This is a genomic window from Microbacterium sp. Ru50 (genome assembly GCF_002920555.1).
GTDB classification, from domain to species: domain Bacteria; phylum Actinomycetota; class Actinomycetes; order Actinomycetales; family Microbacteriaceae; genus Microbacterium; species Microbacterium arborescens.
Map to the genome: position 1 here is coordinate 1,535,129 of NZ_PQSV01000001.1, position 56,247 is coordinate 1,591,375.

Annotated in this window: 54 protein-coding genes, 1 pseudogene and 2 riboswitches (2 of these 57 only partly in view); of the genes and pseudogenes, 21 read left to right on the plus strand and 34 right to left on the minus strand. The window is 71.1% G+C overall.

The window, feature by feature from the left end:
- The 3 genes from C3481_RS07215 to thiM all read right to left on the minus strand — a co-directional run.
- Positions 1–1,076 carry the 5' portion of a bifunctional hydroxymethylpyrimidine kinase/phosphomethylpyrimidine kinase gene (locus C3481_RS07215; protein ID WP_308457276.1) on the minus strand. The gene continues 409 nt to the left of window position 1, outside the view, so the window shows 1,076 of its 1,485 coding nt (coding positions 1–1,076); its start codon is at positions 1,074–1,076; the stop codon falls past the left edge of the window.
- 32 nt (positions 1,077–1,108) lie between these two features.
- The gene (thiE, locus tag C3481_RS16750) at positions 1,109–1,756 is read right to left on the minus strand and encodes a thiamine phosphate synthase (RefSeq protein WP_064956307.1); all 648 of its coding nucleotides are present in this window, start codon (positions 1,754–1,756) and stop codon (positions 1,109–1,111) included.
- Entirely contained in the window at positions 1,753–2,571 is an 819-nt protein-coding gene (gene thiM, locus C3481_RS07220) for a hydroxyethylthiazole kinase (RefSeq protein WP_103842073.1), read from the minus strand. Before thiM ends, thiE begins: the two co-directional genes overlap by 4 nt.
- Positions 2,562–2,658: riboswitch (TPP riboswitch) on the minus strand. Its footprint overlaps the gene before it by 10 nt.
- 116 nt (positions 2,659–2,774) lie before the next feature.
- Here thiM and C3481_RS07225 point away from each other — a divergent pair.
- From C3481_RS07225 to C3481_RS07235, 3 genes are all read left to right on the plus strand, one after another.
- Positions 2,775–3,773, plus strand: a complete 999-nt coding sequence (locus C3481_RS07225; protein ID WP_103841404.1) for a hypothetical protein — start codon at positions 2,775–2,777, stop codon at positions 3,771–3,773.
- A gap of 62 nt (positions 3,774–3,835) precedes the next feature.
- Entirely contained in the window at positions 3,836–4,342 is a 507-nt protein-coding gene (locus tag C3481_RS07230) for a GNAT family N-acetyltransferase (RefSeq protein WP_023952650.1), read from the plus strand.
- A 213-nt stretch (positions 4,343–4,555) separates the two neighbouring features.
- Positions 4,556–5,941, plus strand: coding sequence for an HNH endonuclease signature motif containing protein (locus C3481_RS07235; protein WP_219817644.1), 1,386 nt, complete (start codon positions 4,556–4,558; stop codon positions 5,939–5,941).
- A 49-nt stretch (positions 5,942–5,990) separates the two neighbouring features.
- Here the strand turns inward: C3481_RS07235 and C3481_RS07240 are convergent, their stop codons facing one another.
- Entirely contained in the window at positions 5,991–6,920 is a 930-nt protein-coding gene (locus C3481_RS07240; protein ID WP_258039047.1) for a cytochrome b/b6 domain-containing protein, read from the minus strand.
- A gap of 9 nt (positions 6,921–6,929) precedes the next feature.
- Positions 6,930–7,706, minus strand: a complete 777-nt coding sequence (locus tag C3481_RS07245; RefSeq protein ID WP_103841406.1) for an enoyl-CoA hydratase-related protein — start codon at positions 7,704–7,706, stop codon at positions 6,930–6,932.
- 119 nt (positions 7,707–7,825) lie between these two features.
- Between C3481_RS07245 and C3481_RS07250 the strand changes: the two genes are divergently transcribed.
- A complete protein-coding gene (locus tag C3481_RS07250) occupies positions 7,826–11,617 on the plus strand; it encodes a choice-of-anchor I family protein (RefSeq protein ID WP_103841409.1) in 3,792 nt (1,263 codons plus the stop codon).
- A 38-nt stretch (positions 11,618–11,655) separates the two neighbouring features.
- Here the strand turns inward: C3481_RS07250 and C3481_RS07255 are convergent, their stop codons facing one another.
- Genes C3481_RS07255 through C3481_RS07270 form a run of 4 tightly spaced genes read right to left on the minus strand, consistent with a single transcriptional unit; the run spans position 11,656 to position 15,993 of the window.
- Positions 11,656–12,846: a bifunctional 2-methylcitrate synthase/citrate synthase gene (locus C3481_RS07255; protein WP_103841411.1), complete on the minus strand. Its 1,191-nt coding sequence runs from the start codon at positions 12,844–12,846 to the stop codon at positions 11,656–11,658.
- Between the two features lie 41 nt (positions 12,847–12,887).
- Complete coding sequence (gene prpB, locus C3481_RS07260; protein WP_103841414.1) at positions 12,888–13,814, minus strand: methylisocitrate lyase; 927 nt, start codon at positions 13,812–13,814, stop codon at positions 12,888–12,890.
- Positions 13,814–15,334 carry an MmgE/PrpD family protein gene (locus C3481_RS07265; RefSeq protein ID WP_103841416.1) on the minus strand — a complete coding sequence of 507 codons (1,521 nt, stop codon included), beginning with the start codon at positions 15,332–15,334 and terminating at the stop codon, positions 13,814–13,816. Before C3481_RS07265 ends, prpB begins: the two co-directional genes overlap by 1 nt.
- Positions 15,331–15,993: a GntR family transcriptional regulator gene (locus tag C3481_RS07270; RefSeq protein ID WP_023952662.1), complete on the minus strand. Its 663-nt coding sequence runs from the start codon at positions 15,991–15,993 to the stop codon at positions 15,331–15,333. Before C3481_RS07270 ends, C3481_RS07265 begins: the two co-directional genes overlap by 4 nt.
- Positions 15,994–16,100: 107 nt before the next feature.
- On the opposite strand from C3481_RS07270, the gene C3481_RS07275 reads away from it, so the two are divergent.
- Positions 16,101–16,631 carry a ribonuclease H gene (locus tag C3481_RS07275; RefSeq protein ID WP_036304688.1) on the plus strand — a complete coding sequence of 177 codons (531 nt, stop codon included), beginning with the start codon at positions 16,101–16,103 and terminating at the stop codon, positions 16,629–16,631.
- Positions 16,632–16,638: 7 nt separating this feature from the next.
- On the opposite strand, the gene C3481_RS16755 is transcribed toward C3481_RS07275, so the two are convergent.
- The 12 genes and pseudogenes from C3481_RS16755 to rlmN form a co-directional block, all read right to left on the minus strand.
- Complete coding sequence (locus tag C3481_RS16755; protein WP_258039048.1) at positions 16,639–16,869, minus strand: hypothetical protein; 231 nt, start codon at positions 16,867–16,869, stop codon at positions 16,639–16,641.
- A gap of 35 nt (positions 16,870–16,904) precedes the next feature.
- A pseudogene (locus C3481_RS16865) lies at positions 16,905–17,252 on the minus strand (hypothetical protein); the annotation flags it as partial.
- A 101-nt stretch (positions 17,253–17,353) separates the two neighbouring features.
- Positions 17,354–17,965 carry a hypothetical protein gene (locus C3481_RS07285; RefSeq protein WP_103841419.1) on the minus strand — a complete coding sequence of 204 codons (612 nt, stop codon included), beginning with the start codon at positions 17,963–17,965 and terminating at the stop codon, positions 17,354–17,356.
- 45 nt (positions 17,966–18,010) lie between these two features.
- A complete protein-coding gene (locus tag C3481_RS07290) occupies positions 18,011–18,382 on the minus strand; it encodes a hypothetical protein (protein ID WP_103841421.1) in 372 nt (123 codons plus the stop codon).
- 53 nt (positions 18,383–18,435) lie between these two features.
- The gene (locus C3481_RS07295) at positions 18,436–19,344 is read right to left on the minus strand and encodes a hypothetical protein (RefSeq protein WP_162815172.1); all 909 of its coding nucleotides are present in this window, start codon (positions 19,342–19,344) and stop codon (positions 18,436–18,438) included.
- On the minus strand, positions 19,331–20,179 hold the full coding sequence (locus tag C3481_RS07300) for a hypothetical protein (RefSeq protein WP_137749882.1): 849 nt from the start codon (positions 20,177–20,179) through the stop codon (positions 19,331–19,333). Before C3481_RS07300 ends, C3481_RS07295 begins: the two co-directional genes overlap by 14 nt.
- A complete protein-coding gene (locus tag C3481_RS07305; protein ID WP_023952672.1) occupies positions 20,176–20,751 on the minus strand; it encodes a hypothetical protein in 576 nt (191 codons plus the stop codon). Before C3481_RS07305 ends, C3481_RS07300 begins: the two co-directional genes overlap by 4 nt.
- 46 nt (positions 20,752–20,797) lie before the next feature.
- A complete protein-coding gene (locus C3481_RS07310) occupies positions 20,798–22,036 on the minus strand; it encodes a hypothetical protein (protein ID WP_088380682.1) in 1,239 nt (412 codons plus the stop codon).
- Positions 22,033–22,335 (minus strand): hypothetical protein, encoded by a 303-nt coding sequence (locus tag C3481_RS07315; RefSeq protein WP_023952676.1) that lies wholly within the window; start codon positions 22,333–22,335, stop codon positions 22,033–22,035. Before C3481_RS07315 ends, C3481_RS07310 begins: the two co-directional genes overlap by 4 nt.
- A 48-nt stretch (positions 22,336–22,383) precedes the next feature.
- On the minus strand, positions 22,384–22,875 hold the full coding sequence (locus C3481_RS07320) for an NUDIX domain-containing protein (RefSeq protein ID WP_103841425.1): 492 nt from the start codon (positions 22,873–22,875) through the stop codon (positions 22,384–22,386).
- Between the two features lie 12 nt (positions 22,876–22,887).
- On the minus strand, positions 22,888–23,901 hold the full coding sequence (locus C3481_RS07325) for an aldo/keto reductase family protein (protein WP_023952680.1): 1,014 nt from the start codon (positions 23,899–23,901) through the stop codon (positions 22,888–22,890).
- A gap of 55 nt (positions 23,902–23,956) precedes the next feature.
- Positions 23,957–25,240, minus strand: a complete 1,284-nt coding sequence (gene rlmN / locus C3481_RS07330; protein ID WP_023952682.1) for a 23S rRNA (adenine(2503)-C(2))-methyltransferase RlmN — start codon at positions 25,238–25,240, stop codon at positions 23,957–23,959.
- Positions 25,241–25,335: 95 nt separating this feature from the next.
- Here rlmN and C3481_RS07335 point away from each other — a divergent pair, with 95 nt between their 5' ends.
- The 4 genes from C3481_RS07335 (at position 25,336) to C3481_RS07350 (ending at position 30,795) form a co-directional block, all read left to right on the plus strand.
- A complete protein-coding gene (locus tag C3481_RS07335) occupies positions 25,336–26,247 on the plus strand; it encodes a PRD domain-containing protein (RefSeq protein WP_071918593.1) in 912 nt (303 codons plus the stop codon).
- Positions 26,248–26,433: 186 nt separating this feature from the next.
- Positions 26,434–28,293 carry a beta-glucoside-specific PTS transporter subunit IIABC gene (locus tag C3481_RS07340; RefSeq protein ID WP_071918594.1) on the plus strand — a complete coding sequence of 620 codons (1,860 nt, stop codon included), beginning with the start codon at positions 26,434–26,436 and terminating at the stop codon, positions 28,291–28,293.
- Between the two features lie 127 nt (positions 28,294–28,420).
- The gene (locus tag C3481_RS07345; protein ID WP_023952689.1) at positions 28,421–29,836 is read left to right on the plus strand and encodes a glycoside hydrolase family 1 protein; all 1,416 of its coding nucleotides are present in this window, start codon (positions 28,421–28,423) and stop codon (positions 29,834–29,836) included.
- Positions 29,837–29,919: 83 nt separating this feature from the next.
- Positions 29,920–30,795, plus strand: a complete 876-nt coding sequence (locus tag C3481_RS07350) for an HAD hydrolase family protein (RefSeq protein WP_023952691.1) — start codon at positions 29,920–29,922, stop codon at positions 30,793–30,795.
- Here the strand turns inward: C3481_RS07350 and mmuM are convergent.
- On the minus strand, positions 30,788–31,666 hold the full coding sequence (gene mmuM / locus C3481_RS07355) for a homocysteine S-methyltransferase (RefSeq protein WP_103841427.1): 879 nt from the start codon (positions 31,664–31,666) through the stop codon (positions 30,788–30,790). The two genes, C3481_RS07350 and mmuM, sit on opposite strands and share 8 nt — an antisense overlap.
- A gap of 35 nt (positions 31,667–31,701) precedes the next feature.
- Here mmuM and C3481_RS07360 point away from each other — a divergent pair, with 35 nt between their 5' ends.
- Positions 31,702–32,571 (plus strand): Cof-type HAD-IIB family hydrolase, encoded by an 870-nt coding sequence (locus tag C3481_RS07360; RefSeq protein WP_023952695.1) that lies wholly within the window; start codon positions 31,702–31,704, stop codon positions 32,569–32,571.
- Positions 32,571–33,053, plus strand: coding sequence for a GNAT family N-acetyltransferase (locus C3481_RS07365; RefSeq protein ID WP_064956323.1), 483 nt, complete (start codon positions 32,571–32,573; stop codon positions 33,051–33,053). The genes C3481_RS07360 and C3481_RS07365 overlap by 1 nt, the downstream gene beginning before the upstream one ends.
- A gap of 21 nt (positions 33,054–33,074) precedes the next feature.
- Here the strand turns inward: C3481_RS07365 and C3481_RS07370 are convergent, their stop codons facing one another.
- The gene (locus C3481_RS07370) at positions 33,075–33,764 is read right to left on the minus strand and encodes a GntR family transcriptional regulator (protein WP_023952699.1); all 690 of its coding nucleotides are present in this window, start codon (positions 33,762–33,764) and stop codon (positions 33,075–33,077) included.
- Positions 33,765–33,952: 188 nt separating this feature from the next.
- Between C3481_RS07370 and C3481_RS07375 the strand changes: the two genes are divergently transcribed.
- The 6 genes from C3481_RS07375 to C3481_RS07400 are packed head-to-tail and all read left to right on the plus strand — an operon-like array spanning position 33,953 to position 41,123.
- Positions 33,953–34,870, plus strand: a complete 918-nt coding sequence (locus C3481_RS07375; protein ID WP_146053632.1) for an ABC transporter permease — start codon at positions 33,953–33,955, stop codon at positions 34,868–34,870.
- Entirely contained in the window at positions 34,867–35,766 is a 900-nt protein-coding gene (locus C3481_RS07380; RefSeq protein WP_103841431.1) for an ABC transporter permease, read from the plus strand. Before C3481_RS07375 ends, C3481_RS07380 begins: the two co-directional genes overlap by 4 nt.
- The gene (locus tag C3481_RS07385) at positions 35,763–37,373 is read left to right on the plus strand and encodes an ABC transporter ATP-binding protein (RefSeq protein WP_103841433.1); all 1,611 of its coding nucleotides are present in this window, start codon (positions 35,763–35,765) and stop codon (positions 37,371–37,373) included. Before C3481_RS07380 ends, C3481_RS07385 begins: the two co-directional genes overlap by 4 nt.
- Entirely contained in the window at positions 37,370–38,914 is a 1,545-nt protein-coding gene (locus tag C3481_RS07390) for an ABC transporter substrate-binding protein (RefSeq protein ID WP_103841435.1), read from the plus strand. Before C3481_RS07385 ends, C3481_RS07390 begins: the two co-directional genes overlap by 4 nt.
- Positions 38,911–40,131 carry an amidohydrolase family protein gene (locus tag C3481_RS07395; protein WP_023952708.1) on the plus strand — a complete coding sequence of 407 codons (1,221 nt, stop codon included), beginning with the start codon at positions 38,911–38,913 and terminating at the stop codon, positions 40,129–40,131. The genes C3481_RS07390 and C3481_RS07395 overlap by 4 nt, the downstream gene beginning before the upstream one ends.
- Positions 40,128–41,123, plus strand: a complete 996-nt coding sequence (locus C3481_RS07400) for an ornithine cyclodeaminase family protein (protein ID WP_103841437.1) — start codon at positions 40,128–40,130, stop codon at positions 41,121–41,123. The genes C3481_RS07395 and C3481_RS07400 overlap by 4 nt, the downstream gene beginning before the upstream one ends.
- A gap of 21 nt (positions 41,124–41,144) precedes the next feature.
- Here C3481_RS07400 and C3481_RS07405 read toward each other — a convergent pair whose 3' ends face one another.
- Genes C3481_RS07405 through C3481_RS07415 form a run of 3 tightly spaced genes read right to left on the minus strand, consistent with a single transcriptional unit; the run spans position 41,145 to position 43,551 of the window.
- The gene (locus C3481_RS07405) at positions 41,145–41,987 is read right to left on the minus strand and encodes an NAD(P)-dependent oxidoreductase (protein WP_023952712.1); all 843 of its coding nucleotides are present in this window, start codon (positions 41,985–41,987) and stop codon (positions 41,145–41,147) included.
- Entirely contained in the window at positions 41,984–42,793 is an 810-nt protein-coding gene (locus C3481_RS07410) for an enoyl-CoA hydratase/isomerase family protein (protein ID WP_103841439.1), read from the minus strand. Before C3481_RS07410 ends, C3481_RS07405 begins: the two co-directional genes overlap by 4 nt.
- On the minus strand, positions 42,790–43,551 hold the full coding sequence (locus tag C3481_RS07415; RefSeq protein WP_103841441.1) for an SDR family NAD(P)-dependent oxidoreductase: 762 nt from the start codon (positions 43,549–43,551) through the stop codon (positions 42,790–42,792). The genes C3481_RS07410 and C3481_RS07415 overlap by 4 nt, the downstream gene beginning before the upstream one ends.
- Before the next feature lie 383 nt (positions 43,552–43,934).
- Here C3481_RS07415 and C3481_RS07420 point away from each other — a divergent pair, with 383 nt between their 5' ends.
- Together C3481_RS07420 and C3481_RS07425 are read left to right on the plus strand one after the other, a co-directional pair.
- A complete protein-coding gene (locus C3481_RS07420; RefSeq protein WP_258039049.1) occupies positions 43,935–44,672 on the plus strand; it encodes an aminoglycoside 3'-phosphotransferase in 738 nt (245 codons plus the stop codon).
- The gene (locus C3481_RS07425; RefSeq protein WP_023952719.1) at positions 44,657–45,166 is read left to right on the plus strand and encodes a GNAT family N-acetyltransferase; all 510 of its coding nucleotides are present in this window, start codon (positions 44,657–44,659) and stop codon (positions 45,164–45,166) included. The genes C3481_RS07420 and C3481_RS07425 overlap by 16 nt, the downstream gene beginning before the upstream one ends.
- 8 nt (positions 45,167–45,174) lie before the next feature.
- Here the strand turns inward: C3481_RS07425 and glpK are convergent, their stop codons facing one another.
- The 3 genes from glpK to C3481_RS07440 all read right to left on the minus strand — a co-directional run bounded on the left by glpK (position 45,175) and on the right by C3481_RS07440 (position 49,311).
- Positions 45,175–46,689: a glycerol kinase GlpK gene (gene glpK / locus C3481_RS07430; protein ID WP_023952720.1), complete on the minus strand. Its 1,515-nt coding sequence runs from the start codon at positions 46,687–46,689 to the stop codon at positions 45,175–45,177.
- A 46-nt stretch (positions 46,690–46,735) separates the two neighbouring features.
- Positions 46,736–47,488 carry an MIP/aquaporin family protein gene (locus C3481_RS07435; protein ID WP_103841445.1) on the minus strand — a complete coding sequence of 251 codons (753 nt, stop codon included), beginning with the start codon at positions 47,486–47,488 and terminating at the stop codon, positions 46,736–46,738.
- Between the two features lie 104 nt (positions 47,489–47,592).
- Positions 47,593–49,311 (minus strand): glycerol-3-phosphate dehydrogenase/oxidase, encoded by a 1,719-nt coding sequence (locus C3481_RS07440; RefSeq protein ID WP_064956334.1) that lies wholly within the window; start codon positions 49,309–49,311, stop codon positions 47,593–47,595.
- Positions 49,312–49,432: 121 nt separating this feature from the next.
- Here C3481_RS07440 and C3481_RS07445 point away from each other — a divergent pair, with 121 nt between their 5' ends.
- The gene (locus C3481_RS07445; protein WP_023952723.1) at positions 49,433–50,413 is read left to right on the plus strand and encodes a sugar-binding transcriptional regulator; all 981 of its coding nucleotides are present in this window, start codon (positions 49,433–49,435) and stop codon (positions 50,411–50,413) included.
- A gap of 22 nt (positions 50,414–50,435) precedes the next feature.
- Here the strand turns inward: C3481_RS07445 and C3481_RS07450 are convergent, their stop codons facing one another.
- The 3 genes from C3481_RS07450 to C3481_RS07460 form a co-directional block, all read right to left on the minus strand.
- Positions 50,436–51,224, minus strand: a complete 789-nt coding sequence (locus C3481_RS07450; RefSeq protein WP_064956335.1) for an energy-coupling factor transporter transmembrane protein EcfT — start codon at positions 51,222–51,224, stop codon at positions 50,436–50,438.
- A complete protein-coding gene (locus C3481_RS07455; protein ID WP_083990624.1) occupies positions 51,221–52,753 on the minus strand; it encodes an ABC transporter ATP-binding protein in 1,533 nt (510 codons plus the stop codon). Before C3481_RS07455 ends, C3481_RS07450 begins: the two co-directional genes overlap by 4 nt.
- A gap of 2 nt (positions 52,754–52,755) precedes the next feature.
- Positions 52,756–53,391: an ECF transporter S component gene (locus tag C3481_RS07460; protein WP_023952729.1), complete on the minus strand. Its 636-nt coding sequence runs from the start codon at positions 53,389–53,391 to the stop codon at positions 52,756–52,758.
- A riboswitch (TPP riboswitch) is annotated at positions 53,384–53,493 on the minus strand. Its footprint overlaps the gene before it by 8 nt.
- 37 nt (positions 53,494–53,530) lie before the next feature.
- Here C3481_RS07460 and C3481_RS07465 point away from each other — a divergent pair.
- On the plus strand, positions 53,531–54,883 hold the full coding sequence (locus C3481_RS07465) for a D-alanyl-D-alanine carboxypeptidase (protein WP_181021889.1): 1,353 nt from the start codon (positions 53,531–53,533) through the stop codon (positions 54,881–54,883).
- Positions 54,884–54,905: 22 nt separating this feature from the next.
- Here the strand turns inward: C3481_RS07465 and C3481_RS07470 are convergent, their stop codons facing one another.
- Both C3481_RS07470 and C3481_RS07475 read right to left on the minus strand, forming a co-directional pair.
- Positions 54,906–55,829, minus strand: coding sequence for a DnaJ domain-containing protein (locus C3481_RS07470; RefSeq protein WP_023952735.1), 924 nt, complete (start codon positions 55,827–55,829; stop codon positions 54,906–54,908).
- 100 nt (positions 55,830–55,929) lie between these two features.
- On the minus strand, positions 55,930–56,247 hold the final stretch of the coding sequence (locus C3481_RS07475) for an enoyl-CoA hydratase/isomerase family protein (RefSeq protein WP_103841449.1). The gene runs 753 nt beyond the window's last position; 318 of the gene's 1,071 nt are visible here — the last part of the coding sequence; the start codon falls outside the window, past its right edge — the gene reads right to left on this strand; its stop codon occupies positions 55,930–55,932.

Sequence of the window (56,247 nt, forward strand, 5' to 3'; positions counted from 1 at the left end):
TGCAGCTCCGACTCGACTGCGATCGCCGAGGCGGCGGCTTCCGCCCAGAACACCTGTTCATCGCTCCGCGGCGCGAGAGCGCTGGCGCGGGCGAGCACGCGGGCGTACTCCGAGAGGTACAGCGCGTCCTGTTCGAGGTACCAGGCGAACACGGGCTCATCGAGCGACCCCGTGCGCAGCCCGTCGACGAAGCCGCACGCGTTGACGGCTGCGCGCAGCGGAGCCGCCTCGGCCCATACGCGCGCTGTCCACGACACCGACGAGACAGGCGACACCGGCGACGGGAGGTGCGGGCGCAGTTCGTGCAGGTGGTCGACGGGCCCGTTGCCGCGACCGACGCCGAGCGCCGCGCCGGCCGCGATCGCACCGGCCAGCCACGCCGTGGCGCGCGGGAGGGCGTCGGTCCAGTCGACGCCGCTCGCGCCGAGGGTCGCCATCGCCGACGACAGCGAGCATCCGGTGCCGTGCGTGTTGGTCGAGGCGATGCGCCGCCGGGCCACCTCTGCGGCGACGCCGTCCGGCGTCACGATCGCGTCGGGGCAGTCCTCGCCGGCGAGATGTCCGCCCTTGACCAGCACGATCGAGCCCGAGGCGCGGGCGAAGCGCAACGCCTGCGCGAGCGCATCCCGCCACGACCGCGCGACCGGCTCCTCCGTCAGGACGGCCAGCTCGGGGAGGTTGGGCGTCACGAGGGCGGCGCGCCGGCAGAGGTCGCGGATCGCAGCCTCCGCGGCGGGGTCGAGCAGGCGATCGCCGCTCGTGGCGACCATGACGGGGTCCAGCACGACGAGGTCGTGGCCGCGGCGAGCGAGCCAGTCGTCGACGACCGCGATGAGCGGCGCGGAGTGCAGCATCCCGATCTTGATGGCATCGATCTCGACGTCGTCGCCCACGGCGTCGAGCTGCGCGCGCAGGAACTCAGCCGGAGGCACGTGCACCGCCCGCACGCCGCGGGTGTTCTGCGCCACGAGCGCCGTCACGACGGCCATCCCGTAGCCGCCCATCGCGGCGATCGACTTCAGGTCGGCCTGGATGCCGGCGCCGCCCGAGGGGTCGGTGCCGGCGATGCTCAGCACCCGCGGCACCCGGGGCGCCGGTACCCCCGCGGTCACCGGTCGCCCCCGCGGGCGAAGGCACGGGCCGCGGCGGCGGGATCTGCGGCGCCACAGATCGCCGACACGACGGCGACCCCGGCCGCGCCCGCGCGGCGAAGCGGAACGACGTCCTCGGCGACGACGCCGCCGATCGCGACGCACGCGAGCGGCGTGGCCGCGGCGCGTTCGGCGAATCCGTCGATGCCGAGGGCCGGCGGGTGATCGGCCTTCGTGGAGGTCGGCCGGATCACACCGACACCGAGATAATCGAGGGTTCCGTGCGGCATCGCGTGGGCGGCTTGCAGATGCGCCGCCGTGTTCGCCGTCCACCCGATGACGGCGCCCGTCCCGAGCAGCCTGCGCGCGGTCGTGGGTGGGATGTCGTTCTGACCGAGATGCACGCCGTCCACGCGGGCACCCGCATCGATGGCGGCGAGGGCGACGTCGACCCGGTCGTCGATGAGCAGGGGGACCCGTCCGGCGATCACCTCCGACAGCACCCGAGCGCGGCGGACGAGCTCCGCCGCGCTCACTCTCTTGTCGCGCAGCTGCACGACGGTCACGCCCCCGTCGATCGCGGCGTCGACGATCGACGGCAGCGCGTCGGCATCGAGCCGGTCATCGGTGACGAGGTGCAGAGCGAGGTCGACCCGGCGGGTCACCGCGTCGCCTCCGCGCTCGCGAGGTGCGCCTCGACCCGGGACCCGTCGAGGTCCTCGGGGCTCAGCGCCGCGAGCGCGTCGAGGAACGCGACGGCGAACGAACCGAGGCCGGACGAGACGGATGCCGCGGCCTCGGCCGCGTGCTTGTGCACGACCGACGCGGCGATCGCCGCCGAGAACGGCTCGACGACGCCGAGGAAGGCCGCCATCGTCGCGCCCAGCGAACAGCCCCCGCCGGTGACCCGGGTCAGCAGGGGATCTCCCCCGCGCACCCGCGCGACCCGCTCGCCGTCGGTGATGAGATCGACCTCTCCCGACACCGCGACCACCGTCCCGGTCCGGCGCGCGAGGTCGACAGCCGCCGCGTGCACCGAGTCCGGGTCGTCGACGCTGTCGACGCCCCGTCCGCCGGAACCGCCGCCGGCGACCGCCGCGACCTCCGAGGCATTGCCCCGGATGATCGCGGGTCGAGCGGCGACGAGCTCCGCCGCGAGAGCGGTGCGGATCGGCAGCATCCCGACCGCGACAGGGTCCAGCACCCAGCGCCGCGTCGCCGCCACGATCTCACGGGCGCTGGCCTGCTGCTGGGGATTAGGGGTGCCGAGGTTGATCAGCACACCGTCGGCGATTCCGGCGAAGATCCCCGCTTCACCGGCGATGTCGACCATGGCAGGACTCGCCCCGAGCGCGAGCAGCGCATTCGCGGTGAACCCGGTGACGACGGCGTTGGTCACGCAGTGGGTGAGCGGAACGGCATCCCGCAGCGCTCGGAGCGCCGCTTCCGGTCCTCGGACGGTGGGCACGACATCGCGCATTTCGACATCCCTTCGCCAGCATTGCACTGGAGCAGGTTCGACGGGTCTGATCTCAGCTCGCGGTCGCGGGCACCCCGTGTCGGGACACGACCATAGCAGGCCGGTTTGCACCCTCTGGACCGCGATGCTTTTCTCCCGGTCCCCGAAGCGCGTAGGTTGCGAGTGAGCGCGCTTCACGGGCCGGCGCGCGAGGGGGTGGGGCCGTGCTGACAGCAGGCGTCGCACTGGTCTGCGCGTGTCTGGCGACCATCGCCGGACTCGTCGGGGTGCTCGCCCTGCGGCCGAGCTGGCGACGCCGCGGTGGACTGCTGCGCTTCGGCATCGTGGGCGCGCTGTCGGCGACGGCGGCGAGCCTGCTGTACCTCGTGCACACGAAGACCGGCGACGCCGCGACCCTCGTCATCAGCGACATCGCCATGGTTCTGGCCCCCGGTCTGGTCTTCGCCGGGCTGGGCTCATTGAGCGGCGGGGTTCTCGCCCGTGCCGGGGTCGCCCTTTCGCTCGCCGCCGTGGTCGGAGTCGTGTCCACGACGGTCGGGATGCCGGCGTCCCTCGCGGTGAAGGTCGTGGTCGTGGCTGCCGCCTGCGGGCTGACCAGCGCCGCGGCGATGCAGCCGGCCATCGCCGCGAGACGCGGGTCCCGGCTGCTCGCGGTGACCATGGCCGCGTACGGGGTCTTCTCCCTGTGCCGCGCCGTCGTCGGGCTCACCGCCGGGTGGGATTCGCCCCTCTACCGCTCGGCGCTGTCGGTCGTGCCCACGACTGTCGCCGGCGCTGCGCTCGTGCTCCTCAGCGGGATCGCGCTGCTGATGATCCTGTCGGACCGGAGCGCGGCGCTGGCCACGCAGCGCGAGCGCGCCGCCGGGAGGCTCGACCTCGAGCTCGGCCCGACATGGTCGGTCGGCCTGAGTTCGTTCGGCATCGTGCGCGCCGCGCTCGGCCCCGCCCGCGCGGATCGGATGAAAGACGACTTGATCGCCGCGGCACGGACGCTCGATCCGGATGCGGTCGTCGACGCGACGCGGACGGGAACGCGCGTGCGCATCGACGACGACCAGGCTGCCGTCGAGGAGGCGCTCCACGACCGCCTGATCGCTGCCGGGTGGACGCCGGGAGAGGTCAACCTGGTGTCGATCGAGGCAGCGGCGAGCGACGAGGCCGCGGCTGCGGTCGGCGACGGGGCCGGGGCCGGGGCCCGATGACCCCGTCCGCAACCCCCGTTCCTCGATTTCACGCCACCGCCGGCCGCGCGTAGAGTCTGGCCATGGAAGCCGAACTGCAGACCGACATCGTCGTCCGTCCGGTGCGGGATGTCGACGCCGAAGCCCTCGGGCGCGTGCACGCCACCTGCTGGCACGAGACGTACGACCACCTCATCAGCACCGCCGCGCTCCAGAGCGTGTCGCCGCGACGTCTCGCCGAGCTGTGGACACACTGGGCCGCACAGGGAGAGGACTTCCGGATGCACGCCGCGCTCGTCCGCGGCGAGATCGTCGGTTTCGTGGGGTCGGGCCCGGCTCGCGATCGCGACGCCCCTCGGATGCGCGAGCTCTACTTCATCTACCTCCTCGACGCGTGGCACGGCACCGGCATCGGCCAGCGCCTCTTCGACGCCGCCGTCGAGAAGGACGAGGGCGTCTACCTGTGGGTCGCGGAGGACAACCCCCGCGCGCACCGCTTCTACGAGCGCAACGGCTTCACGCTCGACGGGCAGACGCACACCGAGCCGTTCCTCGGCGAAACGCTGACCGAGGTCCGTTTCGTCCGCTGAGTCGGAGTTCGCCCCGCTCGGCTAGGTCGCGAGGCTTCGGCGAGCTGACTCGCCTCGACTGGCTATTCGGCCTCGGCTAGCGGCCTCGGCTGCTCGGCGTCGGCTGTTCGGCGTGACCGGCGCCCCTCCTCCCCCGTCGAGCTCAGTAGCGAGTTACCAACATTCGAACTTACGTTCGATTCGAATGTCGTACCCCACTGTCATGATGGGAACATGACAGCGAATGGCCTGGGTGGCGAAGTGGGACGCGAAACCCCCGTGCCATCGCAGGCGCTCGCTTTCTCGCGGTATGCCGAGGCGCTCGAGCTCTCCCACGCCGCCGACGTCGCCCGCACCCGAGCGCTGGCCGATCTGGGCCACGCCGCGCTGCACGACGCGCGCCGTGATGGGGTTCGTGGGATGGCGTCGGACATGGAGCTGCGCTCGGTCGCAGCCGAAGCAGCGGGGATGGCGCGGCTGACGGATCGTCGCCTGCAGGGTGAGATCGACCACGCGATGACGGCCATCGATGACTACCCCGCGGTGTTCGACGCGTGGGTGCAGCGGCGGATCGAACGCGGCCACGTCGATGTGGTCGTGCGGGTCGGCGCGGGGGTGCCGGACGAGGTGCGGTCGGCGTACGCGGAGGCCGCGATCGCTGTGTGTGAGCGGGATGTGCCGTCGCGGGTGCGAGGCACGCTGGAAGCTCTCGCGGCCCGGCTTCACCCGCAGGCGTTCACCGAACGCCACAAGACCGCGGCAGCGGAGCGGTGCGTGCGGGTGTTCCACGGGACGGACGGGATGTCGAACCTCGTCGCGAACCTTCCGACGGTCATCGCCGCGGGGATGCTCGACCGGCTCACGCAGATGGGGCAGTCCGTCAAGGACGCCCGGTCGGCGGGCGCTGGTGGCGCCGGGGCGGGTCGCGAGGATGTTGCCGGGGCGGAGGAGCCCGCCGATACGCGGACGATGGATCAGCTGCGGGCCGACATCCTCGGAGACCTCGTCCTCGGCGGCGCGCCCGTCGTCGACCCCACTTATGGGACCGACCGGGCCGGTGGGCTCGGGGCGATCCGCGCACGCGTGCAAGTCGCCGTCACGGCGGAGACGCTGATGGGCAAGGACGAGAACCCCGCCGAAGCCGTGGGCGCGGGGCTTGTCGATGCCGGCACGGCGCGTGAGCTCGCCGGGCGGGTGTCGGAGTGGGACCGACTCTTCATCGACCCCGTCACCCGCACCCCGGTCGAGATCGACACGTACCGGCCCACCGCGTCGATGAAGAAACTCCTCATGGCCCGTGACCAGCACTGCCGTTTCCCGGGATGCCGCCGTGCCGCGATCCGGTGCGAACTGGATCACACCATCGATCACGCCCTGGGCGGGCACACCCACATCTTCAACCTCGCCCACCTCTGCCAGCGGCATCATTCGATGAAGCAGTTCACGAAGTGGGAGGTCAGGCAGGTCGGCGGTGGAGTCCTGGAATGGACCTCACCCCTCGGTCGGTTGTACCGCGAAGACGTCCCCATACCGGCGGTGTGCTTCACGATCGACACCGCCGATCCGCCACCGGATGCCGGAACCGGCGGACCACCGCAGGATGACGCGGCTCCCTTCTGACGGCGGCCGAGACGGTCAGGGCTGCGACACCGCGCGGCATCCGCGCGCGTCAACGGGTGATGGTCGTGCCGAACAATCGTGCGATCGGTACGAGGACAGCGGGGCGAGCGGCGACGCACGCGCCGACGATGACGCCGAGCGACAGCACGAAGAGCCAGAACCCGGTCCAGTTGTCGGCGTACGCCGCCGGGTCGGCCGACCCTTGCGCGGCATACATGTGATTGAGGTTGCGAAGCGCTCCCGTGGCCAGGACGAGAGCGACATGGGTCACGATGAAGACGACGAAGAAGAGCATCACGAGCACGTGCAGGCGTCGCGCCCACTCGATCGGATACAGACGGTTGAGCCTCCCGTCACCACGCGGCCAGACGGTGCTGAGGCGCGCACCGGTGGCGACCGCGAGCGGAGCAGCGACGAACACCGTCGTGGCGTAGGCGAGCTGCTGCAGGCTGTTGTAGTTGACCCAGCCGTTCTCCGTCGGCCAATCGAGCGACACGTATTGCAACGCCGCCGACACCGCGTTCGGCACGACCTCCCAGCTCGTCGGCACGATGCGCATCCACTGTCCGGTCGCGAAGAGCAGGACGACGAACACGATGCCGTTGCCGATCCAGATGACGTCGAGCGCCTGGTGGAACCAGATCGTGAGGCTCGTCCGGCGCTTCGGCCTGCCCCGCGGCGACCAGAACACCCTCGGACGTTTCTCCTTCCGCGCCTGCAGACCCGTGCGGATGATCAGCACCATCAGGAAGGCGTTGAAGAAGTGCTGCCAGGCGAGCCACGGCGGAATCCCGACCGGCGCCCCCGCCGGCAGCGGGTATGCGCCCGGGTACCGCTCGACGAACCCACGCATCGCATCGAGGCTCAGCGCCCAGCGGGCGAACGCGACGGCTCCCGCGGCCGCGAGCACCAGTGCGACGCCGGCGGCCATGATCACCGTCACCCGCCGGCGTGCGGCGGCCCCGCGTTCGACCAACACCGCGGCGGGTCAGCGGTGGCGGAACTCGGGGGCGCGCTTCTCGGCGAAGGCGGCCATGCCTTCCTTCTGGTCGTCGAGCGCGAACAACGACGCGAAGAGCGTGCGCTCGAGGCGGAGGCCCTCGGCCGCGGTCGTCTCCTGCGAGGCGCGCAACGCCTGCTTGGCGGCATAGGCGACGGGAAGCGAGCGCGATGCGATCCGTTCGGCGACGGCACCGGCTTCCTCGAGCAGCTGCGCCGCCGGAACCACACGAGATACGAGTCCGGCGCGCTCCGCCTCCTCCGCCGGCATCCGACGTCCGGTCAGCACGAGCTCCGCGGCCTTGTAGTAGCCGACGGCGCGCGTCAGCCGCTGCGTCCCGCCGATGCCCGGAATGACGCCGAGATCTATCTCGGGCTGCCCGAACACCGCGGTGTCGGCGGCCAGCACGATGTCGCACATCATCGCCAGCTCGCACCCGCCGCCGAGCGCGAACCCGGCAACCGCCGCGACGACAGGGGTACGCACCCGCGCGAAGTCCTCCAGCGCCGCGAAAGGGTTCTCCATGGACATGTCGCGGGCGCTCTTGCCCGCCATCTCCTTGATGTCCGCACCCGCCGCGAACGCCCGCTCCGAGCCGGTCACGACGATCGCGCCGATCGCCTCGTCGCGGTCGAACGCCATGGCCGCGTCGGCGAGTTCGGCGACGAGCGTCGAGTTCAGGGCGTTCAACGCCTCCGGTCGGTTCAGGGTCAGCCAGCCGACGCGCCCTCGCGTCTCGCTGACGATGGTCGTGTAGTCGCTCATCCCCTCATCGTGCCACGCGCCTCTCCGCGCGTCTCCGATCGGTTGCCGGGCATTCACATGCCGGACACGTGCGAAGAGTACTCACGACCTGCACCCGTTCACCCGACCAGAGGACACCTATGCCTTCGCCTGCCCGGAGCCGCACGGTTCCCCGCACGCTCGCCGTCGTCGCGACGGCCGCACTCACCTGCACGCTGGCGCTGACGCCGCTCACCACGGCATCCGCCGCGATCGTCAGCGAACCGATCACCGACTCCGCTCCCGGTGCCGCACTCGCACTGACGCCGATCGGCACGCACGAGACCGGCGTCTTCGACGAGTCGGCCGCCGAGATCGTGCAGTCGTACCGCGACCGCCTCTACGTCGTCAACGCGCAGGCCGGCTCGGTGACGGTTCTCGACAACAGCGACCCGACCACGCCGGTCGAGCTGTTCACCATCGCCGATGCCGGCACGGCGAACTCCCTCGCGATCCGCGACGACGGTCTCGGCGTCGTGGCCTTCGAGGCCGAGGACAAGACCGCGAACGGGTCACTGGTCTTCTTCGACGCGAACGCCGGCGACGCGGCATCCGCTCGCCTCGGCTCAGTCACCGTCGGCGCCCTGCCCGATATGGTCACGATCTCGAAGGACGGCGCGTACGCGGTCGTCGCGAACGAGGGCGAGCCCGCCGACGACTTCTCGGTCGACCCGGAAGGATCCGTCGGTGTCGTCGCGCTTCCCAAGACCGTCTCGGCTCCCGCGCAGGCGGCCGTGCGCATCGCGGGCTTCGGCGCGTTCGAGCCCGGCGGCTCGAAGACGCTTCCGGCCGGCGTGCGCGTGTTCGGACCGGACGTCGCGGCACCGGACCAGGGAGACAAGCCCCTCGACGCCAACCGTGTCAGCCGCAACCTCGAGCCCGAGTACATCACCGTCGACGGCACGACCGCTTACGCGGCGCTTCAGGAGGCGAACGCGATCGCCGTCGTCGACCTCGCCAAGGCCGAGGTCACCAAGGTCGTCCCGCTCGGGTTCAAGGATCACGGCGCGACCGGCAACGGGCTCGACGCGAGCGACAAGGACGGCGCGATCAACATCGCCACCTACGCCGGCCTGAAGGGCGTCTACATGCCCGACGGCATCCAGTCGTACTCGGCCACGGCGGGCGGCAAGGCCACGACCTACCTCGTCACCGCCAACGAGGGTGACGCCCGCGAGTGGGGCGACTACGCGGAGGCCGTCCGCGTGAAGGACCTCGGCAAGAAGGGGCTCCCGGCCGTCTGCGCCGATTCCCCCCTCGCGGCGCAGCTCGGCGATGCGGCCCTCGGACGCCTGAACGTCACGATCGAGAACGGTCTGCGCGCGGACGGCAGCTGCTACGACGAGCTGCACTCCTTCGGCGGTCGCTCGTTCTCGATCTGGGGCACCGACGGCTCGCTGGTGTTCGACTCCGGCGACCAGTTCGAGCAGATCCTCGCGCGCGTCGTGCCCGAGTACGTCAACTCGAACCACACCGAGGCCAACCTCGAGGGACGCAGCGACGACAAGGGCCCCGAGCCCGAGAACCTGTCGATCGGCACGGTCGGCGGCCGCACGTACGCCTTCATCGGCTTCGAGCGCGTCGGCGGCGTCATCGTCTACGACATCACGGACCCGAAGGCACCGGCCTACGTCACGTACGTCAACAACCGCGACTTCAGCGCCGCCGCCGACGCGCCGGCTGCGGGCGACCTCGGCCCGGAGGGCATCCAGTTCATCCCGGCGCACCGCTCACCCTCGGGACAGGCTCTCCTCGTCGTCGGCAACGAGGTGTCGGGCAGCACGACGGTCTACGGCATCGAGCAGCTCGTCGGCGGCGCGCCGGTGACGCAGCCCGACATCCGCATCCTGACGATCAACGACTTCCACGGCCGTCTCGTGCCGGAGTCGAACGGCGTGGCGGGCGCCGCGGTGCTGGCGGGGGCCGTGGAGTCGTTCCGTCGGCAGAACCCGAACACGCTGTTCGTCTCGGCGGGCGACAACATCGGCGCATCGGCATTCGAATCGTTCATCGACGCCGATAGCCCGACGATCGACGCCCTGCGCACCGCGGGACTCGACGCGAGCGCGGTGGGCAATCACGAGTTCGACCGCGGGTTCGCCGACCTCACCGACCGCGTCATCCCCCGCTACGAGGGCGACGCGGATGCCGACGCGTTCAGCGACCTCGCACTCGGCGCGAACGTCTTCGTGAAGGGCACCGATGAGCACGCCCTCAAGCCCTACACGATCAGGGAGGTCGACGGCACGAAGGTCGCCTTCGTCGGCACCGTGACCGAGCAGACCGCGGGCATGGTGAGCCCGCAGGGCATCGCGGGCATCGAGTTCCGCGACCAGGTCGCATCGGCCAACGATGCCGCGTCCGCGGCGGTCGACGACGGCGCCGATGTCGTGGTTCTCCTCGCTCACGAGGGATCCGCCGGCTCGGACTGCGCCGCGATCGCGACCGAGACCGGCGACTTCGGCGACCTCGTCCGCGGCGCGTCCGACGACATCGACGCGATCGTCTCCGCTCACACGCACCAGAGGTACGCGTGCGAGATCGGCGGCCGCCCGGTGATCCAGGCTCACCAGTACGGCACGACGCTGGGCTCGCTCGACATCGAGCTCACGGATGCCGGCGACCTCGCGTCGATCACCCCCGGTACCGTGTCGCTGTACGACACGACCGTCGGCCAGTACATCGCCTACCCCGACACCGAGACGGCCCAGGTCGTCGCGAACGCGGTGCGCATCGCGGACGAGAAGGGCCGCGTGCAGGTCGGCTCGATCACCGCCGACATCCTGCGCGGCAAGACCGCGTCGGGCTCGGAGGACCGCGGCGTGCACTCGACGCTCGGCAACACCGTCGCCGACGTCTACCTGTGGGCCACGTCGCAGAACCCCGCCTACGGCGGGCGCGACGCCGAGGTGGCGTTCATGAACCCGGGCGGCCTGCGCGCCGACCTGATGTTCGGCGACGACAACGGCGCTGTGTCATACCGCGAGGTCGCCAACGTCCAGCCGTTCGCGAACACCCTGGTCACGCTCGAGCTCACCCCGGCACAGATCAAGCAGGTGCTCGAGGAGCAGTGGCAGCCGGCAGGAGCGTCGCGCCCCAAGCTCGCGATGGGCGTGTCGAAGGGCTTCACGTTCGAATACGACCCCGAGGCGACGCGTGGCTCGCACATCCGCTCGATGCAGCTGAACGGTGAGCAGCTCGCGCTCGACGACGCCACCACGAAGATCCGCGTCGTCACCAACTCGTTCCTCGCGGGCGGCGGCGACAACTTCGGCACCTTCGCGACGGGCACCGGCACGGCGGATTCGGGCCAGGTCGACCTGCAGGCGACCGTGGAGTTCTTCGCCGCCGTGGGCCCGGTCTCACCGGCGCCGGCGAACCGTGCCTACCTCGCCGGCGAGCAGCCGCCGGTCGAGCAGCCCGGCTTCCCCGGCCCCGGTGCCCCCGGCGGCGAACCGGGCGAGCCCGGCGAGCCCACCGAGCCCGCCGAGCCCGCACAGCCGTGGGCGACCGTCGAGCTCGGCAGCGGCACCGTCGCGCAGGGCGGCACGCTCGCGGTGACGGTGACGGGCCTCGAGCCGGGGCAGCGGGTCGCCGCGACGCTGTTCAGCGAGCCGATCGTCGTCAGCGGCATCCCCGCAGCCGACGCCTCCGGCCGCACGGCGTTCTCGATCGCGATCCCGCGGGACTTCGAGGTCGGCGCGCACCGCCTCGTCGTGACGTCGGGCTCGCTCGCGCCGATCGAGGTCGGCGTGACGGTGACGGCCGCCGCGCCTGCGGGCACGATCGCCGTCACCGGCGGGACCGCCCCGATCGGGTTCGCGGTGGCGGGCGTCCTCGCCCTCGCGCTCGGTGGCCTGCTGGTCGCCGCGCGTCGCCGCCGAGCCGCCTGACCGGCCCGAATAGGCCCGGGCCAGCCCCGAGGAAGTCGTCAGCCGGCGGCTTCCTCGGGGCGCTCTGCTGCCTCGACCTCGGCCTCGTCCGCGACGTATCCGTCGACGTGCCGCTCGGCGGGGCCGTCGTACGCCGACAGCGGGCGGATGAGCGCGTTGGCGGCGTACTGCTCCATGATGTGCGCCGTCCAGCCGACCACCCGGGCCGCGACGAACAGCGGCGTGAAGGTGACGGTGTCGAACCCCATGAGGTTGTACGCCGGCCCCGACGGGTAGTCGAGGTTCGGGTAGATGCCCTTGCGGCCGGTGAACTCGCGCTCGAGGGCGTCGTAGAGCTCCGCGACATCCGGGCGGTCGTAGTGGGCGACCAGCGCGTCCAGCGCCGCTTTCATCGTCGGCACCCGCGAATCGCCGCGCTTGTAGACGCGGTGACCGAACCCCATGATCTTGCGCTTCTCGGCGAGCGCCCGGTCGAGCCAGGCCTCGACGGCGGCGGCATCCCCGATCTCGTCGAAGACGTGCATCACGGCCTCGTTGGCGCCGCCGTGCAGCGGCCCCTTCAGCGCCCCGATCGCGCCCACCACCGCGGAGTACAGGTCGCTGAGCGTCGACGCGATGACCCGCGCCGTGAAGGTCGAGGCGTTGAATGAGTGCTCGGCATAGAGGATCAGCGACCGGTTGAACGCGTCGACCACGACCGGATCGGGCTCCTCACCGAAGGTCATCCACAGGAAGTTCGCCGCGTCGTCGAGGTCGTCGCGCGGCTCGACGATGTCGAGCCCCCGACGGCGACGCTGCCCGTAGGCGACGACCGCGGGCAGCACCGCGAACAGGCGCAGGCTTCGCTCGCGGTTGCGCTCGGGCGTCCCCACCGCCTCGAGAACGGATGCCGCGCCGGCGGTGTCGAGAGCGCCGAGGACGCTCACGGCGGTCCGCACCTCGTCCATCGGGTGCGCGTCCACCGGCATCCGGTCGATCGCCTCACGCAGCTCCGGCGGCAGCGCACGGTGCGGCCGAGCCCGTCGGCGCTGCTCGGCGAGCTGGTCGCCGGTCGGCAGCTCGCCGTGCCACAGCAGATGCGCCACGGCATCGACCGGCTGGGTCGCCGCGAGCTCCTGCACCGGGTACCCCCGGTAGAGCAGCGAGTTCGTCTCCGGATTCACCTTCGAGATCGCCGTCACATCGGCGACGACCCCCACGAGCCCCTTGCGGATGTCTTGCTCGGTCATGTTCTGTTCCCTCTCCGTCGAGTAGCCAGAATCTGCGGGTCTCAGCCCCGGTCGATCGACTCATTCTGGCGAGTGGACAGGGTGAAGTCGAAGACCGACGAGTCGAATCGCGTGTAGCCCTCGTAGTCGACGAGGTCGTACAGGTCGGCGCGGTGCTGCATCTCGCCGAGCTTCGCGGTCAGGTTCCCGGCCGTCGTGAGCTCGTCGAGCGCGCGGCCCGCCGCACCCATCGCGATGCGCAGCAGCGAGACCGGCCAGATGACGATCCGCACGCCCGCGTCGCGCAGCTGGTCCACCGTGAACAGCTCCGACTTCCCGAACTCGGTCATATTCGCGAGGATCGGCACGTCGACGGCCGACGCCATCGCCTCGAACTCCGCGAGGTCGCGCATCGCCTCGGGGAAGATCGCGTCGGCCCCGGCGTCGACGAGCGCGCGGGCGCGGTCGACAGCCGCATCCATCCCCTCGATCGCCCGCACGTCGGTGCGCGCCATGATGAGGAAGTTCGCGTCGCGCCGGGCATCGACGGCAGCCCGGATGCGGCCCACCGCCGTGTTCTCGTCGACGACGCTCTTCCCGTCGAGATGCCCGCATCGCTTGGGGTTGACCTGGTCCTCGATGTGGCATCCCGCGAGCCCGGCATCCTCGAGCGTCTGAATCGTACGGGCGACGTTCATCGGCTCGCCGAACCCCGTGTCGGCGTCGATGATCGCCGGAAGCTCGGTCATCCGCGCGATCTGCTGTCCGCGTCCGGCGACCTCGCTGAGCGTGGTGAGACCGACGTCGGGGAGCCCGAGGTCTGCCGCGATGACCGCGCCCGAGACGTACACGCCGTCGAAGCCGTGCTGCTCGATGAGCCGGGCCGAGAGCGGGTTGAATGCTCCCGGGAAGCGCAGCGTCTCACCGCTCACGAGTCGTTCCCGCAGCGCGCGGCGCTTGTCGGCCGCCGTGGTTTGCGAATACAGCATCAGAACAGCCCCCGCGGGTTCGGTGCCGACGCGATGACTCCCTCGCGCGCGACGATGTTCAGTTCGCGCACCTCGTCAGCCGTGAGCTCGGGCAGGCGCTGGGCGAGGTCGAGGAAGCGCTCGATCTCGGCCGGTTCGAGCACGGGCTCGGCGAGGATCCGGAACTTGCGGATGTAGTCCTCGCGGGCGAACGGCCGGGCCCCGAGCGGGTGGGCGTCGGCGACGGCGATCTCGTCGACGATCGTCGAGCCGTCGGCCATCCGGATCTCGACGCGCCCGCCGAAGGCCTTCTCGGCCGGATCCTCCGAGTGGTAGCGCCGGGTCCACTCGGCATCCTCGGCCGTCGTGATCCGCCGCCACAGGGCGATCGTGTCGGGGCGGGCCGCGCGCTCGGGCGTATACGAGTCGACGTGGTGCCACCCGCCGTCCTGCAGCGCGACCGCGAAGATGTACGGGATGGAGTGGTCGAGCGTCTCGCGCGACGCGGTCGGGTCGTACTTCTGCGGGTCGTTCGCGCCCGAGCCGATGACGTAGTGCGTGTGGTGGCTCGTGTGCAGGACGATGCTCTCGACGTTCGTCGGGTCGCGCAGCTCGGGGTGCTCGCCGTGGAGCTTGCGGGCGAGGTCGATCCACGCCTGCGCCTGGTACTCGGCCGAGTGCTCCTTCGTGTACGAGTCGAGGATGCCGCGCTTGGCCTCCCCCGGCGCCGGCAGCGGCACGGTGTAGGCGGCGTCCGGTCCGTCGAGCAGCCACGCGATGACGCCGTCCTCGCCCTCGTAGATCGGGTTCGGGCTCGTCTCGCCGCGCATCGCGCGGTCGACGGCCTCGACCGCGAGCTTGCCGGCGAACGCGGGCGCGTGCGCCTTCCAGGTCGAGATCTCGCCCTTGCGCGACTGGCGGGTCGCCGTCGTCGTGTGCAGCGCCTGGCCGACCGCCTGGTAGATCGTCGGGGTGTCGAGCCCGAGCAGCGTGCCGATGCCGGCGGCGGCCGAAGGCCCGAGGTGGGCGACGTGGTCGATCTTGTGCTTGTGCAGGCAGATGGCCCGCACGAGGTCGATCTGGATCTCGTACCCGGTCGCGAGGCCCCGCACGAGCGCCGCGCCGCCGGCACCGACGTGCTGAGCGACCGCGAGGATCGGCGGGATGTTGTCGCCGGGGTGCGAGTAGTCGGCGGCGAGGAAGGTGTCGTGGTAATCGAGCTCGCGCACCGCGACGCCGTTCCCCCACGCGGCCCACTCGGGGCTCGTGCGGTCGGTCACGCCGAACACGCTCGCCCCCGCGCCGCCCCGCGAGACCGGGTGGTCGAGCGCCTGCGCGCGGGCCGAGCTGACGGGCGCCCGGGTGAGGGATGCCGCTGCCACGGCGGCGTTGTCGATGATGCGGTTCACGATCATGTCGACGACCTCGGGCTCGACCTCGACGGGGTCGACGGCGACCTCCGCGATCTTCCAGGCGAGCTGGTCCTCGCGTGCGAGCTCCTCGTCGCTGCGGTGGACGCGGACGTGATGGCTGACGGTCATGCGGATGCCTCCAGGGAGTCGAGGATGCTGGTCAGGGCGTTGTGCAGGTGGACATGGGTCGCGTGGGCCGCGAGGTCGGCGTCGCGGGCGGCGATCGCGCTCGCGATGAGCCGGTGCTCCCCGATCGACGCGGCGAGCCGCGCGGGGTTGTCGCGCGCGAGGCGCCGGACCCGCACGAGGTGAGCGCGAACCTTCGTGAGCGCCGACGTCAGGTAGGCATTGCCGGCCGCGTCGTCGAGGGCGGCGTCGAAGCGTGCGATGAGCGCGTAGTACGCGTCCGGGTCGCCCGCGGCTGGCGCCTCAGGCTGCGCCGTGCGCTCGAACGCCGCGGCGAGTTCGGCGAACAGCGCGGCGTCGCCCCGGGATGCCGCGAGCCGTGCGGCGGTCTCTTCCAGCGCACGCCGCACCTCGAAGAGCGATCGGATGTCGTCGCGATCGATGTCGGCGACGACCGTCACCCGCGGCGAGGCCTGACGCACGAGGCCGTCGGCCGCGAGCCGCCGCAGGGCCTCGCGCAGCGGCGTGCGGCTGACGCCCAGCCGGGTCGCCTGCTCCACCTCGCCGAGCACCGCGCCGGGCGCGAGGTCGCCGTTCTGGATCTCGGTCAGCAGAGCGGCGTACGCGCGCTCTCCCGCTCGTGCTCCACCCTCGGCCGCCATGCGGCGATTGTATACACAAGAGCACGCAAACGGGCCCATATCACCGGAATCCAACGTGAACGTATACAGAAATCGCATCAGGCCGGGCCCCGGGTACCCTTGCCCGAGTGAGTTCCGACCGATACACCGTGGCCACCGACGGCGCCTGCAAGGGCAATCCCGGACCGACCGGCTGGGCCTGGGTCGGCGAGGACGGCCACTGGGCCGCCGGAGCCATCCCGCAGGGCACGAACAACATCGGCGAACTCCTCGGTCTGCTCAAGGCGATCGAGGACCACCCCGACGTCCGCGAGCTCGTCGTCCAGGCCGATTCCAAGTACGCGATCGACACGTACGCATCGTGGATGGACGGCCATCGCCGCCGTGGCTGGAAGACCTCGACCGGCGCGCCGACGAAGAACCGCGACATCCTCGAGCAGCTCATCGCCGCCCGCGACGCCCGCCGTGCGCGCGGCCTGCCCGACGTCATCCTCGAGCACGTCCGGGGACACCGCGGCCACGTCCTGAACGAGTGGGCCGACGAGCGAGCCGTGCGCGGCGCCGAGCACGCTGCGAAGGGCACCGCCAGTGCCTGGTCATCGCTCGGCGGGCTGCACGAGAAGCTGGACGTCTCGGAGGCGCCGAAGAAGAAGCGCTGACCCTGAGTCACAGCTTGTCGGCGAGGGCGCGGGGCAGCCAGACCCGGGGGTCCGCGAAGTCGCTGATGATCACGCCACCGGCGGGAACCGCATCGTCGTAGCGCGCCAGATCGAGACCGTGGGGCGAGACGGGCGCCTCGGCGAACGCCGCAGTGCGGATCCGCACGATCGCGGCCGCAAGCTCAGGGCCCAGCCGGTCGGCGGTCTGCCGCTGGAGGTCGGCCGCTCGGTCCTGCACCGTGGCCAGCGCGGCCAGAGCGACGAGCGCCGCCGACGCGACGATGGCGCCGCGACGACGGCGCCGCGACCGAGCGTGAGCGCTGCCGCGCCGACGAGTGTCATCGCAACCAGGACGGCAGCGGCGACACTCACCGCGACGACGACCCCCTCCAGGTTCTCCGCGGGAACACGGAAGCCCGTGGACATGACGAGCGCCAGGGCGGCGCAGATCGCAGCCAACACCAGCACCCACCCGATCCACCCGACGCCCGGCGCCCGACCGCCGTAGCGGCGGCGCAGCTCGGCGCGGGCCGACTTGTTGCCTTCCTCGCCGATCGCGCGAGCGGCGTGCCAGATCTCCACAGCGTGCGCCCGCTGACCGGCGGCGTCGAATACCAGCATCTCCGCGTCGCGCGGGTGGAATGACCGCGAACCGAGGCTTCCGCGTACGTTGCGACGCGCGGCTTCGGATGCGACTCTGATCGACTCTTCGTCCGTCACCGTCAGGCGCGCTTCCTCCAGCGCACGCTCGCAACGATCGCGTCGCAGACGAGCTCCATCGCATCGATGCCGTCGTCGGGGATCTCGGTGCCGTCCACACGCTGGAGGATCGTCGATCGGAAGACGAGCGCTCGCTTCTGCTCGTCGGGCACGCGGATGAGATAGCCGTGACCTGCAGTGCGCACCTCCGCACCCTCGATCGTGGAGGTCTTCGCCGCAGACCACTTCAGGATCGTCCCGCGCTCGTCGAGCGGCCGTGCCCGGTAGCGCTGCACCATCGTCGCCCCCAGATCGGATGCCGTTGCACCCGCGGGTGCGATGAGCCACGAGGCGACGAGCGAGACCGGGATCGCGTCGTCCTCGCCGGCCTGCGACGGCGAGAAGACCCGGATGACATCGGCACGCGTCGCCTCGGCACGGGCCGAAGCCACCGTCTCGCGCAGCGCCGCCAGCACCGCACCTCGGGAAGCGACCGGGAGCGCCGCGACGGCAGCGTCGACACGCTCATCCACCGATGCGAAGTCGGGCGTGTGAGCCTCCCAGCCGGTGGGCAGGAGCACCGCGAACGACGGCTCGCTCACGGTCTCACCGATCAGCTCCGCGCGCAGCGACATGGGGTTTCCTTCCGTCGGGGGTGCCAGCCTATCGAGCCGGCTGTGTCAGATCGCATCGCGCATCACCTCGGGGATCCACGAGGCCAGCAGAGCGTCGATGATCACGCCGCCGGCCGGCACGTGCGGATCGATGGGCTCGAGCGCGATGCCCTCCGCGGCGAGTGCAGCGAGCGTCGCGGTACGCAGCTCGACGATGCGGCGCGCACGCTCGGGCCCGAGCGCGACGACGAACCCGACGACCCCGACGACAGCCGCGACGATCACCACCGACGTCGAGTGTCCGGCATCCCGGCTCATCGTGAAGCCGGCCGCCACGAGAAGCCCGACGGTCGCCGTCGCCATGTCGTCGGGTTCGAAGCGCGCACCGCGGCCGAGAGCGGCGGCCACGGCCGCGCACAGCGCTCCCACGAACAGCACGGCGAGCGGCCACCCGCCCGGGTGCCTCGCACCGTGGCGGGCACCGGTGAGGACTAGCGGGCCGGCCGCTTCCGCGTCTTGGCGAGCGCAGCCGGAAGCCAGCGATCGGGGTCGGTCTTTGCGGCGATGAGCGCCGAACCGACCGGGGCGGACGGGTCGAATGCGGCAAGAGCGGCATTGCGCTTGCCGAGGTCGGCGAACAGCGCCGTGCGGACGCGCAGGATCACGGCAGCGGCGCCTGGATCGAGTTCGGCATTCAGCCGTTGCTGCGCTTCGCGCGCCCCCGCCTCCACCTCGTCGATGGCGCTCAGATAGGCGCGCTCGACGCAGAGGTCGATCTCTTCGGTCGCCTCGGCGTCGCGCCGGCGCACGGCGACGATGACGAGGCCCACGATGACCGTGACGATCAGGCACACGAGTTGCGCCGTAGCCGGCCAGACGAGCCCATGGGAGAAGCTCAGCGCCACCGCGGCCGCCAGGGCGACGCAGGTCACGAGCTGCATGCGCAGGACGAACCGGTTCAGCGGTCGCAGCCTCGAGGCCGCGAGTGAGATCGCGTTCGCGAGGGCGCCGACCACGGCGAGGATGGTGGCCACGATCGCCACGTCAGCCGGATCGGACCGGATGCCCGACGCGAAGGCGGCCGCCAGCACGCTCGCCACGACGGAGAGGAACATCGCGAAACCGATCCAGCCGCGCTCGGGATTACGCGCGCCGAAATCGCGGACGAGTCCGCTCTTGGCCCGCCGCACCGCTTCGGAGCCGAGGTCGCGAACCGCGTCCGACGCGCAATCGGCCACGGCCCGTTGGCCGGCGACATCGAACACGTTGACCTCGGCCATGCCGGGTGTGAACTGCGGGAGGGCCATGGCCGACTCGACGCGGGGCTTGGCGCGCGCGACCAGCGTCTCGACCTGCTCGTCCGACACCGCGTTCACGTCAGCGCAGTCAGATCTCGTCATTCATGACGTCCGGAACCCAGGCGGCGAGCATGGCATCGATGATCACTCCGCCCGCGGGAGTCCGGGAATCGACGGGCTCGATCAGGATGCCTTGCGCCGAGAGCCCCTCGAGCGTCGCGGTCCGCAGCTCCACGATTCGGCGTGCACGCTCGGGCGGCAGGGCGGCCGAGACCTCGGAGCGCAGCCGCAGCGATACCGCCTCCACCTCGGGCAGCGTCTCGGCAAGCCCAACGTTCGCCGCGGTGTCGACAGCCTCGGTGTCTGCGGCGTTGCGCGCCCGGGCAACGAGCACGATGACGAATCCAACGACCCCGACGAAAGCAGCGATGAGCACAGCCGGCGTCAGCGGACCGGAGTCCCGGCTCATCGCGAAAGCCGCTGTTGCGAGGAGGCCGACTGTGACAACACCATGTATGCGGATGACTGCGCGGTTGAGGGCGCGCCCGCGGGCCGCGACCATGACGACGACGCAGGTCGCGGCCGCGACACCTGCGAGCACGACGGTGACGGTCGCCGTGTCTTCCGGGTCGAACCGGACGCCGCTGGCGAGGGCGGCCGCCACCGCCGCGCACAGCGCACCGACGAACAGCACCGTGAGCGGCCACCCGCCCGGGTGTCTCGCGCCGTGCCGTTCGCGCAGACGACGTCGCATCGCGCGACGAGCCTCCTCCGCCGCCTCGCGAGCTTCGTGCCACACTCTTAGCGCGAGCTCGCGCTCGCCAACGGCGCTGAAAGCCGCGAGTTCGACGATGTGCGGTTCCACGTTCCGGGGCAGTGCCGGCGCGATCTCCGCGCGCACGGCGGCGAGCTGCGCCATCAGCTGCGTATCTGTCATACCTCAGACCTTTCGGATACGTCGATAGTCGAGAGCGCGCGCTGCGCCAGCACCTGAGCCGCAGCCGCCGCAAGGGGTGCGAGCGGCGAGAGTGCAGCGACGACACAGCGACCATCGACGTCCAAGACGTATGCCGTCGACACGGTCTGCGGCAGGGCGACGCCATCGTCGTCGCGCTGAACCGGGTCCAGCACGGTCGCACGCCACCCACGGGCGGTGCCGAGATCCACCGCTAACATCTCCGCGCCCCAAGGCGAAGGGAGCAGCGCTTCGGCGACATCGCGCGCTTCCTCCGCATTCGAGGGCGCGGGGGCACCGGCGACCCCGAGCACCCCCAGCATTCCGTAGATCCCCGACGATGGCACGGTGAGCAGCAGCGCGAGGCTGAGCTCGCTGCCGAGCGTTGCATAGAGCGCAAGCCGGGCGGCGTCCTCGACATGTCTAGCAGTATCTGCCGGGGCGCTGGCCACCCGGGCGGCGATCCAATTGTTTACCTCCGCGTGAGCGTGGGGCACGGGACTCCAGATCGCGGGGTCAGCGCGCAGGACTATCTCGGAAACATGCGATGACATGTCAGCCTCCCCCGGCGGACGACCGAACGCGGTACAGCTGCCGAGCTTATCGCGCGAGCGAGGTGAGACGTTCGCTACCATCCTTGGCGATCCCGATGACGTCGAGCATCACGTCGATAGAGCCGCCGAGAGCCTCCGGCAGGTTTGTCGGGTTGCCAGCGAGGGCGTTCCACCCAGCCCTCCACCCGCCGACCCAGCGATTGCCCTGCGCGAGGTAGGCGGGCATGTTCACGACCCGCATGAGATTCTGCGAGTTCAGGCCGTGCACGGTGAATAGATCGGGGATGCGTCTGGTGAGGAACTGGTTCAGTGACGTATGGAGGTCGGCGAACTCGCTCCCGCCGAGACGAAATGCACCGCTGAGCCGCGGGAACCGGGCGCCTGCCCCCGCGAATTGAGCGAGGTCCCCCAGCTTGGCGAGCTTGCCGAAGGGGATGATGCCGACGGCGGCGAGTGCGACGCTCTGCCAGTCACCGCGCCCGGCGTTCAGCTTGGCGATCTCGCCGAGAAGGCTCAGCACTCCAGCCACTGCGGCCAGCACACCGGCAAGCAATGCAAGTGGGCCGGTCACGAGGAAAGCGACCACGAGCAAGATCACGCCGACGACGAGCAGAACGTCGAGCATGGCCTCGACGAACGGCATCGAGTTGTCCCAGAAGCTGTCGGACACGCCGTCGGCGTTCGTGCGCTCGAGGCTGTTGACGGCCGTGTCGTAGGCCGACTCCCATGTCTCGACAGGCGCGTCGTAGGTTCCCCAGTAGGCCTCCCACGACGACACCGCGGCATCGAACGCTGCCTGCGCGCCGGCGGTGCTGGGCCGCGTGCCGGTCTGCTCGACGTCGGGATGCAGGCGTTCCTGGGTGTCGAACTCGTGCTGGTCGGACTCCGCACCGCTCAGGGCGCGCGATGCCTCGTTGACCTCGGGCCACGTCCGGTTCGCTCCGTCGACCCGCCAGTCGCTGTCGGCCTGGACGGTGCTGAGCGCGGTCGCATACGCCGCCAGCGCGGTGCCACTGGGGCGGTACCGGCGAGCCGCCGTCTGCAGGTCTTCGTAGACCTCCTTCGCCTGCTCGCGGACCGCCTCGAACGACTCTCCGCGGCCCACGGTGCCGTCGGCGAACCGCTCAAGGGTCGCCGCCGCACGAGCCATCTTGTCGCCGAGCGACTCGATGTCGGCCGCCCGTGCGCTGATCGCACCGGGATCACCCTCGATCTTGCGCACCCGCCGACGACCCGGCGTCGACGGCATCTCCTCGCGGGAGTAGATGAACGAGTTCTCGGTCATTCGGCGGACTCCATGCTCTGCGCGAGTTCCAGATCGGCCTGCTCCCAGCCCTCGCGGGCGTCGTCGAGGCGCTTCTTCATCTCTTCGAGGTTGCGACGCTGGGTCTCGCGCTTGTCGTCCCACTCGGACTCGAAGTCCTCGGCGGCACGGGCGAGACGACTGTCGCCCTGGGGGTTGCCGATCGCACCCACCAGGTCACCGGTGCGCGAGCCGGCGTCCTCGAACTCGGCGATGATGTCGCTCAGCGCATCGCTGAGCGCCTGCATCGAGTCGAGCGGAATGTCTACGCCGTCGGCCATTGCGGTCCCCCCAGGTTGTCGTGGAACAGCATAGGAACACTCGGGCGGTCACGGCGATGGGGAGTTCTCCCCATCCAGGAGTTGGTCGAGCCGGTCGAGGGCCGGTCGCTGACCCTTCACGAGCAGCTCGCGGGCGCGGCCGAGGTCGACCCACTCGACGCGGTCGACCTCCGGAAAGGATGCCGTACGCCCTGACCGCTGCGGCCACTCCATCTCGAACTCCCCGAAAACCGCATCCGAGACGTCGAGATCGGCGCCGTCGACGACGAACACCGTGATGCGCTTGCCCGACGAGTACGAGAAGGTGCCCAGCTCGGCGTACTCGCCCTCGGGCGGTTCGAGCCCGAGCTCTTCGCGGAACTCGCGGCGGGCCGCGTCCAGCGCCGCCTCGCGGTCGGGGTCGTACTCGCCCTTGACGATCGACCAGGCTCCGGCATCCTTGGCCGACCAGAACGGCCCGCCCATGTGTGCGACGAGCGCCGACACCGTGCCGTCCGCAGCAATGCGGTAGGGCAGGATGCCGGCGCTCGTCGTGACCACGATCAGCCCGGATCAGGCCGGGCGCGTCTTCGGCGAGACGTTGTCGGTCTCGGCCGGGTCGGTCACCGCGACGCCGGCGAGGGCGTCGTTGATCGCGTCGTACGCCGACTGCTCGAGCTTGACGCCCGAGGCCTTGACGGTGTCCTCGAGCTGCTCCGGGCGCGAGGCGCCGACGAGCGCCGCCGCGATGTTCTCGTTGTGGAGCACCCAGGCGAGCGAGAGCTGCGCGACGGTGAGGCCCGCCTCGTCGGCGATCGGCTTCAGCTTCTGGACGGCCGTGAGCACCTCGTCGTTCAAGAAGCGCTTGATGAAGTTCGCGCCGCTCTTCTCGTCGGTCGCGCGCGACCCCTCGGGCACGGGCTGACCGGGCTGGTACTTGCCGGTCAGGACGCCCTGCGCGAGCGGCGACCAGACGATCTGCGAGATGCCGAGCTCCTGGGAGGTGGGGATGACCTTGCCCTCGATGACGCGCCACAGCGCCGAGTACTGCGGCTGGTTCGACACGAGCTGGAAACCGAGCTGCTTCGCCAGGGCGTGCCCCTCGCGCAGCTGCTCGGCGGTCCACTCGCTGACGCCAATGTAGAGCGCCTTGCCCTGGCGGACGATGTCGGCGAAGGCCTGCATCGTCTCTTCCAGCGGCGTCTCGTAGTCGTACCGGTGCGCCTGGTAGAGGTCGACGTAGTCGACGCCGAGACGGCGGAGCGATCCGTTGATGCTGTCGAAGATGTGCTTGCGCGAAAGCCCCTGATCGTTCGGGCCCTTGCGGCCGGTCGGCCAGTACACCTTGGTGAAGATCTCGAGCGTCTCGCGGGGCTGGCCCTTCAGCGCATCGCCGAGGACGACCTCCGCTGCCGTGTTCGCGTAAGCGTCCGCGGTGTCGAACGAGGTGATGCCGAGGTCCAGCGCCTTGTGGACGGTCGCGATGGCCGCGTCGTTCTCCACCTGCGACGCATGCGTCACCCAGTTTCCGTACGTGATCTCCGAGACCTTGAATCCACTGTTGCCGAGGTAGCGATACTCAACCATGGGAAAACGCTACCTCCCGGTGGGTCCGGACGGGCCGGAGTTGCGTCTTATGACCTCAACCCGCAGGAACGGTGTCGGCCGCGCGCTGGTCGTCCTCGGTCGCCACGAGCTGACCGCATGCGCCGTCGATCTCCTTGCCGCGCGTGTCGCGGAGAGTCGTCGGGATGCCGGCCTCGTTGAGCCGTCGCACGAACTCGTCCTGCACCTCGGGCTCGGACGAGGTCCAGATCGAGCCCGGCGTGGGGTTCAACGGGATCGGGTTCACGTGCACCCACCCCCGACCGCGGGCGTTGAGCTTCTCGGCGAGGAGGTCGGCGCGCCACGCGTGGTCGTTCATGTCCTTGATGAGGGCGTACTCGATCGACACCCGCCGGCCCGTCTCATCGAAGTAGGCCTTCGCGGCGTCGAGCGCCTCGTCGACCTTCCAGCGTGAGTTGACGGGGATGAGCTCGTCGCGCAGCTGGTCGTCGGGGGCGTGCAGCGAGAGAGCGAAGGTGACGGGGATGTCCTCCTTCGTCAGCTTCTGGATCGCGGGCACGAGGCCCACCGTCGACACCGTGATGCCGCGGGCGCTCATGCCGATGCCGTGATCCTTGTCGACCATCGTGCGCACCGCCTGCATGACGCGGGCGTAGTTCGCCAGCGGCTCGCCCATGCCCATGAAGACGATGTTCGTGACGCGCTCGCCCTCGTGCCCGACCTTGCGGGGATCGCCGAGGCCGCCGTCCGCGATGAGACGGTTCGCCCGGACCACCTGCTCGATGATCTCGGCGGCCGACATGTTGCGGGTCAGGCCCGCCTGGCCCGTCGCGCAGAACGGGCAGTTCATGCCGCATCCGGCCTGGCTCGACACGCACAGCGTGATGCGGCCGGTGTAGCGCATCAGCACCGACTCGACGAGGGCGCCGTCGTGGAGCTTCCACAGGAACTTGATCGTGTCGCCGCGGTCGGTCTCGAGTCGGCGCACCTCGGTCAGCAGCGGCGGCAGCAGACCCGCGACGAGCTCGTCGCGCCCCGCGGCGGGCAGGTCGGTCATCTCCGCGGCATCCGAGGTGAAGTGACGGAAGTAGTGCTTCTCGAGCTGCTTGGCCCGGAAGCCCGGCATGCCGAGCTCCTTGACCTTCTCGACGCGCTGCTCGGGGGTGAGGTCGGCGAGGTGGACGGGCGGCTTGCCGCGCTTCGGGCTCGCGAACTGGAGGAGGGGGCGACCGGACTCGTCCTTCTGCTGCGACCACCCCTCGGTCGCGGGGCGCACCTGGCGCGGCTTGGTGGAGCGCACGCGCGACGCGGTCTCGCGCACGGACGACGCGGTCTCGCGCACGGGATCAGAATCGGTCATATGATCCAGGGTACCGGCGCCGGCTGCGCGAAGGCTGGCCGCCGGCATTCGCCGCGCCCGGCGGCCCCCGACCCCTCCCGCCCTAGACTTCAGCCATGAACCTCGACGACGTCGCTCCGCCCCCGCGCGGCACCGTCGTGCACAAGGTGCTGAACAACAACGTCGTCATCACCCTCGACGAGCACGGCCGCGAGCGCGTGCTCATGGGGCGCGGACTCGGATTCCAGCTGAAGCCCTCCGACACCCTCGACCCCGACAAGGTCGAGAAGACCTTCATCCTCGATGCGGGGGATGCCGGTGACCGCGAGCGGCAGCTGCTGACCGACGTTCCCTATCCGGTCGTCGAAGCCGTCACTCGCGCCGTCGACGAGGCCGAGCGCCGCCTCGGCCACCACCTCGACCGGTTCTTCACGATGGCGGTCATCGATCACATCCAGTTCGTGCTCGAACGGCTCGACAACGGCATCCGGATCCCCGCGACCAACATGCCCGAACTGCGCGTGCTGCACCCGCACGAGTTCTCCGCGGCGCAGCGGATGGCCACCGCGATCTCCGAGTCGCTCGATCGCGAGCTGCCCGACGAAGAGGCCGTGTTCCTCACGATGCACCTGCTCAACGCGACCCGTGACGAACCCAACGGCACGGCGGCCCTTCTCTTCCGCCGTCTGCAGCACGTCGTCATGACGGTCGAGAACGGCCTCGGCGTCAAACTCGACACCGACAGCCCCGACTACGCGCGCTTCATCCTGCACATCCAATTCCTGCTGCAGCGCCTCGTCTCCAAGACGATGCTGCGCAGCGCCGACACCTCGTTCTTCGAGTTCGCCAAGCACAGCTATCCCCGGTCGTACGCGATCGCGGAGGAGGTCAAGGCCTACGTCCGCGCCGCGACCGAGTCGGAGCTGACCGACGAGGAGCTGCTCTACGTCATCGTCCACGTCGAGCGCCTCGCGACGCAGGTCGGGGCGAACGGCACTGGCGAAGACACCACACGCGTGGTACCGTGACCCTCGCAGGGCGTCGCTGCCCTGCGGAAGTCTCCGGATTGTTACCGCGGCAGCGGGCAAAACCTGAACTCACATCGCTTTGATCGGCGGTGAACGAGTTCAGGTTTTTTTGTTGCCCGGAAACGGGATGCGGCGGCTTCCTCCACCCGAGTGCCGCGATGCTGCGGCAGAAAGCGAGCAGTCCCGATGGATTACTCGAAGACCGCGGCCGGCGTCCTGGAGGGCGTCGGCGGCGAGGAGAACGTGAACTCCCTCGTCCACTGCGCGACGCGTCTGCGTTTCGTGCTGAAGGACGAGTCGAAGGCGAACACCGCCGCCGTCAAGGCCGTGCCCGGCGTCGTCACCGTCGCCCAGGCCGGCGGCCAGTACCAGGTCGTCATCGGCAACGACGTCCCCGACGTGTTCGCCGAGATCGGCAAGATCTCGAAGTTCGGCGCCGGCTCCGACGCCGCGGCATCCGAGGGCCCCAAGGGCAACCTCTTCAACCGCTTCATCTCGATGATCTCGGCGATCTTCACGCCGTTGCTGTGGGCCCTGGCGGGTACCGGTCTGCTCAAGGCGTTCCTCGCAGCCGCGGTCACCTTCGGGTGGATCACCACCGACAACTCGACCTACGCGGTGCTCAACGCCCTGTCGGACGGCCTCATCAACTTCCTGCCGATGGCGCTCGCCTTCACCGCGGCGCGGTACTTCAAGGCCAACGAGTTCACCGCCTTCGCGATCGCGGCAGCGCTGCTCTACCCGACGATCACCCCGTTGGTCGGGGTCGAGGGCCTGACCTTCTTCGGCATCCCCTTCACGATGGTCACCTACGTCTCGAGCGTCATCCCGATCATCGTGATCGTCTGGCTGCAGAGCCACGCCGAGAAGTTCCTCTACGCGAAGCTCCCGGGCGCGGTGCGCCGCTTCGTCACCCCGATGATCGTCGTGCTCATCGCCGTCCCGATCGTCTTCGTCGTCATCGGTCCGATCTCCGCGATCCTCAGCGGCGCGCTCGGCAACGGCATCGGCTGGGTCTTCGAGAACGCGCCGTGGGCCGGCGGCGCCATCATGGGCGGCTTCTGGCAGGTCTTCGTCATCTTCGGTCTGCACTGGGGCCTCGTGCCGCTGTTCACGCTGGAGTACCAGACCACCGGTCAGATCCTGCTCATCGGCCCCGTGTTCGCGGCCGTCCTCGCGCAGGCCGCTGCCGTCGCCGGTGTGTGGGTGCGCGCCCGCAACAAGAACCTCAAGTCGCTCGCCGCCCCCGCAACGCTCTCGGGCTTCCTCGCCGGCATCACCGAGCCCGCCATCTACGGCATCAACCTGCCGCTCAAGCGCCCCTTCGCCTTCGGCATCGTCGGCGGTGTGATCGGTGGCGCCATCATCGCGATGGGCGGCGTGTTCTCGACGGCGTTCGTCGTGCCCTCCGGGCTGGCCCTCCCGGCCCTGTTCGGCAACGGCAACATGGTCATGCTGATCATCGGACTCGCCGCCGCGATCGTCATCCCGTTCCTGCTCACCGCGATCGTCGGATTCACGGAGCCGGAAGAGGATGCCGCACCGGCCGCGGCCCCCGCGGCATCCGGCAACGACGTCGTCGTGCTGAGCCCCGTCGACGGCACGGTCGTGCCGCTGAGCGAGACTCCCGACGCCGCCTTCGCCGAGGGCAGCCTCGGAGACGGCGTCGCGATCAAGCCGCGTTCGGGCGCCGTGTACGCCCCGTTCGACGCAACCGTCGCAGCCGCGTTCCCGACCGGTCACGCGATCGGCCTCCGTCACGCCGACGGCGCCGAGGTGCTCATCCACATCGGCATCGACACGGTGAAGCTCGCGGGCGCGCACTTCGACGTCAAGGTCACCACCGGCCAGGAAGTCAAGGCCGGCGACCTGCTCGTCGAGTTCGACGGCGACGCGATCGAGCGTGCGGGCTACGACCTGACGACGCCCGTCATCGTCACCAACGGCGAGCTGTACCCCGCTCTGGCCGGCCAGGCGTCCGGCCCGATCGCGCACGGCGAGCCGCTGTTCACGGCGGTCTCGGTCGAGTCCGCGCTCGCGAACTGACCGACACCCCGCGCGGAGGGGGCGCGGAACCGGACCGCGCCCCCTCCCCCACCCGTCCCGCCAGCCGCGGGACCAGCGATACACAGTCCCGCCACCTGCGGGCCAAGCGATACGAAACGAGAGAGCCATGAGCACCACCACCTTCCCCGACGGATTCCTCTGGGGCGGAGCGACCGCCGCGAACCAGCTGGAGGGCGCCTACGACGAAGGCGGCAAGGGGCTCTCGGTGCAGGACGTCATGCCCCGCGGCATCGTCGGCGCCCGCACCGACGAGCCGACCCCCGACAACCTCAAGCTCGTCGGCATCGACTTCTACCACCGCTACGCAGAAGACATCGCCCTCTTCGCCAAGATGGGCTTCAAGACCTTCCGCTTCTCCATCGCGTGGAGCCGCATCTTCCCGAAGGGCGACGAGACCGAGCCCAACGAAGAGGGCCTCGCCTTCTACGACCGCGTCCTCGACGAGCTCGAGAAGCACGGCATCGAGCCGCTCGTCACCATCTCGCACTACGAGACGCCGCTCCACCTCGCCGAGACCTACGACGGGTGGACCGACCGCCGCCTCATCGCCTTCTACGAGAACTACGCGCGCACCCTCTTCGAGCGCTACGGCGCCCGGGTGAAGTACTGGCTGACCTTCAACGAGATCAACTCCCTCCTCCACGCCCCCTTCATGTCGGGCGGCATCAACACCCCGAAGGACGAGCTGACCGAGCAGCAGCTCTACCAGGCGATGCACCACGAGCTCGTGGCCTCGGCCCGCGCGACGCGCATCGCACGCGAGGTCGCCCCGAACGCGCAGATCGGCTGCATGGTGCTGTCGATGCCCGTGTACCCGCTCTCGCCGTCGCCCGCAGACGCGCTGGAGGTCATGTCGTTCGACCACTCGAACCTCGTCTACGGCGACGTGCACACCCGCGGCGCCTACCCCGGGTACTTCCTGCGCACCCTCGCGGAGAAGGGCATCGAGCTCGACATCACCGACGAGGACCGCGACGACCTGACCAACACGGTCGACTTCGTGTCGTTCAGCTACTACATGTCGGTCGCCGCGACCGCCGACCCCGCGAAGAAGGTCACCGGCGAGGGCAACATCATGGGCGGCGTTCCGAACCCGACCCTCGAGGCGAGCGAGTGGGGCTGGCAGATCGACCCCGTGGGCCTGCGCCTCGTGCTCAACCAGTTCTGGGACCGCTGGCAGAAGCCGCTGTTCATCGTCGAGAACGGTCTGGGCGCGAAAGACCAGCTCGTCGAGGTCGACGGCGTCAAGACGGTCATCGACGACTACCGCATCGCCTACCTCAACGACCACCTCGTGCAGGTCGGCGAAGCGATCGCCGACGGCGTCGAGGTGCTCGGCTACACCTCGTGGGGCTGCATCGACCTGGTCAGCGCCTCGACCGCGCAGCTGAGCAAGCGGTACGGCTTCATCTACGTCGACCGCAACGACGACGGCTCGGGCACGCTCGAGCGCTACGAGAAGAAGTCGTTCGGCTGGTACGCCGAGGTCATCCGCACCAACGGCGCCTCGCTCACCCGCTGAGACGCCGACCCGACCGGGCGCGGTCGCGGGGCCCTCCTTCTGGCCCGCGACCGCGCCCTTCTCCGCATCCGAGAGGGGATCGCATGACTTCGTCCGACTTCCGCCGCCGCGCCGTCTTCCTCGATGTCGACGGCACGCTCCTGCAGGACGGCACCCACCTGCCCGAGTCCGCCGTCGCCGCCGTCCGCCGCGCGCGCGAGAACGGCCACCTCGTGCTGTTGAGCACGGGCCGCGGCATGGCCGAGCTGCGCGGCCGCATCCTCGACATCGGCTTCGACGGCGCCGTCACGAACGGCGGCGCGTTCGCCGGCGTGGGCGACGAGCTGATCGTCTCGCGACTCATGACCGCCGCCGAGGTCGCGCGCCTCAGCGCCGCGTTCGAGGCACGCGGCATCCACTGGTACTACCAGTCCTTCGACCGTATGTTCGCGAGCCCCGGTCTGCCGGACCTGCTCGCGGACCGGCTCGAGCGCGACCGCGCCCGCCACGCCGACGACGCCCGGGCCGCGGGGGTCGACCCCGACGAGCTCGAATTCTTCAGCGTCGGCATGAAGACCTTCGACGACGAGGTCCACTTCTCGGATGCCGAGGTCGCCAAGGCCGTCATCCTCGGGCACGACGCGGACGCGGTCGCCGACCTGCTCGCCGAGCTCGCCCCCGACTTCGCCGTCGTCTCGGGCACGATCCCGCTGCCGGAGGGCAGTTCGGGCGAAGTGGCGCCGCGCGGCGTGAACAAAGGCGCCGCGATCCTGGAGGTGCTCGCCCACCTGGGCGTCGATCCCGCCGACGCGATCGGCATCGGAGACAACTGGAACGACGCCGAGATGTTCGAGGTGTGCGGCACCGCGATCGCGATGGGCAACGCCGCGCCGGAGGTGCAGGCCCTCGCCGACGAGGTGACGACGGCGATCGACGACGACGGGATCCACAACGCCTTCGTCCGCCACGGCCTCATCTGAGCCGGCGAGCAAGAGCGGCGATATCGTCGGGCGTGGTGCGGCAGCATCCGCCCACGATGCGCGCGCCGGCCCGGATCCAGTCTTCGGCCTCGGCCAGCGCGTGGCCCGGTTCGCCGGTCCAGACGCGCGAATCGGCATCCCACGACTCGCCGCTGTTCGGGTAGACGACGAACGGCACGGCTGCGGCCGACGTCAGGGCCGATGCCACGGCGGCCGGCGGGCAGCAGTTGACCCCGACGGCGACGACGCCCGGCACCCGCGAGATCGCGACGAGGGTCTCGCGCAGCGACGCCTCGTCGAACGCCGTGCTCGCCGCCGACAGCGCGACCCATGTCGGGATGCCGATGCCCTCGACCGCACGCGCGACCGCCTCAGCCTCGGCCGGGGAGGCGATGGTCTCGACCGCCAGCAGGTCGGGCTCGGCGGCGACGAGCGCATCGAGACGGCGACGATGCCAGCGCTCGAGCTGGGCGGCGGTGAGGCCGTAGTCGCCGGTGTATTCGCTGCCGTCCGCCCGCGTCGCACCGAACGGCCCGACGGATGCGGCCACCCTCACCTCCCGCCCCGCCTCAGCCCCGCCCTCGCGGGCGACCCGCACCGACAGGTCCAGCAGCCGGCGGGTGCGAGCGGCGTCGAAGCCCGCCGCGGCCAGGTTGTCGAACCCGATCTGGTACGACGCCGTGGTGAGGATGTCGGCGCCGGCAGCGGCGAAACGGGCGTGCGCCGCGCGGACGTCCGCCGGAGCCTCCGACAGCACGCGCGCCGACCACAGCTCACCGGAGAGGTCGTGTCCTCCTGCCTCGAGGGTCGTCCCCAGACCGCCGTCCAGCAACAGCGGCCGGTGGGACAGAGCGGTCGCGACGTCGGACATGTCGTCACTCTAGATCGCCCCATTACGCTGGAGGGGTGACGTCGCAATCTCGCATCATCTTCCTCGACGTCGACGGCACCATCCTCGCGCACGGCGAGTCGATCGCCCCCTCGACGATCGCAGCGGTTCGCGCCGCGCGTGAACGCGGGCACCTCGTCTACCTCTGCACAGGACGCGCCGCCGGCGACATCAACCCCCGCGTGCTCGACATCGGCTTCGACGGCGCCATCTCCAACGGCGGGGCCCTCGCGGTCTCCGGCGACGAGACGGTGCTCGCCGAGCTGATGCCACGCGCCGCCGTCGAGCGCGTCATGGCCTACTTCGACGAGCAGGGCACGCGGTACTTCATCCAGTCGCACGCCGGGGTCTACGCGAGCGAGGGCGTGCGCTCCTTCATCGCCGACTTCATCAGCGAACGCCGGCGCCGTCACGCTGAAGACGTCTCCACCGTGGCCCTCGCCGAGGACGTCGTGGCCGCGCCGCGCTTCGCCCCGGTCGAGGAGGCCGATCTCGACCACATCGCCAAAGCGGTGTTCGTCAGCTCCGACCCCGACGCCGTCGAGAAGACCCAGCGAGCCCTCGGCGACGAGTTCCACGTGATACCGGGCAGCATGCCGCTGCCGACCGGGTCGAACGGCGAGGTCGGTATGCGCGGCACGAACAAGGGGACCGGCATCCAGGCGATGCTGAGCCATCTCGGCCGCGACGCCGCCGACGCCATCGGAATCGGCGACAGCTGGAACGACGTCGAGATGTTCGAGGTCTGCGGCACCGCGATCGCGATGGCCGAAGCCGACCCGCACCTCCAGCGCATCGCCGGCGAGGTCACCACCGGCGTCCTCGACGACGGCATCTGGAACGCCTTCGTCCGCCACGGCATCATCGACCCTGAGACGGCCGCCTGATGGCCCCCGAGGCCCGCGAGCACGACATCCGCCCCATCGACCCCGCCGACGCGGGTGAAGTGCTGACCCTGCAGCGCGCGGCGTTCGTGTCCGAAGCCCTCATCTACGACGCGGCCGACATGCCGCCCCTGACCCAGACCCTCGACGAGCTCCGGGCCGAGCTGCACGAGAACCTCGGCTGCGTCGCCCTCGACGACGGACGCATCGTCGGAGCGGCACGCGCCCGTCTCGACGGCGAGCTGCTGCTCATCGGCCGCATCGCGATCGCCCCCGACCAGCAGGGATCCGGTCTCGGCACCGCGCTGCTCGCCGCGGTCGAGGAACGCGGACGGCAGGCCGGTGCGCGCGAAGCCGAACTGTTCACGGGCTCGCTCAGCGAAGCCAACCTCCGCCTCTACGAGCGCGAAGGGTATGCCGAGTCCGAGCGCGTGCCGCAGGGCGACGGCACCTTCCAGATATTCCTGCGCAAGCCACTCGACTGATCGGCTGCGCCGGACGCGCGGTCAGCCCTTCGATGCGCCGCGACGGCGACGTCGCACGGGCTCGGCGGGCAGCCGTTCGGCCAGACGGGGCATCGACTCGACCCGCCCGCGCTCGACGTGGGCCGCTGCGAGCGCGAACGCGAGATCCGCGTGCCCACCGAGGATGGCCTCGACGATCTCGTCGTGCTCGTCCCATCGGCGCTCCGTGTCGCGCTCCGGGGTGAGGCGGAAGAGCCAGCGTGTGCGGCCCGTGAGCTGGCCGCTCATCCGCAGCAGAAGGCGGTGTCCGGCGAGCGCGAAGATCTCCTCGTGCAGATCGGAGTTGCGGGTCGACGCCGGCGCATCCTCGTCGTGCGCGACGTGAGCGACCTCGAGGGCGGCGACCAGGTGGGTCGTGTCGGCGCCTGCCGCGGCGTTGCGGGCGGCGAGGGATGCAGCGAAGGGCTCGAGCTGCATGCGCATGTCGAACAGCTCGACGGCGTCGTCGAGCGTGAACGTGTGAACGATCGCGGCCCGCCGGTGCGACGACGAGACGAAGCCCTCGGACTCGAGCAGCTGCAGCGCCTCGCGGACGGGCACCCGCGAGACTCCGAGCTGCAGGGCGACGTCACGCTCGCCGAGCTTGTCGCCCATCGCGATGTCGCCGGTGATGATCCGCTCCCGCAGGGCATGTGCGATGCGCCGCCCGGCGGCATCCGTCTCGTCATCCACCCGACCATCCTGGCAGGTCGGGCAGCCGGAGCGGGAATCCCCATCTGGTATCCCGAATGGCCATTTGAAGCCTTGAAAGCGGCTCCAAGGCGCGATTCGGTACGCCAAAGTGTCACGAGCGTAAGAGTTGTGTTGCGTGTTCGTTACGCGGCCCGGTCCGCGAGCCGCCGTGCCATAGCGTCCTGCTCGTGCTCCCCTTTCTCCTCCGCCGCCTCGGCCTCGCCGTCGCCACGATCTTCCTGGTGGTGACCGTCGGCTTCGTCCTCGGGCGCCTCACCGGCGCGCCCGGGGCGCTGCTCCTACCCGACAACGCCTCGACCGCCGACGTCGACGCGCTCAACGCGCGCCTCGGTTTCGACCGGCCCGTCATCGTGCAGTACCTCGACTTCCTCGGCGGTCTGTTCGTCGGCGACTTCGGTGATTCGTACCGCCGGCACGAGTCGGCCCTCGGCCTCGTCCTCGAGCGCGTCCCGGCGACCGTCGAACTCGCCTTCTGGGCCTTCATCGCGGGCTTCGCCCTCGCGCTGATCGCCGCCCTCGCCATCCAGCTCACCGGCAGCCGCCTGCTGCGAGCGATCGTCGGCTGGAGCGGTGCCGTGCGGCAGTCGGTCCCCGATTTCTTCTTCGCTCTCCTGCTCGTGCTGGTCTTCTCGGTCCTGCTGGGCGTCCTGCCCTCGCTGGGCCGGACGAGCCCCGCCAGCCTGGTGCTTCCCGTCATCACGCTCGCCACGGGCCAGTTCGTCATGTACCTGCGCCTCCTCGACGCCGCGCTGAGCGAACAGGCCGAACAGGACTACGTCCGCACCGCGTTCGCCCAGGGGCACAGCCGGGCGAGCATCCTGCTCACCCAGATGCTTCCCAACGCGCTCGCGCCCGTGCTCGGCATGGCGGGCCTGAACCTCGGCGGGCTCCTGGGCGGCACGGTCGTCGTCGAGGTGGTGTTCGCCTGGCCCGGCCTCGGCAGCCTCCTGACCGACGCCGTCAGCCAGCGCGACTTCCCCATCGTCCAGGCCGGCCTGCTGTTCGTGGCCCTGATGTTCGTGCTCGTGAACACCCTGGTCGACACCCTCGTCTCCCGCATCGACACCCGGACGGCTCACTCATGACCCTCACGCCCGTCGCTCCCGCGCCCGTCACCGCGTCACCCGCGACCGCCCCGCGTCCACCGCGTCTGCGCCTGCGCCCCTCGGCCGTCGTCGGGTTCACCATGATCGGGCTCGTCATCGCCCTCTCCGCGCTCCGCCCGGTGCTGCCGGGGTTCGATCCGATGGGGCAGGACCTCTCGCGGGCTCTGCTGCCGCCGTTGACGGACCCCGCCCACCCCCTCGGGACCGACCCGCTCGGCCGCGACCTGTTCAGCCGGGTGGCCCTGGCGTCGTCGGTCACCCTGGGGATCACCCTCGCGATCGTGGCCCTCAACGCCCTCATCGGGACGACCGTCGGGATCGTGTCCGGCTACTTCGGGGGCAAGGTCGAAGCCGGCCTCTCGGTGCTGTCGAACACGGTGCTGGCGATGCCCGTGGTGCTGCTGCTCATCGCCATCTGCGCCGTCGTCTCACCGAGCGCGGGCCTGACGATCCTCGTCGTCGGCTGCACCTGGTGGGTCGGCTACGCCCGCGTGACGCGGAACATCACGGCGGCGCTGCGACGGCAGGACTTCGTCGTCGCCCCGCTGACGCAGGGTGCCGACACCTTCTGGACCATCACGCGCCACGTGGTGCCCAACGTCTGGCCGCACACCCTCATCATCGCCGCCACGGACATCGCCACCATCGTCCTCATCGAGGCGTCGCTGGAGTACCTCGGGCTCGGCGTCCAGCCGCCCACGCCGAGCTGGGGCGCGATGATCTTCGACGGTCAGAAGTACCTGTCGACCGACCCCTGGCTGGTCATCCTGCCCGGACTCGTCATGTTCCTTGCCGTCGCGGGAGCCCAGTTCGTCAGTCAGCAGTTCACCGCGGAGGCGCGCGGCGCCCTGCTGCGCAAGGGAGGCCGGCGATGACCGCATCCGTCCTGACCATCGAGGATCTGTCCCTCGAGGCCGTCACCGCCACCGGCCCGCGGCCGCTCGTGGCCGGCGTATCGCTCGACGTCGGGCGCGGCCGCGCGCTCGGGATCGTCGGCGAGTCGGGGTCGGGCAAGAGCCTCACCATGCTCGCGACGATGGGACTGCTGCCCGAGGGCGTTCGCGTGACGTCCGGCCGGATCCTCCTCGATGGACGCGACGTCACGGCGCTCACGGACCGCGAGCTGCGGTCGAGCCGGGGCCGCGTCGCGGCCATGATCTTCCAGGACCCGATGTCGTCGCTCAACCCGCTGCGCGCGGTCGGCGCGCAGGTGGCCAGCGCCGTGCGGGTCCACGCGCCCGGCCTCGGACGCGGCGCCGCCCGGCGGCGCGCGGTGGAGCTCCTCGAGTCGGTCGGGGTCCGCAACGCCGCCGAGCGCGCCGCAGCCCGGCCGCACCAGTGGTCGGGCGGGATGCGGCAGCGCGCGATGATCGCGATGGCGATCGCCCACGACCCCCTGCTGCTCATCGCCGACGAGCCGACCACGGCGCTCGACGTGACGGTGCAGGCGCAGGTCATGGCACTGCTCGACGAGGTGCGCGAGCGCACCGGCTCGGCGCTCGCGCTCATCACGCACGACCTCGGTCTCGTGGGCGAGCACACCGACGACATCGCGGTCATGCGCGCCGGGAGCATCGTCGAACGGGGTGCGACCGCCGACGTGCTCGCCGCCCCGCGCGAGGAGTACACCCGGATGCTACTCGCCGCGGTCCCCTCGGCGCACGAGCCGCCCGCCCGCGCGGCGACCGGGGCGGTCGTCGACGCGGCAGAGATCGCGCTGGAGGTGAGCGACCTCGTCGTCGAGTACCCCGGCCGTCGCGGTGGCACCGTGCGCGCGGTCGACGGCGTCTCGCTGCGAATCCGCGCGGGCGAGACCCTCGCCGTGGTCGGCGAGTCCGGATGCGGCAAGTCCTCGCTGCTGCGCGCGATCCTCGGGCTCACCCCGGCCGCTTCGGGCCGCGTGACGATCGCGGGCACGGCCGCGGCCCCCGCCATCGCCGGACGCTCCGCCGCGGAGCGCGCCCGGGCGCAGATCGTCTTCCAGGACCCCTCGTCGGCCCTCGACCCCCGGGTCAGCGTCGCCGGCTCCGTGGCGGAGCCGCTGCGCGTGCGGCACGCGTACAGCCCGGACCGCGTCCGCGAGCTGCTCGCGGGCGTCGGCCTCGACCCGTCGTTCGACGACCGGCTGCCCCGACGTCTCTCCGGCGGGCAGCGTCAGCGCGTCGGGATCGCCCGCGCTCTCGCGCTCGACCCGGCGCTCGTGCTCCTCGACGAGCCGGTCTCGGCGCTGGACGTGTCGATCCAGGCGCAAGTGCTCGACCTCCTCCGCGACCTGCAGCGCGAGCACCGGCTCGCCTACCTCTTCGTCTCGCACGACCTGGGCGTGGTGCGCGGCATCGCCGACCGGGTCGTCGTGATGGAGGGCGGCCGCATCGTCGAGCACGGCCCCACCGAAGACGTCTTCACCGACCCGCAGCATCCCTACACCCGCACCCTCCTCGACGCCATTCCCCGTCTCACCGCTCGAAAGGCACTCACATGACCCGACACACCTCCCGGCGCGCCCTCGCCGGCGGATCCCTCCTCACCCTCGGCGCCCTCGTGCTCGCCGGCTGCGCCGGCGGGTTCGACTCCCCGTCCGGCGGCTCCGCCTCGGGGTCGGCCCAGACATCCATCACCGCCGCCCTGCCCACCGACCCGACGTCGATGGATCCCATCCGCTCGGGCGCTCTCGTGGTGCTGTCGGTGTTCTTCCACACGCACGACCAGCTCGTGAAGATCACCGCCGACGGCGAGATGGTGCCCAAGCTCGCGACCGACTGGACCGCGAACGCCGACCTGACCGAGTGGGAGTTCACCCTCCAGCCCGACGTCACGGCGAGCAACGGCGAGGAGATCACCGCCGACGACGTCGTGTTCTCGTACGAGACGATCCTCGGCGACCCGACGGGCGAGAACTACGCCTACCTCTCGTCGGTCGACCGCGTCGAGAAGGTCGACGACCTGACGGTGCGCTTCGTCCTGAAGCAGCCCTTCTCGGCGTTCCCCCGCAACACCTCGCTCATCTCGATCGTCCCGTCCGACACCTATCAGGAGATGGGTCCCGACGCCTACGCCCGCGAGCCGATCGGATCGGGCCCCTACGTCTTCGACTCCATCACCCCGGGCGTCTCGTACGACCTCGTCCGCAACGAGGACTACTGGGGCGAGGCCCCCGCCATCGAGACCATCTCGCTGCAGCCGGTCTCGTCCGCCGAGTCGCGTGCGAGCGGCGTGCTCTCGGGCGACCTCGACGTGGCCCAGATCGGTCCGACCCAGGTCTCGAGCATCGAGTCGGCCGGCAACGCGCAGGTGTTCTCGGCCCTGTCGAACGGCGTGGTCTTCCTCGGCGCCAACTCGACGGCCGGCCCGCTCCAGGACGTCCGCGTCCGGGAGGCCATCGGCCATGCGATCGACACGGAGGCGATCGTCAACTCGCTGCTGGCCGGACTCGCCGAGCCGGCGAAGGCGATGCTCGCCCCCGCCGTCGAGGGCTACTCCGACGACGTCGAGGCGATCGGCTACGACCCGGAGGCGGCGCGCGCGCTGCTCGCGGAGGCCGGGTACGACGGCACCCCGATCCCCTTCGACTACGCCACCGATGGCCGCATCCCGCTCTCGAGCGAAGTGGCCCAGAGCATCCAGGGCTACCTCGAGACCGTCGGCATCGCCGTCGACATGCGCGGCGCCGACCAGCAGAGCCACACGCTCAAGGTCCGCGGCAAGGAGATGCAGGGCATCTACCTGAACACGTGGGCTCCCTCCACCCTCGACGGCGACCTGCCCCTGACCGACTTCTACGAGCCGGCGGGCAACAACAACTACGCACTCGACCCCGCGACCACCGAGCTCGCCGAGCGCCAGCGCGGCGTCGAGGGCGCCGCGCGCGAAGACGTCTTCGCCGAGCTGCTCGGCTACAGCAACGAGCAGGTCTACTTCGTGCCGCTGTACGTCCCCGCCAACAACTTCGCCGCCGGATCGTCGCTGCAGTGGACCCCGCGCGCCGACGGCCTGTACGACTTCACCGAGACGAGCTTCGAATGACCCGCACCATCCTCTCCCGCGTCCGTCCCTGGGGCGGCGCGACCACCGATGTGATCGTGGACGGCGGTGTCATCATCGGCACCGCCGCCCCCGGCACCGCGGACACCACCGCCGCGGACGTCGTCGACGGACGGGGCCGGATCCTGATCCCCTCGTTCGCCGACGTCCACGTGCACCTGGACTCCACGCGCGTCGGCCTGCCGTTCCGCCCCCACACCGGTTCGCCCGGCGTCTGGAACATGATGCTCAACGACCGCCGCAACTGGCGCGAGGCCGAGGTCTCGATCGAGGAGCGGGTCGCGACGACCCTCGAGCGGGCGATCGCCCGCGGCACGACCGCCGTCCGGACATACGCGCAGGTCGACGTCGACGCCGGCCACGAACGCCTCGACGCGGTCGTCGCCGCGCGCGAGGCCAATGCCGGGCGCTGCGACGTCGAGATCATCGCGTTCCCGCAGGCGGGCCTGCTGCGCGAGGCGGGATCGGCCGACGTGCTCGATGAGGCCATGGCACGCGGCGCCGACGTCGTGGGCGGCATCGACCCCTGTGCGCTCGACCGCGATCCGGTGCGCCACCTCGACATCGTCTTCGGCATCGCCGAGAAGCACGGCGCCCCGATCGACATCCACCTGCACGAGCCCGAGCAGCTGGCGAAGTTCTCGGCCGAGCTGATCATCGAGCGCACCCGCGCGACGGGGATGCAGGGGCGGGTCACCATCTCGCACGGGTACGGCCTCGGCCGTCTGCCCGAAGCGCAGCTGCGGCCGCTCCTCGACGAGATGCGGGAGCTCGACATCTCGATGGCGACGATCGCCCCGCCGACGGCGCTCCCGACGCTGATGCTGGCCGAGTACGGCATCCGGCTCGGACTCGGCCAGGACGGTCAGCGCGACTACTGGTCGCCCTACGGCAACACCGACATGCTCGACCGCACGTGGCAGCTCGCCTTCACCAACGGCTTCCGCCGCGACGAGGACATCGAGCACTGTGTCGCGATCGCCACGGTCGGCGGCCGCTCCGTCATGGGGCTGGCGCCGGGCCTGAACGGTGCGGCCGACCGCCCGGGGCTCGCCGAGGGAGATCCGGCCGACCTCGTGCTCGTGTCGGGCGACACGGTCACTGCGGCGGTCATGGACCGGTCCCCCGATCGCACCGTGCTCTACCGCGGCGTCGTCGTCGCCGACGGGCTCGAGCTCACCGGAGGGGTGACCGCGTGACCCTGCTTCTCGGGGCGTCCGAGCTGGAGTCCCTCGTCGACCGTGACGCCGCCCTCGAAGCGGTGGCGCGGGCGTTCGCGGAGATCGCGGACGGCGGGGCGCACCAGCCCGGCCCCACCTCGATGGCGACGCCCGGCGACACGGGACGGTTCATCCTCATGGCAGCGGTCTCCGATGCGGCGGGCCTCGCGGGGGTCAAGCTGCTCGCCGACGTCCCCGACAACGCCGAGCGCGACCTGCCGACGCAGCGGTCGATGATCCTGATCGTCGACCGCGCCGACGGCGCCCCGGTCGCGCTGCTGCACGGCCGCGTCCCGACGCGCGTGCGCACCGCGGCCGCGAGCGCCGTCGCCACCAGAGCCCTCGCCCGCGACGACAGCCGGTCCCTGGGCCTGCTGGGGGCGGGGGCGCTCGCCCGCGAGCATGTCCGCGCGCTGCGGACCGTGCGACCGTTCGAACGCCTCACCGTCTGGTCGCGCTCGGCCGCCACCGTCGCGCGCTTCGCCGCCGACGTCGAACGCTCGGGCGACTGGGACGGTGAGATCGTCGCGGCATCCTCGCCGCGCGAGGTCGTCGACGCCTCCGACGTCGTATGCACGCTGACCCCGTCGGTGGAGCCGATCCTCTCCGGCGCGTGGCTGCGGCCGGGTCAGCACCTCAACGTCGTCGGGGCACGGCCGCGTGCCGACGAGCGCGAGGTCGACGGGGCTGCCCTCGCCCGATCCTCCGTGTGGGTCGACGACCGCGCGACGGCCGAGACCAAATCGGGCGACCTCCTCCTCGCCGTCGCCGAGGGAGCCCTCACCCTCGACGACGTCGTGGGGACGCTCGGCGAGGTGCTCACGGGTCGGGTGCGCGGCCGCGCCGGCCACGACGAGATCACCCTCTTCGACTCAGTCGGCATCGGCGCACAGGATGTCGCCGTGGCGGCCGTCCTGCTCGACGCTGCGCACGAGCGCGGCATCGGGACGCGCGTCGACCTCAACGCCTGAACCCGGCCGGTCGGAGCGGTCTCAGTCGAGGAACACGTCGGGGAACAGCTCGCTGTCCGGCGTGCCGGGAACCGCCGCATAGCCCGAGAAATCGGTCACGCCCGACGCCTCGAGCACATCCTCGACGATGAGCGTCCGGCCCGTGTACTCGCGCGCGGGCCGGACGAGCACCTCGTAGGCGGCATCCGCGTAGATCTCCGGCGTGCGGCTCGCGGCCATCATCCGGTCACCGCCGAGAGAGTACTGCACCGCCGCCGTCGCGATCGTCGTCCGGGGCCAGAGCGTGTTCGCGGCGATCCCGTCGCCGGCGAACTCCGCCGCGATGCCGAGGGTCGCCATCGTCATGCCGTACTTCGCGAGCGTGTAGCCGGTGTGCGCGCCGAGCCACTTCGGCGAGAGGTTGAGCGGGGGCGACAGCGACAGGATGTGCGGATTCGCGGCGTCGCGCAGCACGGGGATCGCGGCCCGCGACAGCAGGAACGTCCCGCGCACGTTGACAGCATGCATCAGATCGAAGCGCTTCGTGCCGAGCTCCAGGGTGCCCGAGAGGTCGATGGCCGAGGCGTTGTTCACCACGATGTCGATGCCGCCGAACTCGCCCTGCGTCTTCAGCACGGCCTCAGTGATGGAGTCCTCGTCGCGCACGTCGCCGACGATCGGCAGCGCCTGACCCCCCGCCGCGACGATCTCGGCCGCGGCGGTGTGCACCGTGCCCTCGAGCTTCGGATGCGGCTGGTCCGTCTTGGCGAGCAGCGCGATGTTCGCGCCGTCGCGCGCGGCTCGGAGCGCGATGGCCAAGCCGATGCCGCGGCTTCCGCCCGACATCAGCAGCGTCTTGCCCGCCAAGGGCTTCGCGTCGGTCATCGGTTCTCCTCGGTTCGGGTGCGGCGAGCGGATGCGGCGGCGAACGCGTCGATGCGAACGCGCGCCTCGGGGGTGTCGAAGCGCGTTCCGATCGTCCGCGCCTCGTCGTCGAGGTTCTCGGCGAGAGTGCGCCCGGCGCCTTCTCGGACGAGGCGCTTGGCCTGCCCGAACGCAGTCGTCGCGCCGTCCAGCCAGGCTGCGGCGAGCGCCTGGGCGCGAGCTGCCGGATCATCGACGACCTCGGCGATGAGCCCCCAGTCGAGCGCGGTCGCGGCGTCGAGCGCCGTGTCGTGGAGCAGCAGCTGCAAGGCCCGCCGCTGGCCGATCGCGGCCGGGAGCAGGGTCGACACGCCGAGGTCGGGAGTGAGCCCGATGTTCGCGTACTTGCTGACGAAGACCGCCGACGGCGATGCGACGATGTAGTCGGCGACCAGCATGATGCCGAGCCCTCCCCCGGCGACCGCACCCTGCACGGCGGCGACGATCGGCACCGCCGCAGTGGTCAGCGACGTGATGCCGTCGTGGATGACGCGGGCCGTCTCGGTGACCGCCGCGCCGCCCATCCCGGAGGTCGACATCGACACGACGTCGCCGCCGGCGCAGAAGGCGCGGCCCGCCGCATCGAGGATGACGGCCCCGATCGACGCGTCGGCCGCGACCTCGGCGGCGACCTCGCACCAGCGGACGGCCATCTCGGCGTCGACCGCGTTGAGGGAGGCCGGACGGTTCAGGGTGATGCGCGCGAGCGCGCCCTCGCGCCGCAGCAGGACGGTGTCGGATGCGGTGTCGGATGCAGTGTCGGTCATCGTGGTGCCATTCTGATCGCGCCGTCGAGACGGATCGTCTCGCCGTTGAGGTAGTCGTTGTCGACGATGTGGGCGGCGAGCGCGGCGAACTCCTCGGGCGCTCCCAGCCGCTGCGGGTACGGCACCTGCTCGCCGAGCGAGCGCTGCGCGGCATCCGGCAGCCCGGCCATCATGGGGGTCTGCATGATCCCGGGGGCGATGGTGCAGACGCGGATGCCGTAGCGCGCGAGCTCCCGGGCGATCGGCAGGGTCATCGCGTGCACCGCCCCCTTCGACGCGGCGTAGGCCGGCTGCCCGATCTGGCCCTCGAAGGCGGCGACGGAGGCCGTGTTGACGATGACGCCGCGGGCGCCGGTCTCGGTCGGCTGGGTCCGGGCGATCGCCGCCGAAGCCTGGGCCACGACGTTGTAGGTGCCGACGAGGTTGATGCGGATGACGCGCTCGAAGTCCGGCAGCGGCGTGGGGTGCCCTTCTCGGTCGAGCACCTTGGCGGGCGGCGCGATCCCGGCGCAGTTGACGACGACCCGCAGAGGCGCGGTGTCGCCGGCTGTCTCGACGGCCGCGGCGACCTCGCCCGGATCGGTGACGTCGGCCGGCGCGAACCGGCCGCCGATCTCGGCTGCGACCTCGGGCCCGGATGACCCCGGGAGGTCGACGATCGTGACGTGGGCGCCGGCGGCGGCGAGGCGCCGCGCCGTGGCCGCACCCAGGCCGCTGGCGCCGCCCGTGATGAGGGCGGAGACTCCCGCGATCTGCATGTGTTCTCCTTCGAACTCGCCCCTCCACCCTAGAACGTCGACAGGCTGAGCCGCTGTCTTGCCGCCGGGCGGCGCCCAGACCAGCCCCCCAGCCTGCGGACGGCACCGACGCCCGGCCGCACGCCAGCTGATGCACTGTGCACGGGCGCGACGGGAGCGGGCGCGGGTAAGGACGGGCGCGGGTAAGGACGGGCGCTGTCGGAGCGCGTGCCGCGAGCAGGCTGGGCGGCTACGCCACCGCCGCGCCACGGCTATATAGGCCGGTCAGCCTGCGCACGGCACCGGGATCCGGTCCTGCAGCGGATCTCGGGGGCGGGATGCAGGGAGGCGGGGGTGAGGCCGGAGCGGGTGAGACATTGGGGTGGGGCAGGCATGATGAGGCTGTGACACTGCTGCCGCCGGATGCCCCCATCCCGCCGGACTTCTCGGCTCGGCTGCGACGGCTCGCGGGCGGTGCGGGCGCGACGCCGCTGTGGCGCAACACCATCGGGGGTGTGACATTCCGCACCGACGACGGCCGCGTCGTCAAGATCGGTCCGCGGAACCTCGAGACGTCCATGCGCGCCGAGTCGGAGCGCCTGCGATGGGCCGCGCGGTACACGCCGGTTCCCGAGGTGATCGAGACCGGTGAGGATGGCGACGCCGAGTGGCTCGTGACCCGCGCACTGCCCGGCCGGTCGGCTGTCGATCCCCGCTGGGTCGAGGAGCCCGCCACCGCCGTGCGCGCGGTCGGCGAGGGACTGCGCGCCCTCCACGACGCCCTGCCGGTCGCCGGCTGCCCGTTCGACTGGGGTGTCGAGCATCGGCTGCGCACCGCAGCGGCCCGCGGCCTCGACGTACCGGCATCCCTCCACGCGGCGCCCGAGCCCGATCTTCTCGTCGTCTGCCACGGCGACGCCTGCTGCCCGAACACCCTCGTCGACGACGACGGGCGGTGGCTCGCGCACGTCGACCTGGGGGCCCTCGGCGTCGCCGACCGGTGGGCCGACATCGCCGTCGCGGCGATGAGCACCGAGTGGAACTACGGCCCCGGCTGGGAGGACGCGCTCAGCGCCGCCTACGGCGTCACCCCCGACCCCGAGCGCCTGGCCTACTATCGGTCGCTGTGGAACGAGACCTGACCTGGCGCATCGTCGACGTCGCCTACGACGATCCCCGCGCCCGTGACCTGCGCCGACAGCTCGACGACGACCTCGGCGCCCGGTACGACGGCTTCCACGGCGACGAGCCAGACGAGCGCCGCCGCGCCCGCGCCCGCGCGCTCGCGACGCACCCTGACGAGATCGTCACGACGCTGATCGCCCTCGTCGCCGAAGCCGGCGCGGACGAGGCCCCCGCGGGGCACGTCATCCTGCGCCGGCTCGGCGACGAATGGGAGATCAAGCGGCTCATCGTGGCACCCGCGTTCCGCGGGCTCGGCATCGCGCGCGCCCTCATGTCGGCCGCGCTCGATGCCGCCCGAGCAGACGGTGCGGAACGCGTGATCCTCCAGACCGGGCTCCAGCAGCCCGAGTCCCTCGCGCTCTACTCCTCGATGGGCTTCAGCCGCATCCCGGTCTACGAGCCCTATGCCGAGACGATGCCTCGCTCGGTCTGCTTCGCGCTCGCGCTCTGACCGCGGCCTCAGCGGACGTCGTCGTCGACCCAGTCCATCGACTTCGTCACGGCCTTCTTCCACAGCCGCAGCTGGCGTTCGCGCTCCGGGGCGTCGTCGTTCGGCGTCCAGCGCTTGTCCTCCTGCCAGTTGGCCCGCAGCTCGTCGAGGTCGTTCCAGAACCCGACGGCGAGACCCGCGGCGTAGGCGGCACCGAGCGCGGTGGTCTCGGCGACGACCGGTCGCACGACGGGAACGCCCAGGATGTCAGCCTGGAACTGCATCAGCGTGTCGTTGGCGATCATGCCGCCGTCGACCTTCAGCTCGGCCAGGTCGACGCCGGAGTCGGCGTTGACGGCATCCAGGACCTCACGCGTCTGGAAGGCCGTCGCCTCGAGCGCCGCCCGCGAGAGGTGCCCGCGGTTCGCGTAGCGCGTGAGCCCCACGATCGCGCCGCGGGCATCGGGCCGCCAGTACGGGGCGTACAGGCCCGAGAACGCGGGCACGAAGTAGACGCCGCCGTTGTCCTCGACCGACAGCGCGAGCTTCTCGACCTCGGGCGCCGTGGCGATGATTCCGAGCTGATCGCGCAGCCACTGGATGAGCGACCCCGTGACGGCGATCGATCCTTCGAGCGCGTAGTGGGTGGGGCCGTCGCCGAGCTTGTAGCCGATCGTCGTGAGCAGACCGTTCTCGGACCGCACGATCTCGGTTCCGGTCTGGAAGATCAGGAAGTTGCCGGTGCCGTAGGTGTTCTTGCTCTCGCCGGCATCGAAGGCCGCCTGCCCGAAGGTCGCAGCCTGCTGGTCGCCGAGGATGCCGGCCACCGGCGTCTCGCGCAGCAGCGACGTGTCGCGAGCCTCGCCGTAGACCTCGCTGGAGGAGCGGATCTCGGGCATCATCGAGCGCGGCACCCCGAAGTCGGCCAGGATGTCGTCGCGCCATTCGAGGGTCTCGAGGTCCATGAAGAGCGTGCGCGACGCGTTCGTGACGTCGGTCGCGTGGATGCCGCCCGAGGGGCCACCGGTGAGGTTCCACAGCACCCAGGTGTCGGTCGTGCCGAAGATGAGATCGCCGGCCTCGGCCTTCTCGCGCGCACCCTCGACGTTCTCGAGGATCCAGACGATCTTGGTGCCCGAGAAGTAGGTCGCCAGCGGCAGACCCACGATGTCCTTGTACCGCTCGACACCCTTGTCACCGGCGAGCCGGTTGACGATCGGCTGCGTACGCGTGTCCTGCCAGACGATGGCGTTGTAGACGGGGATGCCGGTGTTCTTGTCCCAGACGACGGCGGTCTCGCGCTGGTTGGTGATGCCGATCGCGGCGATGTCGTGGCGGGTGAGGTTGGCGCGACCGAGCGCGATGCCGATGACCTCGCGCATGTTGTCGCGGATCTCGATCGGGTCGTGCTCGACCCAGCCCGCCCGCGGCATGATCTGCTCATGCTCCTTCTGCCCGACGGAGATGATCGAGCCCTTCTTGTCGAAGATGATCGCGCGGCTCGAGGTCGTGCCCTGGTCGAGGGCGATGATGTAGTCGGTCATGATGTGACGTCCTTGTCTGTTCGCGTTGTCGGTTCGGTGGAGAGGGTCAGGCGAGGCCGAGCAGGGCGCCGGCAGCGAGTGCCGCGAGCGTACCGCCGATGAGGGGTCCGACGACGGGAACCCACGCGTACGACCAGTCGCTCGATCCCTTGCCCTTGATCGGGAGCACGGCGTGCGCGATGCGCGGGCCGAGGTCGCGGGCGGGGTTGATCGCGTACCCGGTGGGACCGCCGAGCGACGCGCCGATGCCGACCACGAGGAGGGCGACCGGCACCGCGGTGAGGGGCCCGAGCGAGCCCGGCGTGCCGATCTCGATGTCGCCGTAGTCGGCGAACCCGAAGATGACGAACACGAGCACGAAGGTCGCGATGATCTCGGTGGCGAGGTTCCAGCCGTAGGCGCGGATGCCGGGGCCGGTCGAGAAGACGCCGAGCTTGTTGGCCGGGTCGGGCTCGGCGTCGAAGTGGTCGTGGTAGGCCAGCCAGCAGAGCACGGCGCCGAGGAAGGCGCCGACGAACTGGGCGGCGATCGCGACGAGGAACTGGACGAACTCGATCTTCCCGCCCACCAGAAGCCCGATCGAGACCGCCGGGTTCAGCTGAGCGCCCGAGTACGACGACACGAGCACACCGGCGAACACCGCCAGGCCCCAGCCCCAGTTGATCATGAGCGTCCCGCCGCCGAGACCCTTCGACTTGGCGAGGATGACGTTGGCGACCACGCCACCGCCGAGCAGGAGCAGCATCGCCGTTCCCACGAGCTCCGACACGAAGTAGAGCCCGAGATTGATGTCGTGCATGTCAGCGTCGACCTTTCTGCAGAATCATCGCGCGGCGGCGTCGCCGTGCGAGAGGGCGGCCCGAGGGTGATCCGGCGTCGGGCCTCGCCGGGTCTGTGAGCGCGTCAGGCGGGGAGAGGCGCGAGGCGCGACGTGCGGACGTCGATGCGGTGGGCCTCTTCGAGTGCCTGCGCGGCCTCCTCGACCTGAGCGCGGACGGTCTCCGCGTCCCAGCCGAGCACCGGAGCGGCCGCTTCGGCGACCTCGGTGAGGGTCTCCATCGAGACACCGCCGACGAAGGCGATCGAGGTGCGGCGCAGCAGCAGGTCCATGAGCGTGACCACCTCTTCGCGCTCGGCGAGGAAGGCGATCTCCTCGACGGAGTAGCCGGGCGCGTGCCCGAGCTCCTGCTGAGCGACCGGGAGCGCGGCGAGCACCTCCTGCGCGTAGGTGCCGTAGCGCTCGAGCATGCGATCGGCGAACTCGGCGGAGTGCGCACCGCGGTGGGCCTCGATCCAGCGCCGACGCTGAGCGACGCTGCGGGGGTAGCCGGCACCGCCGCCGATCGCGAGGTCGGTGGTCGCGACGCGGCGCGGGCGCCGCATCAGCTCGAGGACGTCGGTGGCGAGGTGCTCGGCGAGAGCGCGGAAGGTCGTCCACTTCCCGCCGACGAGGCTGAGGACGGGCACGTCGCCGAGACGGTCCTTCTCGATGCGGTAGTCGCGGGAGACGAAGCCCGGAGCGAGGTCGTCGTGCCGCGGGAGGGGACGGATGCCCGAGAACGTGTAGACGATCTGCGAGCGGTCGACGGCGATGTCGGGGAAGACCTGGCCGATCAGATCGAAGAAGTAGTCGATCTCGTCGTCGGTGCAGACCGTGGGGCGGCTCGGGTCGGCGTCGATGTCGGTCGTCCCGACCATGACCCGGCCCTTGAGCGGGTAGATGAGGACGATACGGCCGTCCGCGGCCTCGAAGAAGATCTCGTTGCCGCCGGTCGCCTCGAGCAGCGAGGTGTTGTCGAGGACGATGTGCGACCCCTTCGTGCCGCCCATGAAACGGGTCGGGGTGCCGAGCGCGCTGTTGGTCAGATCGGTCCAGGGGCCGCTGGTGTTCACGACGACGTCGGCCGTGAACGGGAACTCCTCTCCCGTGACGTCGTCGCGGATGATCACCGACGACCCGTCGGCGCCCACGACCGGAGCGTAGTTCGCCGCGCGGGCGGAGTCCTCGCGTGCGCCGTCGCGCAGCACGTCGAGCGCGAGGCGCTCGGGATCGTGCATCGAGGCGTCGTAGTAGGTCGCGGTGTAGCGGAACCGCTCGTCGAGCTCGGGGAACTGCGTCCGCGAGCTGCGGCGGCCGCGGAACCGGTGACGAGGCACCGACCCGCCGTCGCGCGAGAAGGTGTCGTACATGATCAGACCGACCTTGATCAGCAGCGCCCCGCGCTCGCGCGGCTTGCCACGACCGTGCGTCACGAGCAGGCGGAACGGGGCGGCGAGGATGCCCGAGAAGGTGCGATGGATCGGGATCGTCGTCGGCAGCGGCTTGACGAAGTGGGGCGCGTTGCGCACGAGGCGGTTGCGCTCGGTCACCGACTCCTTCACGAGACGGAACTCGCCGTTCTCGAGGTAGCGCACACCGCCGTGGATCATGTGGCTCGACGCGGACGATGCGCCGCTGACGTAGTCGCCGCGTTCGACGAGTGCCACGTCGACCCCCTGGAGGGCGAGGTCGCGGAACGTCGCGATCCCGTTGATGCCTCCGCCGATGACGAGGACCTCGGCATGGGGGCGCTCGCGCAGGGCTCGGATGTTCGCGCGGGTGGTCGGCGTCGACTCGGTCATACTGCATCCTTTTCCACGGCTGTCCCGATCTACACTGGGGTCCACCGCACGAATGCGCAACGGTCATGCACGAACGTGCACCGGCGCTGCGGCGATGCACGAACGTGCAGGACGGATGACGATGAGCGCGGACGCCGAGGCCGAGGCACGCACACGGGACGCGCTGCGCGCGGCGCAGCTGTACTACGTGCAGGACCGCACGATGGATCAGATCGCGGCCGAGATGACGCTCTCGCGCTCCTCCGTGTCGCGCCTGCTCGCTCACGCGCGCGACATCGGACTCGTCGAGATCACGGTGCACTCGCCGCACGAGGCGAACTCCGTGGTCGCCCGGCGCCTGTCCGAGCGCTTCGGCATCTCGGTTCACGTCGTCAGCACACCCCCGCGCACGAACGACGCCGAACGACTCGAGCGCACGGCGCGCACGGCGGCCCACGTCCTGTCGTCGACCCTCGACCCCGACGCCAGCATCGGCATCGCGTGGGGAGCCACGGTGTCGGCGATCGCCCGCCATCTGCCGACCAAGCGGCTGCACGACTCGCAGATCGTGCAGATGAACGGTGCGGCCAACGAGTCGACGTCGGGGATCTCGTACTCGGGCGCGATCCTCGAGCGGTTCGGGCAGGCGTTCGGCACCGACGTGCAGCAGTTCCCGGTGCCCGCCTTGTTCGACGACCCGCTGACCAAGCAGCTGCTGTGGCGCGAACGGTCGATCCGGCGCGTCCTCGACGCGCAGTCGCGCGTTCAGGTGTTCGTCTTCGGGCTCGGCTCGCCTCACGCCGACGTCCCCTCCCATGTCTACGCCGGCGGCTACCTCACCGGTGAGGACCTGCGCTCGCTGCTGCGCGACGGCGTCGTCGGCGACTGCGCGACCGTGTTCTACCGCATCGACGGCTCGGCGACCGGCATCGAGCTCAACGCCCGCTCGAGCGGCCCGTCGCTCGAAGCGATCCGCCGCATCCCCCGTCGCCTGTGCGCGGTGTCGAGCCTGACCAAGCTCGACGCGCTGCGCGGCGCGCTCGCGGCGGGACTGATCACCGAGCTCGTCGTCGAGGAAGCGCTCGCCCGGCGGCTGGCGGAGACCACGGTCGGAGCGGCCTGAGGCCCGAACTCGGGACGCGACCTCAGGACGGGCCGAAGATCGGGTGGAAGGCTCCCACCGCGACCGACACCGCGACCGCCGTGGCCGAGATCACGAGCCCGCCCGCCATGACCGCGACATCGGATGCCGCCAGCCGCGACTCCCGTGCCCACGTTCGACGTCCGGGTGCGCCGAAAGCCCGCGCCTCCATCGCCGTCGCGAGGGCGGAGCCGCGCCGGATGGCCAGCACGAGCAGCGCGAACGCCATGCCCAAGGCGCGCCGCAGCCGCCCCGCGTCGGCAACACCGCGGGCCCGCCGCGCGAGCGCGAGCGCGCGCCAGTCCTCGGTCAGCAGACCGAGCATCCGCATCCCCGCGAGGCCCCCGATGACGAATCGGGCGGGAAGACGCAGGATCTGCGCCAGCCCGTCGGCGAGGTCGGTCGGGTCGACCGTGACGAACAGCACGACGGCCGGGAGACCGATCGCCAGGACGCGGAGCGCGGCTGCCAGTCCGAGCGCGAGAGACCCCTCGCTGACGTGGACGAACGCCCAGGAGAAGACCTCCGCTCCGCTGCGTTCCCCGTAGAGCGAGATGGTCACCGCGGCCGCCGGCGCGGCGATCCACAGCGGCAGCGTCCGCATCCAGAATCGGCGCCAGCCGACACCCGAGGCGAGCAGGAGCGGCAGCTCGAGGAGCAGGGCCACCCCGGCCGAGACCGGGTCGATCGTGATGACCAGCGGCAGCGCGATGAGCAGTGCGGCCAGCAGCTTCGCCACGGGGTTGAGCGTCGCGACGCCACGTCGGACAGGGGACGGTGCGATGGCCGTCATGCGCCGACTCCGGCGGGCGCGTCCAGAGCGAACCGGCGTGCCGAGAGGGCGTCGAGCACCGCGTCGTCGTGCGTGATCGCGATCACCCCGCGCGGGCCGCGATCGTCGACTCCGTCGCGGAGGGCGGCGATGATCGCGACCAGCTCCGACCACGTGCGCGCGTCCTGGCCGTAGGTCGGCTCGTCGAGGACCACGACCCGGGGACGCGCCGCCAGCATCGCGGCGACGGTCAGGCGGCGCTTCTCGCCGCCTGACAGCGTGTAGGGGTTCGCCGCGGCGAGCGGGGCGAGCCGGAGCCGCTCCAGCAGCTCGTCGACGCGCGCTGTCATCTCGGTTTCTTCGAGCCCGAGAGCGCGCGGCCCGACCTCGAGCTCGGCGCGGACCGACGAGCGCAGGATCTGGTGCTCCGGCTCCTGCAGCACGGTGCCGATCCTGGTCAGCAGCGCCGTCGAGGTCCATGCCGCGGGGTCGGCGCGGTCGGCGCGGTCGCGTCGCCGGGAACGGCGCAGGAGCGCCGCTCCCGCCGCCAGATCGTCGGCCGCGCGCACGGCGCCGCCCTGCCCGGGGAGCAGCCCCGCGAGCGTGAGGCCGAGGGTCGACTTGCCGGTGCCGTTGGGGCCCACGACGCCGAGCACCTCGCCGGCGCGCAGGTCGAGGTCGAGGGGGCCCGCGACCGGCACGTCCGTCGTGCGCCCGACGACGAGGCCGTCGGCCGACAGCAGCACGTCGCCGGGCGGAGAGGCCGGCCGCGGGGGGACGACCGGACGGATGCCGGGCACCCACACCCCCGAGGCCGCCAGCTCCGCGCCGCGTTCGGTCAGCACCGTCCGCGGGTCGCCGTCCGCGACGACGCCGCCGCCGGGTGCGAGGACGATGACCCGGTCGACGAGCGGGAGCCACGCGTCGATCCGATGCTCGATCACGACGAGGGTGGCTCCCGTGGCATCGAGCGCGCGGGCGACGGCGTCCCGCACATCGATCACACCCGCCGGATCGAGGTTCGCCGTGGGCTCGTCGAGCAGCACCGCGCCCGGCTGCATCGCGACGACGCCCGCGAGCGCGAGGCGCTGCTTCTGCCCTCCCGATAGCGCGGCGGTCGACCGGTCGAGCGGGACGTCGAGCCCCACGGCATCCAGAGCAGCGCGCACCCGGCGCCAGATCTCGTCGCGCGGCACGGCGAGGTTCTCGCATCCGAAGGCGACGTCGTCGCCCACCCGCGCGAGGATCGTCTGACTGTCGGGGTCTTGGAGGACCAGCCCCACCCGACCCCGGGCGTCCGCCGCCGGCTGACCGTCGACGAGGAGCCCACCCTCCTGTTCGCCCTCGTCCGCTCCCCCGAGCACACCGGCGAGACCCTGCAGCAGCGTCGACTTGCCCGATCCCGATGCTCCGAGCAGCAGCACCCGCTCGCCGGCCCCGATGCGGAACGTCGTCTCGCGCGCGGCCCACGCGCGACGTGTGGCGTAGCGCCACCCCCAGCCGCGGGCTTCGAGGGTCGCGGGTCGCGCCGCGCCGGCGTCTTCGCCCACCGTCAGACGCGGGCGGTGGCTTCGCGCCCGGCCGCGAACCTGCTCAGGGCTCCCGTCCGCGCCAGGGCACGCGTGATGAGCCACCCGCCGAGGCCGGCGATGACCGCGCCCGAGACCGTCGTCGAGGCGATGTAGACCGACGTGAACAGCGTGTCAGCACCGGGGTACCAGAGGACGCGGTCGTTGATGCCGCCGGCGAGGCCCGCCCCGGCGCCCGCGAGGAGCGCGACCGGAAGACGCCACGACGCGTAGAGGAAGACGAGGAAGATCAGTTCTGCGCCGAGTCCCTGCACGAGGCCGGAGACGATCGTGAGCGGACCCCACTGGTTGCCGACGAGCGCCGAGATCACCGCCGCGAGCAGCTCGGTGTACAGCGCCGCACCGGGTTTGCGGATGATGAGGCCGCCGAGCACTCCGGCGATGAGCCAGGGTCCCGCGAGCAGCCCCTGCAGGCCGGGGAGCAACGGCGTCAGCGCGGCGGACGGTCCCTGATAGGCGACGTTCCACAGCAGGAACACCGCGGCGCAGGCGACGCCGATGACGCTCGCGATGACGATGTCGACGACGCGCCAGCGGAAGCGGCCGGGCGTGCGCCCGGTACGACGATCGGACTCGGTGGTGGACGCAGCAGCGTGCATTCTCTCTCCTCCCTGCGCCGGCATGATCCGGATCAGGTTCGACGGTCGAAGCGTGGATCGCTTCCTCTCAGCCCGGCTCACCGGACTCCCGTGGTTGTCGATGAAGTATATCGGCGCACGCGCGTTGTACGTTGGGCGGGTGACCTCTCCCGCCCCGCGCGTCGCCCTCGCGTGGCTCGACGACGATGCCGTCGCCAGCGGGAACGACCGTCGTGACGCCGTCGCTTCAGCGGGACCGTACACGCTCGCGCACGCCGAGCTGCTCACCGAGCCCCCTCGACGCTCGGCCGCACCGGCCGTGCTCTCGACGCTGGGGGTCGCCGCGCTCACCGTGGGCGGATACACGGCGGCGACGCTGCTGTGGCCGCTCGACGCCGTCGCGCCCGACATCCTGCCGGCCGCCCTCTCGGCGCCCGCCGCGCCCCTCGCGCAGCCCGCGTGGCCGGCCGAGGGCGCCGGCGCCACGGCCGTCGGCGGCTTCGCAGCGGTGTCGGCATCATCCGGCGAGCCGGAGTCGATCGCGAGCATCACGAAACTCGTCACCGCCCTCGTCGTGCTCGATCGGATGCCGCTCGCCGACGGCGAGCAGGGCCCGGAATTCGCGTTCACCTCCGCCGACCGCCGGGAGTACCGCGCCTACCTCGCCGACGACCAGTCGGCGCTCGACGTTCCCGTCGACGGTGTCCTCACGCAGTACCAGCTGCTCCAGGGAGTGCTGATCGGGTCGGCGAACAACTACGCCGACCGGCTCGTGTCCGAGCTCTGGCCCGACGAGGACGCCTACGTCGAAGCGGCGAACGCCTGGTTGCAGGCGCATGGCCTGGGCGGCGTCACCGTCGTCGATTCGAGCGGTATCGACCCGGAGAACACGGCGGCACCGGCATCCGTGATCACCCTCGCCGAAACCGCGATGTCGAACCCCGTCATCTCGGGCATCGTCGGGCAGCGCTCCGCCGAGCTCCCGGGCGCCGGATTCGTGGAGAACACCAACGCTCTGCTCGCCGACCCCGCGGTCGTCGGAGTCAAGACGGGCAGCCTGTTCGGCTCGTACAACCTCGTCGCCGCGAAGGACACCGACGTCGACGGCGTCAACGTCCGCGTCTACGCGACCGCCCTCGATCAGCCCGACGACGAGACCCGCCACTCCGCGACGGCCGCGCTGCTCGATCGCACGATCAGCGAGATCGCGGCCTCACCGGCTCTCCCCGCGGGAACCGTCGCGGGAACCGCGACGACCGCGTGGGGCGCAACCTCCGAGATCGTCACCGAGTCCGACATCCGTGTCGCACTGTGGAACACGCAGTCGTCTCAGGCCGCCGCGAACGTCGAGCTCGGCGATTCGCGCGGCGCCGGCGACGAGGCCGGCGAGCTGACGCTCACCGGTCCGCTGGGCACGGCGACCACGGCCCTGCGCCTGACCACGGACATCCCCGACCCGGACGTCTGGTGGCGCCTCAGCCACCCGCTGCAGCTGTGGGGCCTCGCGGACTGACCTCGCGACGCGCGAGCACGCGTCACACGAAGCGGACGGTCTGCTGCAGGCGGGTGCGGACGTCGAAGAGCTCGTTGCCGCCGATCTCGCGCGCCCCGGCGACGCCCCGGCGCAGCACGGTGGCGAGCGCGGAGCGGCCGACCACGGCGATCGCGAGCCCGCGCACACGTCCGAGCTCCTCGATGGCCTGCACGACGTCGTCGTCGGGCAGGACGACGATCGCGCCGCTGAACTTCACGCGAGCCGCGCGGCTGAGCGCGCGCGCCCGATGCACGAGCGTCGCGATCGGCGAGTCGACGCCCTCGCCGATCAGCTCGCCCCGCCGGGTGCGCACGGGGGTGCCGAAGTCCTCGGACAGCACGGCGTAGAGCCCCGAGGGCCCGAGCACGACGTGGTCGAGCTTCGCCTCGGGATCCCGCGGATCGGCGGCGACGTCGTGCCAGACCGTGTATCCCATGCCGAGGTCGGCGACGACCCGGGCGGTCGCCTCCTCGGCGAGCGCGTCGGCCAGCAGCCGCCTGATCTCGTGCGGCGCGGTGCGGACGAGGGCGGGGTCATAGGGGTCCTCGACCGGTGCGCCGCGTCCCACCCACTCCCGGATGAGGGTCAGGTAGCGCTCGCGACGCCAGCCGCCGGGCTGACCGAACGACCGCGCCCGCGGGCGCGTGTCGGCGGGTCGCTGCGGCGGCCGCCACGTCGGCGCATCGGGCGAGAACGTCGGTGCGTCCGCGAAACCGTGACCGCGGTCGTAGGCGGCCCGGGCAGCGGCCGTGCCGACGAGGTCCCATGCGCGCTGCACCTGCACGAACGTCACGGCGTCGCCGCCGGTGTCGGGGTGCGTCTGCCGCAGCCGGAGGCGGTAGGCGCGGCGGAGCTCCTCGTCGTCGACGTCGGGCGCGACCCCGAGCACGTCGTACGCAGAGGCGGACAGCGGACTGTCGAACACGAACCCTCCCTCGTGCGGCGCTGCCCCGGGACGGCGCGGACGCACAGCATCCCGAGACTATTACCTCGCCCGGAGGTGCGGCCCGGACGGACGCGCGAACTCAGTCAGTCCATAGGGCGAGTGCCGGCTCGAATGCGAACGCCTGCGTCACGACATCCGGGGCGAGATCGTCGCGGGATGCCGGTGACCACGAGGGAGCCCCGTCCTTGTCGACGAGGCGAGCGCGAATGCCCTCGACGAGGTCGGGCTGCGTCGTGGCGAACCAGAGCACGAGACCGTACTCCTGCGCCAGGACGGCCCGGAGCTCGTTCCGCTCGCGCGCTGCGCGGACGGCCGCGAGCGTCACGGCGAGAGCGGTCGGCGGAAGGGTCTCGAGCAGCTCCGCCGTCGCTCGCGCGTCCGGCTCGGCCCGATCCCG

What these genes read in the sequence shown, in the direction of transcription:
- C3481_RS07310 (WP_088380682.1), bottom strand. Translation starts at nt 22,036, where the DNA reads ATGACCGAGAACTCGTTCATCTACTCCCGCGAGGAGATGCCGTCGACG.
- thiM (WP_103842073.1), bottom strand. Translation starts at nt 2,571, where the DNA reads ATGCGCGATGTCGTGCCCACCGTCCGAGGACCGGAAGCGGCGCTCCGA.
- C3481_RS07365 (WP_064956323.1), top strand. Translation starts at nt 32,571, where the DNA reads ATGGCCCCCGAGGCCCGCGAGCACGACATCCGCCCCATCGACCCCGCC.
- C3481_RS07265 (WP_103841416.1), bottom strand. Translation starts at nt 15,334, where the DNA reads ATGACCGTCAGCCATCACGTCCGCGTCCACCGCAGCGACGAGGAGCTC.
- C3481_RS07380 (WP_103841431.1), top strand. Translation starts at nt 34,867, where the DNA reads ATGACCCTCACGCCCGTCGCTCCCGCGCCCGTCACCGCGTCACCCGCG.
- C3481_RS07450 (WP_064956335.1), bottom strand. Translation starts at nt 51,224, where the DNA reads ATGACGGCCATCGCACCGTCCCCTGTCCGACGTGGCGTCGCGACGCTC.
- C3481_RS07440 (WP_064956334.1), bottom strand. Translation starts at nt 49,311, where the DNA reads ATGACCGAGTCGACGCCGACCACCCGCGCGAACATCCGAGCCCTGCGC.
- C3481_RS07235 (WP_219817644.1), top strand. Translation starts at nt 4,556, where the DNA reads ATGACAGCGAATGGCCTGGGTGGCGAAGTGGGACGCGAAACCCCCGTG.
- C3481_RS07305 (WP_023952672.1), bottom strand. Translation starts at nt 20,751, where the DNA reads ATGTCATCGCATGTTTCCGAGATAGTCCTGCGCGCTGACCCCGCGATC.
- C3481_RS07295 (WP_162815172.1), bottom strand. Translation starts at nt 19,344, where the DNA reads ATGACGAGATCTGACTGCGCTGACGTGAACGCGGTGTCGGACGAGCAG.
- C3481_RS07390 (WP_103841435.1), top strand. Translation starts at nt 37,370, where the DNA reads ATGACCCGACACACCTCCCGGCGCGCCCTCGCCGGCGGATCCCTCCTC.
- C3481_RS07230 (WP_023952650.1), top strand. Translation starts at nt 3,836, where the DNA reads ATGGAAGCCGAACTGCAGACCGACATCGTCGTCCGTCCGGTGCGGGAT.
- C3481_RS07285 (WP_103841419.1), bottom strand. Translation starts at nt 17,965, where the DNA reads ATGTCGCTGCGCGCGGAGCTGATCGGTGAGACCGTGAGCGAGCCGTCG.
- C3481_RS07255 (WP_103841411.1), bottom strand. Translation starts at nt 12,846, where the DNA reads ATGACCGAGCAAGACATCCGCAAGGGGCTCGTGGGGGTCGTCGCCGAT.
- C3481_RS07435 (WP_103841445.1), bottom strand. Translation starts at nt 47,488, where the DNA reads ATGCACGACATCAATCTCGGGCTCTACTTCGTGTCGGAGCTCGTGGGA.
- C3481_RS07325 (WP_023952680.1), bottom strand. Translation starts at nt 23,901, where the DNA reads ATGGTTGAGTATCGCTACCTCGGCAACAGTGGATTCAAGGTCTCGGAG.
- C3481_RS07445 (WP_023952723.1), top strand. Translation starts at nt 49,433, where the DNA reads ATGAGCGCGGACGCCGAGGCCGAGGCACGCACACGGGACGCGCTGCGC.
- C3481_RS07250 (WP_103841409.1), top strand. Translation starts at nt 7,826, where the DNA reads ATGCCTTCGCCTGCCCGGAGCCGCACGGTTCCCCGCACGCTCGCCGTC.
- C3481_RS07415 (WP_103841441.1), bottom strand. Translation starts at nt 43,551, where the DNA reads ATGCAGATCGCGGGAGTCTCCGCCCTCATCACGGGCGGCGCCAGCGGC.
- C3481_RS07350 (WP_023952691.1), top strand. Translation starts at nt 29,920, where the DNA reads ATGACTTCGTCCGACTTCCGCCGCCGCGCCGTCTTCCTCGATGTCGAC.
- C3481_RS07340 (WP_071918594.1), top strand. Translation starts at nt 26,434, where the DNA reads ATGGATTACTCGAAGACCGCGGCCGGCGTCCTGGAGGGCGTCGGCGGC.
- C3481_RS07345 (WP_023952689.1), top strand. Translation starts at nt 28,421, where the DNA reads ATGAGCACCACCACCTTCCCCGACGGATTCCTCTGGGGCGGAGCGACC.
- glpK (WP_023952720.1), bottom strand. Translation starts at nt 46,689, where the DNA reads ATGACCGACTACATCATCGCCCTCGACCAGGGCACGACCTCGAGCCGC.
- C3481_RS07460 (WP_023952729.1), bottom strand. Translation starts at nt 53,391, where the DNA reads ATGCACGCTGCTGCGTCCACCACCGAGTCCGATCGTCGTACCGGGCGC.
- C3481_RS07405 (WP_023952712.1), bottom strand. Translation starts at nt 41,987, where the DNA reads ATGACCGACGCGAAGCCCTTGGCGGGCAAGACGCTGCTGATGTCGGGC.
- C3481_RS07245 (WP_103841406.1), bottom strand. Translation starts at nt 7,706, where the DNA reads ATGAGCGACTACACGACCATCGTCAGCGAGACGCGAGGGCGCGTCGGC.
- C3481_RS07395 (WP_023952708.1), top strand. Translation starts at nt 38,911, where the DNA reads ATGACCCGCACCATCCTCTCCCGCGTCCGTCCCTGGGGCGGCGCGACC.
- C3481_RS07335 (WP_071918593.1), top strand. Translation starts at nt 25,336, where the DNA reads ATGAACCTCGACGACGTCGCTCCGCCCCCGCGCGGCACCGTCGTGCAC.
- prpB (WP_103841414.1), bottom strand. Translation starts at nt 13,814, where the DNA reads ATGCTGTATTCGCAAACCACGGCGGCCGACAAGCGCCGCGCGCTGCGG.
- C3481_RS07315 (WP_023952676.1), bottom strand. Translation starts at nt 22,335, where the DNA reads ATGGCCGACGGCGTAGACATTCCGCTCGACTCGATGCAGGCGCTCAGC.
- C3481_RS07410 (WP_103841439.1), bottom strand. Translation starts at nt 42,793, where the DNA reads ATGACCGACACTGCATCCGACACCGCATCCGACACCGTCCTGCTGCGG.
- C3481_RS07270 (WP_023952662.1), bottom strand. Translation starts at nt 15,993, where the DNA reads ATGGCGGCCGAGGGTGGAGCACGAGCGGGAGAGCGCGCGTACGCCGCT.
- C3481_RS07300 (WP_137749882.1), bottom strand. Translation starts at nt 20,179, where the DNA reads ATGACAGATACGCAGCTGATGGCGCAGCTCGCCGCCGTGCGCGCGGAG.
- C3481_RS07385 (WP_103841433.1), top strand. Translation starts at nt 35,763, where the DNA reads ATGACCGCATCCGTCCTGACCATCGAGGATCTGTCCCTCGAGGCCGTC.
- mmuM (WP_103841427.1), bottom strand. Translation starts at nt 31,666, where the DNA reads ATGTCCGACGTCGCGACCGCTCTGTCCCACCGGCCGCTGTTGCTGGAC.
- rlmN (WP_023952682.1), bottom strand. Translation starts at nt 25,240, where the DNA reads ATGACCGATTCTGATCCCGTGCGCGAGACCGCGTCGTCCGTGCGCGAG.